Source organism: Acinetobacter sp. 243_ASPC (assembly GCF_001054715.1).
Taxonomy (GTDB): domain Bacteria; phylum Pseudomonadota; class Gammaproteobacteria; order Pseudomonadales; family Moraxellaceae; genus Acinetobacter; species Acinetobacter soli.
This window is the reverse complement of record NZ_JVOR01000110.1, coordinates 1-57671: the sequence shown is the minus strand read 5'-3', so window position 1 is coordinate 57671 and position 57671 is coordinate 1. Positions and strand designations below refer to the sequence as shown.

Sequence of the window (57671 nt, the reverse complement as noted above, 5' to 3'; positions counted from 1 at the left end):
CACCCGAATGTGTCCATGATTTTGGCGTGTCATCATCACCCATTTGAAATGCAATCCAAATGGATTGACCAGCACAAACTAAAAAATACCGCCACATTACTGGATGTCATTCACGCTCATCCACAAGTTAAGGCAGTGCTGTGCGGCCATGTGCATCAAGAGTCCTCACATCGCTGGGAACATGTCGAGTTTTTATCATCGCCCTCGACTTCGGTTCAATTCAAACCCAGAAGCGATGACTTTGCCTTTGATGCCTTGCCGTCTGGCTATCGCGTGCTGAAACTACAAGCAAATGGTGAGTTTGAAAGCCATATTCATCGTATCGAAAAAATGCTACAAAACATAAATACTGAAATTTCAGGCTATTAACTTTTCTTTTTTATTTTTTTGGCTTATTTTAAGGCTTGAGTCCGATAGATTCACATAAAATCCACATCGGCACGACTATCATGTTCGTGTAAAACTCTATATGATGACGTCCCCGAGGGAAAATCCGCCAACGGGATTGGATAAAAAACACTTGCATACCACCATATTTTTTGCGTATAGATAATACGTATATGATGAGGAATGCCCTTTATGGCGAATGACAACCAAAACCACGTCTTAGACGAAAATACCCAAGTTCTAGACGCCGAAAAGGCGGCTAAGCCTGCACGCAAAGCCAAGCCAAAGGCCTCTGAAGGGGGCACTACTGCCAGCTTATTTGGTATCGCGCCTTATCAGCCTAAGAAAAACGAAGAATACATGTCTGATGCTCAATTGGATCACTTTCGCCAAATCCTTGAGGCGTGGAAAAGTGAATTAATGAGCGAAGTGGATCGCACCCTAAATACCATGCAAGATGAATCATCAGCATTGCCTGATGTCAACGACCGTGCCACGCAGGAAGAAGAGTTTGCAATTGAGTTACGTACCCGCGACCGCGAACGTAAATTGATTCGTAAAATCGAGCAGTCGCTTGAAGAAATTAAAGCAGGTGATTACGGTTACTGTGAAACTTGCGGCATTGAAATTGGTCTGCGTCGTTTAGAAGCACGTCCAACAGCCACCCAATGTATCGACTGTAAGACGCTTGCAGAGATCAAAGAGAAGCAAAATAACGGTTAATACGATGCCTCATCGTGATACTGCTTATGTGGGTCGGTTTGCGCCATCGCCAACCGGCCCTTTGCATTTTGGATCGCTCATTACTGCCATTGCCAGCTATTGTGATGCCAAAGCGCATCAAGGCAAGTGGCTGGTTCGCATCGAAGATACCGATATTCCACGAATCTACCCGGGCAGTGAAGCACATATTTTAAAATGCATTGATGCCTTTGGTTTTGAGCCAGACGATGAAATTGTGTTTCAGCGCAATCGTTTGACGCTGTACGAACAGGTGCTCGACCAATTACATGCACAGGGGCAGATTTATGCCTGTCAATGCACCCGTAAACTCCTCGGCTCCAATGCCATTTATCCTGGCACCTGTCAAACACTGAGTTTAGCCTTTGAACATCAGGCCATTCGGGTCAAAGTCAGCGCAGCGCCCATTTGTTTTGAAGATCGTTTGCAGGGCAGACAATGCAGCAATCTGGCCGATGAACTCGGTGATTTTGTATTAAAGCGCCGTGACGGCATTTTAAACTATCAACTGGCAGTGGTGGTCGATGATTACCTACAAGGTGTCACAGATGTGGTGCGTGGTGCAGATTTACTCGACAACACCCAACGGCAAATTTGGCTTCAGCAGCTTCTGGGTTACCCCACACCGCGCTATATGCATTTACCACTGGCGATGAACGAGCACGGACAAAAGCTTTCCAAGCAAAATCTGGCGGCTGCACTCGATCCGGCACACGCAGCTGATTATATTCAACAGGCACTTAACGCCTTGCAGCAACCTAATGTAGAACGTGATACACCTCGGCAGATGCTTGCGCAGGCCGTGGCTCAGTGGGATGTAGAGCAGATTCCCAAACACACCATGCTCGAAGGGATTTATCTCTAATCCAATAATAAAAAAACCGTCAAATGACGGTTTTTTTATTGAAGCAAATCGATTAGAAATTCGATTCTTCACGATCTGGATTGAGCTCTTGCGTGGAAGCATCGACACGCAAAATCAGACTAATCATCGCAGCACACATCATTAATGATGTTCCACCATAACTAATAAACGGTAAGGTAAGCCCTTTGGTTGGCATCAAGCCCATATTCATTCCTGCATTTACAATGATCTGTAGCAGAAAAATAATACTGATCCCATACGCCAGATAACCTGCGCGCAAGAAGTTGTGCTTCAGTGCACGATGACCAATTTTGATACAGCACGCCAGCATAGTAAACGACAAGCCGATGACAATCGAAATACCGACAAAACCGAACTCTTCACCCAATACCGCCAGCATAAAGTCGGTATGTGCCTCAGGCAGGTAAGAGAGCTTTTGTACACTGTGCCCGAGCCCTGTACCGAACCATTCCCCGCGGCCAAAGGCCATTAATGCATTTGAAAGCTGATAGCCTGTTCCGAGTGGATCTGCCCACGGATTGGTAAATGATAAGGCACGTGCCAGACGATAAGGTTCAAACAAAATTAAAAAGCCGATGCCCATCACGACCGCGCCCAGCATAATCGCAAACTGAGTGGGCGGTGCGCCAGCCAAGAAGAAAATACCGACCATCATCAGGACAATCACTACGGTGGCGCCCAAATCTGGCTCAGCAATAATCAGCCCGACCGTAATGGCCATAACACCACTTAAGCGAACCAGTCCTTTCCAATGGGTACGCACCTCTTTGGCACGTCGTACCACATAATCGGCGGTAAAAATGGCCATCATCACTTTGGCAACTTCGGTCGGCTGTAGGGTAAAACCTGCCAGTCGAATCCAGCGGCGCGAACCGTTCACTTCTGTTCCAATCACTAAAACGGCAAGCAACAGCAAAATCGTGATCAGCCATAATGAAAAGGTATTTTTAAACCAGACATTCAGCGGTACTTTATAAACGAAATAGGCCACGATTGCGGCGGTTGCAATTGAAATCGCATGGCGAACCACATAGTGAAATGGATTCTCATGCATATATTCGGCATACGGCATCGAAGCGGATGCCACCATCACCGAACCAATACAAAGCAAGCACACCACACAGAAAATCAGCACGTTACGCGCCGTCATTTCGGTCGGTACACGCGGCATCCAGCGATCGTACCATTGATTAATTTTGGTTATGGTTGTCTGAGCAAAGCCAGCCATCACATTATCCTTCTGATTTTTGTTATTTAAACAAGGGCATTTACACAAGCAACAAATTGATGCCCGCGATCTGGATAGCCTTTAAACATATCAAAGCTTGCACAGGCAGGAGACAGCAATACGACGTCGTTTTCTTGGGCATGCTGTTGCGCCTGAGTCACGGCGTCTTGCAAAGTTGAAACATGCACCATTGACGCTGTTCCCTGTAATGCTTGTTCAATTTGTTGGGCATCTTCACCCATCAGAATTGCCGTTTTGACATATTTTTCAACCGATGGGCGCAGCAAGCTGAAATCTTGCCCTTTACCCTGTCCTCCTAAAATCACCACCACTTGACCATGTTGGGGTTGAATGGCGGCACCGAGGCCATCAATGGCTGCCAATGTAGCGCCGACATTGGTGCCTTTTGAGTCATTATAGTAACGTACATCATGAACAGTTTTAACGTATTCACAGCGGTGCTCTAGGCCCTTAAACTGCTTGAGTGTCTCGAGCATGGAGTCGAGCGGTAGTCCAATTGCTTCGCCAAGTGCTAAGCAGGCCAGTGCATTGGCAATATTGTGCGTGCCTTGAATGTACAGCTCGGTGCTTTTGATGAGGCGGTTACGACCACGTGCAAGCCACATCGTCCCGTCATCTTCGCGCAACACACCGTATTGATTGATGTCTGGTGCATTCAGTCCAAAGCTTTGCATCGGGGTGTTGTCTGGCACAAGTGGACGGGTTAAGCCGTCATCACGGTTGTACACCACCTTTTTTACGCCCTGAAAAATTCGGTGCTTGGCCTGATGATAACCTAGCATATCCCCATGACGATCCAGATGATCTTCACTCATGTTTAATACAACAGCTACTTCGGCATTCAGATGAGAGGTGGTTTCGAGCTGAAAACTTGACAGCTCAAGCACCAGCAATTCAGGCTCGTCTTTTAGTAAATCGAGTCCCGGACGACCTAAGTTCCCCCCTACTGCTACGCGTTTGCCTGCATCTTTGGCCATCTGACCAAACAAGGTGGTGACCGTACTTTTGGCATTTGAACCAGTAATCGCCACAATGGGAACAGTAGTGGCACGGCGTAATACCTGAATATCGCCGATCACGGGTATACCGTGCGCAATTGCTTGCTGAATTTCAGGCAACTGTGGCGCTAATCCAGGGCTTAAAATAATTTCTTCTGCTTGTAAGAGCAACTCCAGATCCAGCGCACCAAAATGAGTTTGCACCTCTGCCGGAATCTGATCATGCCCCGGGGGGACTGCACGAGAATCTGTGACAGCAACGCGGTAGCCTTGTTCATGTAAAAAATTAACGGCGGAAACCCCTGAGATTCCTAGACCCGCAACGACTTTTAGTCCACCCCGTTGTATAAGCATGCATGCCCCGCATTGTGACAAAAATTGATTGCCAAAATGGTAGCACTTTGGGGTTTTGAATGCTTTTTCAGTTTTGGTTTTATTCGACGTTTTTTGTGTCAGCGCGTAAAAAAAGCCATCGATTTGATGGCTTTTTAATCAGTTGATCTGCGGTATTATTGCAACCATTTTACCGGCTTGATCTCTTGCACTGGCGATGTCGGCTTATCGTCAGTCGAACATCCGCAGCTACCACCACATCCGGCCACCATTTTGGGTTTTAAGCGTGTTGCCAGTGCGTGCCAGCCACGTTGTTGGCACTGATCTGAAAGTGACATAAATAGCGCAGTCGAAGTTTTCGGAAAGACTTTCCTGAACACTACCCATGCACTCCAGATGACCAATACTGCAATAATCAGATACTCAATCATGCTCCACCTCAACCACTCAAGAGAAAAAACGTGATGCCAATTGATACGTCAAAAATGACATCAAATACGCCAGACCGAACAAATATCCAGTCATCACAGCCACATTTTTCCACGATCCCGTTTCACGACGAACCGTCGCCAATGTGGCCAAGCAATGCGGCGCATAAACAAACCACACCAGCAAAGCAAGCCCGGTTGCAAGCGACCATCCTGAACCATCAGCACTGATCAGACTCGATAGCCCTTGCGTAACCGCATCTTCACTGGTAGCAGACAGTGCATATACCGTTCCGAGTGCGGCCACAACCACTTCACGCGCTGCCATTGCTGGAATCAGTGCAATACAGATTTGCCAGTTAAAGCCAAGCGGCGCAAAAATAGGTTGAATCAAATGTCCCAGCATACCGGCAAAACTATAATCAATTGCCGGAAGCGTTGCGCCTTCTGGCGGCTGCGGAAAGGTACACAAAAACCAAAGCAAAATCGACAAGGCAAAGATAATTCCGCCCACACGCTTTAAGAAGATTTTGGCGCGATCCAGTAAACCAATCCCCACACTTTTTAAATCGGGTAAACGGTAACTTGGCAGTTCCATCAATAAAGCATGTTGTGAATTGTCTTTTTGGAAAAACTTCATCACAAACGATACGCATAGCGCACTTAAGATACCCGCCATATATAAGGCGAATAACACCAATCCTTGCAGGTTAAAAATCCCCCACACGGTTTGTGCAGGAATAAAAGCACCAATCAACAAGGCATACACCGGCAAACGCGCCGAACAGGTCATCAGCGGTGCCACCATAATGGTAGTGAAACGGTCGCGTGGATCGGTAATACTACGCGTGGCCATAATGCCCGGAATAGCACAGGCAAAACTTGAAAGGAGTGGAATAAATGCACGCCCACTTAAGCCGGCTTTAAACATGAGTTTATCGAGCAAAAAGGCAGCTCGTGGCAGATAGCCAGATTCTTCAAGCACCAAAATAAAAAAGAACAGAATCAAAATCTGCGGCAAAAACACCACCACGCCGCCGGCACCAGCAATAATGCCATCGACCACTAGACTATGCAGTAAAGGCTGGGAAATGTAGGCACCCACACTTTCCCCCAACCAGCCGAAAAAGCCTTCAATGCTGTCCATAAATGGCGCAGCCCAAGCAAACACGGCCTGAAACACCACAAACATCAGGAGTGCCAAACTGAGCAAACCAAGCACCGGGTGTAAAAAGATTTTATCTAAGAGATCGGAACGCGCATCCGCATCTTCTACAGACTGCACCACGTCATTTAAAATCATTTCGATTTTTTGATGGTGTGTGCCTTTCAGACCCGTCATTTCGGTTTGCGGCACCATAAACTTGTGCTGATCCAGCGCACTCATCAGGTTTTGAATCCCTGAATTACGCACTGCAACCGTTTCAACGACAGGCACTCCCAAACGCTCCGAAAGCTTTTGTGAGTTCACCTGAATACCTCGGCGGCGTGCTTCATCCATCATATTCAGCACAACCAATACTGGTCTTTTGAGTTCAAGAATTTCCAGCACTAAACCTAAATGAAGTTTTAAGTTGGTGGCATCGACCACGCACAAAAATGCATCCTGATCGCGCTCTCCTTCAATTTTGCCTAAACACACATCGCGGGTAATGGCTTCATCTGGACTGGTGGCATTTAAGCTATAGGTCCCTGGTAAATCCAGCACGCGAACCGGCTTTTTTGAAGGCAGATCAAAGTGTCCGACTTTACGCTCTACTGTCACACCAGCATAGTTGGCAACCTTCTGGCGCGTACCGGTTAGGTGGTTAAATAAAGAGGTTTTACCGCAGTTAGGATTTCCAACAAGGGCGACACGAAGTGCTTCACTCATGTGCCTGCCCCTTCTTGACTGATTTGAACTCTTGCAGCTTCTTCTTTACGTAAAGCAAAGCGGGTAAAACCCAGTTGCACCAGAATCGGATCGCCACCAAACACGCCTTTTGTCACGATCTGTACCTTTTCACCCGCAACAAATCCTAAGGTTTCAAGGCGGTTTGCGATTGGATCTTGTTGATCCGGACTGCCATCAAGGGTATGATCCACCGCTGTGATGATGGCAGTTTGCTTCACTCTAAGTTCTGATAAACGCACTGCAATTTGATCCTGAAAGCTTTTGCATAGTATACATCCAAATGAGAATAATTAACAAATAAGGAATCGTTACGATTCACATCTGTAAAATCTCATCGACAGCAAACGCTGTTTACACTAATGTATTGTTATCACAGAACATCTGTTGCTTGAATGATCAGTAAAAAGCCTCGCACGCCTGCGCCAATTACAATTCCAAAACCATTTAGTTTTTTGCATGGCTTTAGAGACTATCTGGTGGCACAAAGTGTCAGCCCGCATACCCGTAACGCATATTTAAGCGATTTGATCCAGTGTGCCCAATTGTCTCGCCACGCCCTGCCCGAATGGAGTGCCGATGACATCTCGGATGTTTTGATTGAACTCACCAAACTGGGGAAAAGCCCGCGTTCAATAGCACGCTGTCTCTCGGCACTGCGTCAGTTTTATAAATTTTTACGTGAACAGAAAATTCGAACCGATAATCCTGTGGCGCTGCATAAAAGCCCGAAACTGGGTCGAAGTCTGCCACAAGATTTATCTGAGCAAGATGTCGATGCACTGATTCATGCACCAGATACCTCCACGGCGCTAGGGCTACGCGATCGTGCCATGCTTGAAGTTTTATATGCCTGCGGTTTACGGGTGTCTGAGCTGCTGAACCTAAAGCTGGAGCTGATTAATTTAAAGCAAGGCTATTTGCGTATTACCGGTAAAGGCAACAAAGAGCGTTTGGTGCCTCTGGGCCAGTTTGCGACTGAATGGGTCGAACGCTACCTGCGCGAATCACGCCCTGCGCTATATAAAAGCGCGACCGATTATCTCTTTTTAACCCAGCATGGCGGCATTATGAGCCGACAAAATTTTTGGTACGCCATCAAGCGCTATGCATTGCAAGCCAATATTCAGATGGAGCTTTCTCCACATACCTTGCGCCACGCTTTTGCAACACATCTACTCAATCATGGTGCCGACTTGCGTGTGGTGCAGTTACTCTTGGGGCATAGTGATTTATCGACCACACAGATTTATACCCATGTGGCTCAAATCCGTATGCAGCAATTGCATGAACAATACCATCCGCGCGCTTAATCTTGCCAACAAACCAAATGCAAAGACGGATCAGTTACAGAGCGCATCGAATAATTACCATCAGTTGGATTTTTTTTGATATTCTAAAAGCCTTTAAATAACAATTGAAATGAAAAGGGTTGTTTATGTCATTTACCCGTTCGCACCTTTTTATCGCCTGCGCTTTGGCTGGAAGTTTAGCTGTATCGGCATGTTCCAAGCAGGATGATGCTGCCAAACAAGATACGTTGACTGCAAATACACCGGCAACGGGTGAGGCATCGACCTTAAGTGAACGCAATGCTCAACAACGTCTGATTTCGACTTTGCAGGATCACCTCAAAAGTGCCAACATCAATGCCAAAATTACCGGTGTTCAGTCGACCGAAGTACCCAACCTGTATTGGGTAAGTTTAGATGGCATGCCATCGGTTTATGCCACCAGCGATGGTAAATACATTATTCAAGGCGATGTGATCCGGTTGGGGAATAAGGAGTTGGTGAGTGTAGGTGAAGCCTTACAAGCCAAAGAAAACAAAAAATTATTTGCAACGCTCAAGACACAAGATCTGATTGTGTATCCAGCCAAAAATGGTAAAGCCAAGCATGTGGTCTACGTGTTTACCGATGCAAGCTGTCCGTATTGCCACAAATTGCACGAGCATCTTGATGAAATCAATGCCAAAGGCATAGAGGTCCGTTATATTGCTTGGCCGCGTGGCGATCAGTTCATGCCGACCATGGAAGCAATCTGGTGTAGCGCAGATCGTAAAGCAGCATTTGCGCAAGCCGTTCAGGGCCAATCGGTACAAGCAGCACAGTGCAAAAATCCTGTACGTGATCAGTATCAACTGGGTCAAAAAATTGGCGTGAACGGTACACCTGCTATTTACAGCGTCGAGGGTGAATACTTAGGCGGTTACTTGACTCCTGAGGAGCTTGATACACGTCTTAATAAGTAATCAAGCCTGCTTATATTTGCAGTGCTACATTGTTCAAACTTAAATCATCTTGACTAAAAAACAATAGCGTTGGCATTTCCTTATGGAAATGCCAACAAACCCTAGAGTCTGACGATTTTTTTAGCTATGATCTAGACCTATTGAATTTTTATGCATGTATGGAGTGTGACGTGAAACCAGTTCGTCTGGCAATACTCGGTCTCGGAACCGTTGGTGGTGGTGCCCTTAAACTATTACAAGAAAACGCTGCTGAAATTAAACGTCGCACCGGTCGTGAAATTCAAATTACCTACGTTGGCACTCGCCGTCCTCGCCCAGATCTTGACCTTAATGGCATTCAGCAAAGTGACGATTTAATGCACATTGTGCGCCAGCCCGATGTAGACGTCGTGGTTGAGGTAATGGGCGGTATCCATCCTGCTTACGAACTTATCATGGAAGCCATCAAGCATGGCAAACAAGTGGTCACAGCCAACAAAGCGCTTCTGGCCGAGCATGGTAACGAACTGTTTAAAGCTGCCGAAGACAATGCTGTTCAGATTGCATATGAAGCGGCAGTGGCTGGCGGCATTCCAATTATTAAAGTGATTCGTGAAGGTTTGGCCGCAAACCGTATTGACTGGTTGGCTGGAATCATTAATGGAACAGGCAACTTTATTTTGACTGAAATGCGCGACAAAGGTCGTGCTTTTGCAGATGTCTTAAAAGAAGCACAAGAACTCGGCTATGCCGAAGCTGATCCAACCTTTGATGTTGAAGGCATCGATGCGGCGCACAAACTGACCATTTTGGCCTCATGTGCTTTTGGTATTCCGCTTCAATTTGACAAAGTGTACACCGAAGGGATCAGCAAGATTACCGCACAAGATGTCAAATATGCAGAAGAACTAGGTTTTAGAATTAAGCACTTGGGTATTGCCCGTCGTGCAGAACACGGTATTGAACTTCGCGTACACCCGACCCTAATTCCAGAAGAAGAACTGATTGCCAACGTCAATGGCGTTAAAAATGCTGTACTGGTACAGGCGCATGCGGTTGGCCCAACGTTGTACTACGGCGCAGGTGCAGGTGCAGGCCCTACAGCATCGGCTGTGGTTGCCGATATCGTCGATATTGTACGTGATATTTCTTATACTGAAGATGGTGCAGGCACCATCCCACAACTTGCTTTTGAAGCCTTGACCGACCTTCCAATTTTAAAGCGCGAAGAAATGACCACAGGTTATTACTTACGTGTCGATGCTGAAGACCAAACCGGCGTACTGGCAGATATCACCACGATTCTGAGCCGTGCAGGCATCAGTATCGATGCGATTATGCAGCAGTCGCGTTTAAAAGATCTTATCCCGATTGTGATTTTGACTGATCCAGTGGTCGAATCCAAAATGGATGACGCCATTGCAAAAATTCAGGCTTTACCTGCAATTCATGGCGAAATTGTGCGAATTCGTTTAGAATCGCTCGATAGTTAATCAGGTGGAGAGGGTTAACCCTCTCGCCAGCTCTACCTTACTCTTGGAACATAAATCATCATGTCTAATGCCAATCGTTATACCGGTCTCGTGGATCGTTATCGTGACCGTTTGCCAGTTTCTGCAACGACGCGTGCCATTTCTTTAGGTGAAGGAAATACTCCGCTGATTAAACTAGAGAATATTCCACGCATTATTGGCAAAGATGTCGAAATTTATGTGAAATATGAAGGGCTTAACCCAACTGGTTCATTTAAAGACCGCGGCATGACCATGGCAGTGACCAAAGCTGCTGAAGAAGGTTCAAAAGCCATTATCTGTGCATCAACAGGTAATACTTCGGCGGCAGCGGCGGCATATGCTGCACGTGCAGGCATGAAAGCATTTGTCTTGATTCCAGAAGGCAAAATTGCAATGGGCAAATTGGCTCAGGCCATGATGTACGGCGCAATCACCATGCAAATTCGTGGTAACTTTGACGACGGTATGCGTTTAGTGAAAGAAGTGGCCGACCAAGCACCGGTCACGATTGTAAACTCAATTAACCCGTACCGTTTACAAGGTCAAAAAACCATTGCCTATGAAATTGTTGAATCATTAGGTCGTGCGCCAGACTACCATTGCTTACCTGTTGGAAATGCAGGAAACATCACCGCACACTGGATGGGTTATACCGAAGCGGTTGCCAACCAGCCAGCTGAGCAGTTCGAGCAAGTGATTTACGATGCTGCAACCGACCAGTTTACGGGCCCTAAACCAGACGGTCTGCCAACGATGGTGGGTTATCAGGCAGCAGGTGCAGCACCATTTATGCGTGGCGCACCGATTGAGCAACCTGAAACGATTGCAACGGCTATTCGTATTGGTAATCCACAAAGCTGGAACCATGCCAAAGCAGCTGTTCGTGATTCAGAAGGTTGGTTCGATGAATTAACAGATGCTGAAATTCTAGAAGCACAACGTTTATTGTCGATGTACGAAGGCGTATTTGTTGAGCCTGCATCTGCTGCCTCAATTGGCGGTGCAATGCGTGACATCAAAGCGGGTAAAATTCCTGAAGGTTCTGTGATTGTCTGTACCGTTACAGGCAATGGCTTAAAAGATCCGGATACTGCAATCAAGCAATGTGCAGATGCCGTGATGCTGTCTATCGATGCCACCATGACACAAGTGAAAGACTCTATCTTGTCGAACATGTAAGTTATCAGGCAATAAAAAACCCGTTCTCTGAAACGGGTTTTTTATTGCGGTTGTTTGTATATCGTTTTAAATGCGCTTTGGTTGTTGTGCCAGCCAATTTAAGAGGTTGGTTGCATCGTTGTTACGCGATTGCGTTGAACCTGCACCGAGCAATACCACCACCGCCGGACGCGAGTTAACGGTTGCATGCATTACCACACAACGGCCCGCTTCATTGATGTAACCAGTCTTCGATAAATTAATGTTCCAGCCACCATTTCGTACCAACGCGTTGGTATTGTTTGATTTCAATACGCGATAACCCAGATTGAAGTCATAGCTAGGTGTGGTCGAAAACTGACGGATCAAACCATATTGCGAAGCAGCACTGACTAAAATCCCCAAATCACGTGCTGACGAGATATTGTGCGGATCGAGTCCTGAAGATTCAACATAGTGTGTTGAGCTCATGCCCAATTGACGTGCCTTGGCATTCATGGCCGCCACAAATGCTGGACGTCCGCCCGGATAAGTACGTGCCAGTGCAGCAGCAGCAGGGTTTTCAGATTTCATTAAAGCAAATAGTAATACTTCGGCACGGTTCATCTTGTCGCCTACGCGCAAGGTTGAACTCGAATTTTTCCCACCTGCCCCGGCAAAATCAATCGATTCCAAGGTGATTTCTTGGGACATATCCAAGCGCGCATCTGCGGTCACCACAGCGGTCATCAGCTTGGTAATTGATGCAATCGGCATCGATGCATTGGTATTTTTACTAAACAAGACTTCGCCTGTTTGGGCATCCATCACCAAAGCCGCACGAGCGCTGACAGCAGGTTGCGCGCCATAACCACCAGTATCACGAATTGCCGATGGCGCAGCAGGTGCAGGCGTAAGCGTGGTGGTCGTGGTACTGCGTAATGTGGTCGTGACAGACGTCGACCCCTGAGGACTGGCAGCAGCCTCAAGCGAACGGTCTGAATTTAATAATTGATTTGCGTCATCCGATGACCAGCTTAAAGATGCAGCACCAGCAGCATTCCCCGGAGATGGATTCACAATGAGTTCTGCAAAGCTTGTTGAACTCAAAGCTAGCAAAATCGACATGCCCAAAGCATGTTTCAGAGTTTTTTTGGCATATTTCACGGTAAATTACTCAACTCAGGGTGAACACAAATTTGCTTATTACCTGCATTATGCCTTACATTTGGACATACAGCATGACGGTAATGTCAGACATGTTTGCGTACAACTATTCTCTCAACTTATGTGAATAGAATTGCTAATTTTGTCATTACAATGCAAGTGAATTTTGCTTTATGTAACAAAAAACCATCTTTGTAATTTCAGGAGGCCTGTGTGATCACTGTTTTAGTCGTTGATGACCATGAATTGGTACGTACGGGCATTTGTCGTATGCTTGAGGATCAAGCCGATGTCGATGTGATTGGACAAGCAGAATCAGGTGAAGATGCAATCAATATCGTGCGTCAGAAGCATCCTCAGGTGGTCTTGTTGGATGTGAATATGCCTGGAATTGGGGGCGTAGAAACCACACGTCGTCTGTTGCAATCTGCACCTGAGACCAAAGTGATAGCGGTCAGCGGTTTGGCGGAAGAGCCTTATCCATCTTTATTGCTCAAAGCCGGGGCAAAAGGCTATATCACCAAAGGTGCCCCAATTGCCGAAATGGTACGTGCCATCAATAAAGTCATGCAAGGCGGTAAATATTTTAGTGCCGACATTGCAGAGCAATTGGCCAGCTCTTACCTGTCTGATACCCAGCAATCGCCATTTGATGTTTTATCTGAACGTGAAATGCAAGTCGCCATGATGGTCGTGAACTGTATCAGTGCGCAGGAAATTGCGGATAAACTGTTTGTTAGTGTCAAAACCGTCAACACCTATCGTTATCGCATCTTTGAAAAGCTCGCCATCGACAGTGATGTCAAACTTACCCATCTGGCCATTCGTTATGGGCTGATAAAACCTTAGTCTTCTATTTCCTGATTGTTCTATGCCGGCGCCTGCTCTGTCTACCCAGCTGTCGTATACGATTTATCGTTTAGGCGCTTGGTATGGTGCCTATCGTGTCATTATTGGCTTAAGCCTGATTCTGATCTTTTACACCACAGGTCAGGGTCACAGCTCAGACTATTTACATCCCGAACTTTACGTTTTTACACTGGTGATTTACACCTTGCTCAGCTTTATGCAAGGTGGAGTATTTAAATTCTCTACACGATGGATTGCCTCACAGCTCACCTTGCTGTTTATTGTCGACATTGTGGTACTGAGTTTACTCACCTACGCCGTGGGCAGCCCAAGTCTGCACTTGAGCATGCTGTACGTGGTGACGGTCTTTTCGGCGGCGATTTTGCTGCAAGCACGAATGTCACTGACCGTTACACTTCTCGCGGTCATTGTGGTGATCTATCAGCAAGTGGTGTTGGTCCTGTTTGACAAAGACCATCTCAGCTCGATCAGCAACAGTATTTTGCTGGCTTTTTTATTTTTTGTGGTTTACGGAATTGGGCAAATCGCGGTGCGACGTTTTCAGTTACTTGAGAACATTGCCAATCATCAATCTGACGTGCTCAATCAACTCCAAAATATCAATCGTTACATTCTAGATCAGGCCAAAGAGGGTTATCTGGTACTCGACGAAAGTTATCATGTTGTGGTGTGTAATCCCGCAGCGTCGAGTTTTTTAGGCATACAGCCACTTTTTGCGCATGAACAATTGCCATTGGTGAATCTTCAGCCAGACTTAGTTGAAGTGCTCAGATCAACCTCGCTGCAAGATGGTGAAACATTCAATTTTGAATCACAGTTTTCGACTTATCGTCTTCATGTGCGTATTCAGCGTTTACGGGTTCCGCAACAATCCTTAATCTTGTTGATCTTGCAAGACGCTCAAAGAATGAATCAACGTGTTCAGCAGTTAAAACTTGCCGCATTGGGGCAACTCTCGGCCAGTATTGCCCACGAAATTCGCAATCCTTTGGCTGCAATTGCCCAAGCCAATGAATTACTGTCCGATAGTGAACTGCATGAGCAGCAGCAATTGCAGAACATGATCAGAAAACAAACCAAACGGATCAATGGCATTATTGAAGATACGCTCGGGATGGCGCGTAATCAGACCACCACCCCAATCACCATCCAGCTCAATCCGTTTTTACAGAGTTTACTGCACGAAGACTTAAATGATGTACAGCAGAAATTAGAACTTCAGCTCCCAGCACATGATGTATCGATTGTGTTTGATCCATCTCAACTCCGGCAAGTGCTGGTCAATCTGATTCGAAATGCACTTCGTCACAATGCACCAGATGCACCCGCAGTACAGATTGTGGTGCAGTTGGCATCGACTTCGATCTGGATTGATATTGTCGATTTTGGTGAGGGCGTAACAAAACGTAATCTTTCGCAACTGTTTAAACCGTTTTTTAGTACCGAAATTCAGGGAACTGGTTTAGGATTGTATTTATCACAGAGTCTTTGCGAGGCGAATCATGCCAAGCTGACCTATGTTGAACAAGATAAAGGGGCATGCTTTAGAATCCACTGCCCAATAAATTAAAATATATAAATTAGGTTTTGTGGGATTATGACCATTCTTCAACCACGTGTATTACTGATCGATGACGAAGAAGATCTTTGTTCATTGATGCAAATTAGCCTGTCGCGCATGGGCATCCATACAGATTGTGCCTACAATGTAGAGCAGGCCAAACAATTGCTTGCGACACACGAATACAATGCCTGTCTGACCGACCTCAATCTACCCGATGGTCATGGACTAGATTTGATTGATCATGTGAATGAACATTTTCCGTATATTCCGATTGCTGTGATCACAGCCTATGGCAACATGGAAATTGCCATTTCAGCGCTTAAGGCGGGTGCGTTTGATTTTGTCAGTAAACCGATCAATCCGCAGCATCTGAAACAACTGATACAGACCGCACTTAACGGCAGCCAGATGCATCCCGACAATGATAGGGAAACTCTTGAACACCAGCTCTTGATTGGGCAATCTGAACCCATTGAAGCACTTCGGATTGCGCTACGAAAAATCTCGCGCTCACAGGCGCCGGTCTTTATTACCGGTGAATCCGGAACAGGTAAAGAAGTGGTGGCCAATCTGGTTCATCGCTTAAGTAATCGTAATGAAGGCCCTTTTATTGCGATTAACTGTGGTGCAATTCCAGCCGAACTGATGGAAAGTGAATTATTTGGGCATAAAAAAGGCAGTTTTACCGGTGCCACACAAGACAAGCAAGGGTTGATACAAGCGGCTCAAGGCGGCAGTCTGTTTCTCGATGAAGTAGCAGAATTACCGCTGAGCATGCAGGTCAAATTGTTACGCGCTATTCAGGAAAAGAAAATTCGCCCCCTCGGATCTGAGCACGAAATCGATGTGGATTTTCGTGTGATCAGTGCTAGTCATCAACAGCTTGAACAACTGGTTCAACAAGGCAAATTTCGCCAAGATTTGTTTTTTCGTATTCATGTCATGGACATTACCCTGCCACCACTACGAGAGCGTGGAGACGATATTTTGATTTTAGCACGACATTTTATTGGGCATGTCTGTCGTGACTGGATCATCCCGATCAAACAACTGACCGCAGCAGCTGAAGAATTTTTACTGCATTATCCGTTTCCGGGAAATGTACGTGAATTACGCAACATGATCGAACGTGCCATTACTTTAAGTGAAACTGCATTTATCGACGTGCAACACTTAAATGGCTCCTCCTTACGCGAATATACTTCAGCAGTAACTGAAGCAACCGATTATCTTAAAATTCCACGTGTGATCACACAGCAGCCTGAAACTAAAACCAAGCTTCCTCACGAAGGGCTCGAGCAATATCTTGAAAAAATTGAAAAAGAGATATTATTAAATGCTTTGAATTGTAGTCACTGGAACCGAACCTTGGCCGCAAAAAAACTCGGCATGAGCTTTCGCTCACTTCGCTATCGCTTGAAGAAATTTGGTCTTGATACTGAAGAAAGTTAGTTTAAAGCTTCGCCTGCTTCAGCAGCATTTCGGAGACATTCTCTAGATAGATCTCATCTTTCATATCTGCCGGTAAGGGATAGACTTGATTGGGCTGAATGCCCTTACCTTCAATCATATTGTCTTTGGGTGTGTAGTAGTGAGACACTGTCATTTGCAGCGCCGCTCCATCTGGCAATGGAAAGAGTTTCTGTACCACGCCTTTACCATAGCTTTTTTCTCCAATCACCCATGCACGCTGGTGCTCTTTCATGGCTGCCGTAAAGACTTCAGCCGCCGAAGCAGAACGATGATTGATTAAGATGCCCAGTTTCAATCGCTGAAATTCATTACTTGGCAAAGCCTGAAATTGCTGATTGCCTTCAGAACGGCTCTTCGTCGAGACAATCACGCCCTGATTTAAAAATAAATCAGCCGATTCAACCGCCGCAGACAATAAACCGCCAGGGTTGTTACGCAAGTCGATCAGTACGGCTTTCAAACGCGGTGAACCATATTCTTCAATTAAGCGTTTAATTTCGTTGGCTGTATCTTGCTGAAATACCCGAACTTTAAGCACCAAAACCTGATTATGTAGCAATACGGGCTGTACATCGGCTTCGATTTTTTTATTACGAATCAGGGTCTGGGCCACAGCCATCGTGCTGGTTTGCATTTGCAGCGGCGTTCCAATCGAACCGTAAAGCAGGCCATGAACCTGTTCATGATTGAGGCCTTGCAAATCTTGTCCATCAATTTTTGTTACGATTTGGTCATTTCGAAGACCAAGTTTATAAGAGTCTGCGCCCTCTTTCAGATCACGGATCACCCATTGGTGGGCACGTGGTTCATACACCAAGGCAAAATCTACCGAGGCCAAATCACCTTCGGTATATTGAACCAATTGTTTGTATTCTTCAGGCGAGAGATAACGTGAATATCGGTCTAAACCACCCACCAAACCTTTGATGGCCTGCTGAAACAGCACTTCATCTGGCTTGGATTCGACATAGTTGTCTTTGACCAAATTATAAATTTGTACAAATTGCTGTATCGATTCGACCGGCACTTCGACTGATCGAATCGCTTGACCATCTTCACCCACCTGCGCTGTGGCAGGTGCGGCACTCAACACCAAGGGACTGCAACACATCAACCAACCTGTCAGTAAAACACGAAAATTGAAGCGCTGAGTCATACAGAGTGTCCTTATGAGTGAATCTGAATAAGATTACGGCCTTGCATTTCTGCTGGAACAGGAAGCTGCATCAAGTGCAGTAATGTTGGCGCCACATCTGCAAGTACACCGCCATTGGCAATCTCCGCAGACTGAGGCCCCACATAAATAAATGGCACCAATTCAGTAGTATGCTGGGTATGTACCTGACCACTTTCGTAATCCTGCATTTGCTCCACATTACCATGGTCAGCGGTAATAATCATGTGCCCATGTTTGGCCATAACAGCAGCATAGACTTTGCCCAAGCAGGTATCCACCGCTTCGACCGCTTTCACTGCGGCATCAAAAACACCAGTATGCCCGACCATATCACCATTGGCATAGTTCACCACCAATAGGTCGAACTCTCCAGACTCAATAGCCGCAACCAATTGCTCGGTTACTTCATAGGCACTCATTTCAGGCTTGAGGTCATAGGTCGCCACATTCGGTGATGGAATCAAGATTCGTTTTTCACCTGCATATTCGTCTTCACGACCACCACTAAAGAAAAAGGTGACATGGGCATATTTTTCGGTTTCAGCAATGCGTAGCTGGGTTTTGCCGAGATTGGACAAGTATTCACCCAGTGAATTGTGCAAAGCCTCAGGCATATATGCCACAGGCGCATCAATTGTTGCTTGATAACGAGTCAACATGACAAATTTTGCCAGTTGCGGCACCACCTGACGCTCAAAGCCAGTAAATTCTTTTTCAACAAATGCACGGGTCAGTTCACGCGCACGATCGGCACGAAAGTTCATAAACACAACGCTGTCGCCATCTTGAATCGGCGCAGCGGCACCAATACGCGTGGCTTTTACGAATTCATCACTTTCATCGGCGGCATAGGCTTGTGCCAAACCCTCGACTGCTGTATCGACGACACGCACCGCTTCGCCTTCAGTCAATAACCGATACGCTCGTTCTACGCGGTCCCAACGGTTATCACGGTCCATGGCAAAATAACGACCAATCAGCGTCGCAATTCGGCCCTGACCAGCATATTGTGCAAAGAGTGCATCGAGTTTTTCTAACGATGGCTGGGCACTTTTTGGCGGTGTGTCACGACCATCTAAAAAGGCATGTAAATACACCTTGGCGCCGCGCTTGAGTGCAAGCTCACACATCGCCACAATGTGGTCTTCATGTGAGTGAACCCCTCCTTCGGAGAGCAGGCCCATGATGTGCACAGCTCCCTGCGCTGCTTTGGCTTTTTCAACCGCATCGATAAGTACGTCATGCTCGAAAAAGCCACCGTCACGGATGTCTTTGGTAATGCGGGTAAAATCTTGGTACAACACGCGACCTGCACCCAGATTCATGTGTCCCACTTCCGAATTGCCCATCTGACCGTCTGGTAAGCCTACATCTTCACCGGAGCCAGAAATCAGACTATGCGGATGCTGCTGTTTCATCATACTCAGATTCGGTGTTTTCGCTGCTAAAAAAGCATTGTCTTTCACCGCTTCACGATGCCCAATCCCATCCATAATCACTAACACGTGAGGGATTTTTCCAACAGTTACATCCGTCATAATTTACACTCGTTATGTCTATAATTTTGTCGCAATATTTTAGCGAATTTTTAAGCCAGACTCTATGCCTGAGTCAGGGCTTTATATCCTGTCGATCATACACTCAATTGATGTAGCCGATCCTACTTCACCCGATAGAGTAAATAGCTGCCCGCGGCACATAGCAATACGATCGGGCCAAGTACAAACCACGCCGGTGATGGCGTATAGACCAGACTGGCATAACCTAAAAAGTCTTGCAAATAGTAAAAACCAAGACCAATAAATAAGGCGATAACCAGACGAAAGCCCATCGATTGCTGGCGCAGTGGTCCAAAAATAAATGAACACGCAATCAATACCAATGTAATCAGCGAAAATGGCGATGCGACTTTTTTCCAAAATGCCAACTGATAGGTTTTTGGTACTTGGCTGTATTCACGCATATAGCTCATGAAGCTCACCAACTGGCTAAATGACAAATCTTCAGGGTCAATGGTGACCATGTGTACATATTTAGGTTGTAACGCTAAAGAGAATGGCTGTTGTGCCGCGACTGTTTTGACCGCATCCCCTTCCGGTTGCAACTGGATTTGCTGCGTACCGCCCAGCGTCCATTGCCCATCTTTGACAAACTGTCCTTGATCGGCATTAGTGATGGATTTCAAACGGTAATCCTGATCAAAATCGACCACCTGAATGCGCTTAAGCTGACCTTGTGAGTTGGCATAGTCGACATAAATAAAGCGCTGACCTTCTCTAGACCAGTAACCGCGTACCTCACCAAGTGCCGCGACCGACTGATGGCTCTTAATGCTGTTGGCACGTTCGTTGGTATAAGGGACAACCCACTCACTTAAAACAAATGACAACACCACCAATAGCAAGGCGGAACGTATCACCCAGCCCACAATACGCCATAAGCTAATGCCGACCGAACGCATGACAATCAGCTCACTGTTGGATGCCAGTGTACCGAGACCCAGTACCGAACCAATCAGCGCGGAAACCGGTAAAATTTGATACAAATAACGCGGTGCGCCCCACAACACGTACAAAAATGCCTGCCACGCGTTGTAACCTTCTTTTAAGTTGGACAATTCACCTAAATAAGTAAACAGCACCTGCAAAATCACCAAAACAATCGTGGTACCCAGCATTGCCAGCGCCGTGGTTTTGGTCACATGCTGTGCAACTATTCGACGTGCTAACATTATGCCCTCACTCGCTTGATCTGTTTCTTAATTTTTGGTGCCAGTTTTTGTTTGCGTGCAAATAGTGCTGCCGCAGCGCCATAAATCACCAGTGCGGCCGGGTAAGCCCAGACACCCAATTCATCTTTGCTGATTCGAGTACGAATCGCGATCATTAAAACAATCAAACTCGCAAAAATAAAGATGGCAGGAATCAGACGGTAGTAGCGCCCTTGGCGTGGACTCACTTCACACAGTGCCACCGCCATCATTAGGGCAATCACGATGGTAAATGGTCCAAAGATTCGCCAGCCCATTTCACTGGCAATGACGGGATCATTCCACTTATTCCAGATTTTTGTGGTCGGCAGTGCTTCAACTTTATCGGTTTCAAAAGTCGCAGACTTATCGTTTTCCAAGCGTAATCGGTAGCGTTGAAATTCGGCTTGTGAATATTTTGGCTGCCCTGCATGAATCTCGTATCGGCGACCTTGAATGAGGTCTACAACGTTTGCAGTATCATCGTCGAGTACCACACGCGTCGCTTCTTTGGCCAGAATCATGACATCTGGCTTACCTTCTTTTTGCGCACGCTGATAAAAGAAAATATCTTTCAGATTTTTACGATCTTCAGATAAATCGCCAGCGTAGATGGTATAGGGCCCAGATGAAATGAATTCTTTGGGTCGAACCAAATCAAATCCGGTACGTACGGCCTGACTGCTCGAGAGCTGATCAAACTGACGTAAGCCCCACGGCGTCATCCACAGCATCAAAATGCCCTGAAAAATTAAATAAACCAGCGCAAGCGGCACCAAGAGATGTCCTAGGCGAATCCGGCTGATACCACTACTGTTGAGTACGGCCATTTCATGATCGACGTATAAACGGCCAAACACCAGCATCAAGCCGATAAAAAAGCCTAAAGGCAAGATCAAGGTCAAAAATTCAGGCATACGATAGCCAATAATGCTAAACAGTACCCCTACATCCAAACGACCCTGAGCAGCAACACCAAAGTACTTGATTAATCGACCGCCCATCATGATCAAGGTCAATAAGGCAATCACCACCAAGGACGTCGATACCACTTGTTTGACGAGATAACGCCGAATAATCAAATTAGTGCTTCCAAAAAGGCAATTCAAACTTCTGCTAGTTTACCCGAATGATAAAAATATAAAACCTATCCGTGTGTTGCACATTGAAACTGGCTTAAAGAAAATGTTTCAATGTCAGAAGTTAATCAATGGCGAACAGGTATTAAAAGCCCCATGAAATTTACCCTTCAATCGACTGCACCTGAAACACAAACGCGTGGATTTTTTGTCGCACTCACCCATGAAGAGGCACTAAAATCATTACAAAATACATATAAAATTAATGGATTAGACGCGACTCTTGCCACAACACAGTTTAAGGCTGGTTTTAACGATACTCTCCCGCTGATTGAAAAAATCGCGGCCTATCCAAATGCGCTACTGATCGGTTTGGGTGATTTGGCAGAGCTTAAAGCGGCAAAACTGGCCAAGCTCGCTCAAAGCGTGATAAAAACAGCAAACACCAAATTCCAACACATCGTACTCGATATTTCGGCCTTACCTGTCGAATTACATTATCTTTTTGCCCTGAGTCTGACTCAAGCCAATTACAGTTTTAACGAATTCAAATCTAAAAAAACAGAAACTTTACTTGAACGTATCGATTTGATTGCGACCTCGACCACGCTTGATGCCGACCAACTCAGCCTGATCGAAGCATTGGCTTCAGGTCAAGGTTTGGCACGTGATTTAGGGAATCGCCCAGGAAATATCTGCTTTCCAGAATATCTGGCCGAACAAGCCAAAGCCTTGGCTGCCGAATTCCCAGATCTGCTGAAGGTGAGTGTGCTAGACGAACAGCAAATGGCTGATTTGGGCATGAATGCCTTTTTGGCTGTCAGCAAAGGCGCTGCTCGTCCTGGACGCCTCATTACACTTGAATATAATGCGCAGCTTGAACAGGCGCCTGTGGTGCTAGTCGGTAAAGGCGTCACTTTTGATACTGGGGGGATTTCACTCAAGCCCGCACAAGGCATGGATGAAATGAAATTTGATATGTGCGGTGCTGCATCTGTGCTTGGCACGATGCGCACTTTATGTGAGTCGCGCTTACCTATTCATGTGGTGGGTGCAGTCGCTGCTGCCGAGAACATGCCGTCAGATAAAGCCACTCGACCAGGTGATATCGTCACCACCATGAGCGGTCAAACGGTGGAAATCTTAAATACCGATGCCGAAGGCCGCTTGGTACTGTGCGATACCCTTACCTACATCAAACGCTTTAATCCAAGCGTGGTGATTGATATTGCGACACTGACTGGCGCCTGTGTGGTGGCTCTTGGCAAGGTGGTGAGTGGCTTATTTTCACCAGACGATGAGTTAGCACTTGAATTACAGCATGCAGGTGAAGATGCATTTGACCGTGTATGGCGCCTTCCTGTGATGGATGAGTATCAAGAATTACTCGATTCACCATTTGCCGACATGGCCAATATTGGTGGGCCACATGGTGGTGCAATTACCGCAGCCTGCTTCTTGCAACGCTTTACTCAAGAATATCGCTGGGCACATCTTGATGTTGCCGGTACTGCATGGTTATCTGGAACAGCCAAAGGCGCAACCGGCCGTCCAGTACCGCTTTTGGTTCAATTCTTGGCCAATCGTGTAAAAACGAATGCCTAAAGTTAGTTTTTATCTGTTTGAAACCAGTCAGGAACGGCAAGTCGATAGTGCTTGCCGTTTGGTCCGCAAGCTCATCAAACAGCAACAAAAGTTATGGTGGTACTGTCCAGTACTGGAGCTGCAAAAAGAACTGGATGAAAAACTCTGGACCTTTGATGCTGAAAGCTTTATCGGGCATGGAATTAACCAGCCCGATGCAGCGGTATGTATTTCAGAGCAATTGCCTGATAGCGCAGAGTGGATTATTTTTAATTTTAACAATCATGCTCTTGAACATGGCATGCAGTTTAGTCACATTATTGAAATTATTGAAAATACCGAAGCGGCCAAACAGATTGGACGAGAAAAATTCAAATTCTATCGTCGTTTAGGGGTTGAACCGCGTACCTTTAAATTATAAGGACATCGCGTAGAGTTGTTGAAGGAGACTATTGTGGCATTAAATGTCGGGCATGATTTTAAAACGCGTTGGCTCAATGCACCGGAGGCGGTTCGCCAGACCTTCAAAGACGATCTTGACCGGATTTGCGATTTATTAGAGCCAAAAACTCCAATTCAATACTGGATCGAGCACGATCAAAAACATCAACAGCTTGCACAGCAACAGATTGAAGAGGCTTATGCTGCCCTTAAAGCAGAACTGATCGAGCAAGCGCGCATTCGCAAGCAACAAGCACTAGAGAAATCACTGGCAGAAAAACGTGCCGAGCAAGCCCGTTATCACGCCGCACTTTATGCCGATGAAGTTCAGCAGTTCAAGCAACAAAGCGTGGTTTTGGCTGAGCTACAAGCTCAGATTGACTCTGAGGTTGAGCAACTCGCTGCACGCTATCATAAAAATCCAGATGTCAGTATGGATTACTCACGTGCTAGCCGTATTTCCGACAGTCAAATCATCTCGGAGCTTGAAAGCGTACGTTTGCGCCTCGAACTTGAGGCAGATACGCGCATTGAAGAAGCCGTTGCCCAGTTTCGCAGCCAGTTAAAGCAGTCGGCACAAGAAGAAATTGACTATATTTTAAGTCGTTCAAATTTTTCAAATCACACCCGACACCAGAAATAAAAAAGCAGGCTGATCCGCCTGCTTTTTTTGCTTATTTCATAAAGCCGTGCTCGGCCAGAAATGCCATACTGATATTCGATTGATGGGTGTGTTCAGCGGCTTTGTCACCCAGCAAAAGTCGCTCGATGTAACGTGCCAATACGTCGACTTCCAAATTGACCTTGCTGCCAGTTTTCCAGGTGCCAATATTGGTACGCTCAGCCGTGTGAGGAATCAGATTCAAGCTCAGAATATTGCCGCGCAAATGATTGATGGTCAGGCTAATCCCATCTACGGTGACAGAACCTTTTTCGGCAAGGTATTTGGCAATTTCTACAGGTGCTGTGATTTCATAATAAATCGAACGCGCATCTTCACGCACCACGGTAATTTCGCCCACTGCATCCACATGCCCACTCACAATATGTCCACCAAAGCGCGTGGTCGGCAACATGGCTTTTTCCACATTGACCGGCTGGCCCACTTTCCACTGGCCGAGTGTGGTTCGGTTTAAACTTTCGCGGGAAACATCCGCCGCGTACCAGTTATCCCCCCACTCAATTACGGTCAGGCAAATACCGTTGGTGGCAATCGAATCACCTAAATGGACATCCGACATATCTAAATCGGTTTGAATACGCAGCCGTACATCACCACCGACATTCTGAACGCTCTCGACCTTGCCAAGACTCTCGATAATGCCTGTAAACATGGTACTTTCTCCAATGTGTAGAAGATTAATTCAGCCGTAATTACCACAAGGCCAGTTGGGTGCTGTTCCCCGACGTATCAACCCCACCCAATTCGGCAAAATGATACAGTTGTCCGAGTAACTGCCGTAGTGGTGGGCCAGATTTTGCGTGCGTGTCTGTGATCACAATAAACTCAAGTACACGTGCCCGCTCCGACTGGCGCTGCTTGCTCACCCGATAGCGCGGTACATCCTGCGTCAGCAAGGTCACTTTGCCACGCTTCAGATTGGCTGTGAGCAAATCTTTTGGCTCAATGTTTCCATCGGTCGAATAGCTGGTCAGGATATAACGCGCATTGATGGTTTCGAGCAGTTTCTCATATGCATCTTTGGCATATTTTGAAGAATTATAGGGGCTTGGACGCTCTTTACGCCATGCACGATCAATCCCGCTCTTATAACCTTTGGTATCTGGCGGTGGTAAGTCGGCTTGATCCCAAAGCGTAAGTGCATTTAATACATGATAATTACTGCTGTAGGCATGCTGATTATAAGGAGGATCCAGATAAGCAACATCGACCTCAAAACTACTCATTTGTGAGGCCAGATGCTGTGCATCGACACACCACATTTCAGCGGCTGGTCGTTTCGGATCGCCAATCTCACAAAAACGGCTTGGCGTCAGCCACAATAACGACTCAATTCGCTCTAATGCAGTCTGTGTACGTCCGCCCCAGCCTTGGTGAAAGCTCTTAAAGACACCGCTGGTATTACTCACAAAACTGGCCGAATACAACAAGGGCGCAAGCAAGGCACTCATTTCGACATCGTTAATCGCACCTTGTGCCTGCCATGTAGCAATCTGCTGACGAATGGCATCGATTCGCATCCCGTTACGGCGTTTAAAAAACAAGCGATCTCGACTTGGATCATAAACATCGTCATTGCGTGGACACAGATTATGCGTCACCCAGCCTTTTACTTCAGGTAACCGATTCAGGATATCAATGGCTTTTTGATAACCGCCCAATTCCTTAAAAGCAGGCGCATCGGTACAGGCCAATATCGCGTGATTCAGTGCATGACTATATGGTTCCCAGTCATTTGCAATCACACGATAGCCATTTTGTCTGGCCAGACGTGAGACCACGCCACTACCTGCAAAAAAGTCGGCAAAAATAGGAGGATTTTTTTTCTTGCTATTGAGTGTTCCAGTAATTTCTAGTGCTTCTAGAATGAGGTGTAGCAAACGACGTTTGTTCCCCAGGTATGGAACCAACTGATGAAATAAATACTCATCTGTCGTTCGCGCCGCATGGCGGCGTTTATGGTAAACCGAAGCCTCTGAATTCATACTGTCTCTTGAATCGGAACTAACCTTAAGCGGATATCTTGACCGAGCTGAGCCAGATCAATCAACTGAAAACGTCGCTGCTCAGCCATGCTTTCAAATTCTGCATGAAACATGGTGCGCGCGGTTCGCCCCAGCAATGTCGGTGCTATATAGCTGATCAATTCATCGACCAAACCTTGTTGCAAGAATGCGGTCGATAAAGTGGCACCGGCTTCAACCATCACATCGTAAAGATGATAGGTGTGTGCCATCGTCTTTAATAACGTATCTAAGGGTTGAACAGCCAATTGTACCACACCTAAGTCTGCAAGTTCCTGACGAAATGGCCCCATGACCATCAGCATCTCTGGCTGCTGTAAGATTTTTGCAGTTAAGGGCAAACGACCTTGTCGATCCAGCACGACACGTTTGGGCTGTACAATTTCCTGAATATCGTCAACCGCTGGTAACGAGCGAACATTGAGCTGGCAATCGTCGGCCAATACTGTCTCTATTCCAGTCACAATCGCAGCCGATCGAGCACGCCAGTAATGCACATCGAGTCGTGCATCGGCGCCGGTAATCCATTTGGATTCTCCCGATGCCATGGCCGTACGTCCATCTAAACTGGCTGCAATTTTAAGGCGTACATAAGGTAAACCTCCCGCCATGACCTTTAAAAACCCCCGATTCAGTTCTTGTGCCTGATCTTCTAGCACGCCCACTTGTGTGATAATGCCTGCCTGATTCAACATGGTCTGACCTTTGCCAGCCACCAGTGGATTCGGATCGAGTGTTGCAATCACCACACGCGACAATCCCGCATGAATCAGCGCTTCGGCGCATGGTGGAGTGCGGCCATAATGCGCACATGGCTCTAACGTCACATAAGCTGTCGCGCCGCGTGCCTTTTCACCTGCTTCACGTAATGCAAAAACTTCGGCATGTGGTCCACCCACCTGTGCAGTTGCACCACGCCCAATAATCTGCTCATCTTTGACAATCACACAACCAACGGCAGGATTAGGACGGGTACGAAACTGTGCCGATTTGGCTTGTAGTAATGCTTGAGACATCCAGTGGTGATCACGATCAACTTCAGCCATCATCTTTTAATACTCTTGTTCACGTTGTTGCATTTGTTCAATCTGACGACGAAAAGCCTCGACATCCTGAAAATCTTGATAAACCGAGGCAAAGCGAACATAAGCCACATGATCGAGCGCAAACAACGCCTGCATAACAATTTCACCAATCACGCGGGACTTCACATCACGCTCGCCCAAACGGCGGATCTTTAACTGGATATCACTTAAAACGGCTTCGATCTGGTCTTGAGTCACGGGACGTTTTTGCAGGGCATGCATCAGGGAACGACGAAGTTTTGCCTCATCGAAAGGTTCATTTTTACCATTCGATTTAATCACACGTGGCATGACAACTTCATAACTTTCAAAAGTGGTAAAACGCTCGCCGCAACTGATACATTCGCGTCGACGACGAATCTGACATCCCTCAGCCGCCAGACGTGAATCAATCACTTTGCTGTCTGCGGCGTTGCAAAATGGACAATGCATGGCAGCTCAAATGAATTCATTTCTTTGAGCTAATGTAGCAAAAAATTAGACGCTTGAAAAATCGCACCAACACAACGACATAAAAAAAACAGCCTGAGCGGCTGTTTTTTTATAAAAGAGCAAATTATTCGATGCGTTCGCCGTGCTGGCTCAAGTCTAAGCCCATACGCTCGTCGTCAGATGTCACGCGGATACCAATGATCACATCTATCACTTTGAGGATAATAAAGGTCAGTACTGCGCTGTACGCGATAGTCGCAAGTACGCCTTCAATTTGAATCCAAAGCTGATGTACAACGCTTGCAGGTGCTTTGTCGCCCATGATGAACGGACTTGCAAAAACAGCTGTTAAAATCGCGCCGGCAATACCACCTACAGCATGTAGACCAAATGCATCTAGAGAATCGTCTGCTTTGAGCATACGCTTCAAACCTGAAATTCCCCAGAAGCATACTGCACCGCCGATTAAGCCCATAATTAATGCGCCGCTGACGGTGACAAAACCTGCTGCCGGCGTAATCACGACCAAACCTGCGACCGCACCAGAAAGTAAGCCAAGTAATGAGGTTTTGCCACGTACCACTTTTTCAACCAGCCCCCAAGAAAGCGCGGCAGCAGCGGCAGCCACTTGCGTGGTGACCAATGCGTATCCTGCTGCACCATTGGCTGCAAGTGCAGAACCACCGTTAAATCCAAACCAGCCCACCCAAAGCAAGCTTGCACCAATTACTGTAAGTGCAAGATTATGTGGTGCCATGGATTCTTTACCCAACCCAATACGCTTACCTAACATATAAGCAGCAACCAAACCAGCAACACCCGAGTTGATATGAACAACGGTACCACCGGCAAAATCAAGTGCACCATCGCTACCTAACCAGCCACCGCCCCACACCCAATGGGTAATAGGTGCATAGACCACAATCACCCAAATGGTGATAAACGCCACAAACGCGCCAAATTTCATACGCTCTGCAACCGAACCACTAATAATGGCAACCGTAATGATTGCAAAGGTCATTTGGAAAATAACAAACAGAATTTCTGGAATAGTGCCACTGAGTGCTGTGGTGGTGATTCCTGAGAGCATGATTTTATCGAGGCCACCCACAAAGGCATTACCCGGACTAAAGGCCAAGGTATAACCAATAACAACCCAAACCAAACTCACAATTGCAGCCGCGACAAAGCTATGTGCCATGGTGCTTAAAACGTTTTTCTTACGCACCATGCCGCCGTAGAAAAGTGCCAAGCCCGGAATAGTCATCAAAAGAACCAAAGCTGTGGAGATCAGAATCCACGCGGTATCACCCGAATCCATTTTAGGTGTTGCTGCTGGTGCAGGCGCTGCCTCAGTCGATGCGGTGGACGGTGCTTCTACCGTACCAGTCACAGGTGCTGGTGTTGTTGTTGCAGCAACGGTTGTTGTTTCGGCTGTCGGCGCAGATGCAGCATTCTCTGCCCATGCCGCCGAACCACCTAAAAGCGCACCAGATAGACTTAGCGCTAAAAGCATTTTTTTCATTCGTATCCCCCAACCTCAATTTTTATGAGTTATTTTGTACTCAGCAAACTTTATGCCAACACTTAAACGGCATCTGCTCCAGTTTCGCCTGTACGAATACGGATCACTTGTTCTAGGTTCGTTACAAAGATTTTTCCGTCACCAATTTTTCCTGTGCTTGCAACGCGAGTGATTGATTCAATCACGGCATCTACCATTTCATCGCTGATCGCAATTTCAATTTTTACTTTTGGAAGAAAATCAACGACATATTCAGCACCACGGTACAATTCAGTGTGGCCTTTTTGACGTCCAAATCCTTTCACTTCCGTGACAGTAATCCCTTGAACTCCGATTTCGGAAAGGGCCTCACGCACATCATCCAGCTTAAATGGTTTTACAATTGCAGTTACGAGCTTCATGTTTGTTTTCCTTCGGCTTCTTTCACCAGTAAGGTTTTATGTTCAATTTTCATGCCAATATGTCTAAGGTTGGGGGAAATAGAAATAAAAGCATGAGTTGTCTTTATAACCTATTTGCCCTTTCAGATGTAGCTTTGACCTTAAAAATTCGGCTTTTTTCTAAGAACGATTAATTTTTTGAATGAATTAAGATTGTTTTGATAATCTAGACTTTAGCCAAAATAGCAGGGATGCTAAACTGGGCTCAAATCTTATAAAGCATTGTGTATACGTTATGATTGAGACGCTTATTGCTGCCATTCTTGAGCAGATGGATCAACCCAAAAAAGACCTTGAACACAATTTACGTGCGCTTTTAAACGAAGCTGTCGAGAAACTCGATTTGGTGTCTCATCACGAAATCGAACGTCAACGTATCGCGCTCGAACAGGCCAATATGCGTCTTACTCAATTACAAGAACAAATCACATTACTTGAAGAGCACCTCCAAAATAATCAATAAGCCTCTTTTTAGCGCACTTTTTCGATTTAAAATTATTTAAAAAAAGCACCATAATGGAACAATAATATCATGTCTTTTGCCAAAATTCTCACGCGAGGAGTCTTAGGGTTACACGCACCACAAATTGAAGTAGAAGTTCATTTAAGTCAAGGGCTTCCATCACTTACCATCGTTGGTTTACCAGAGGCTGCCGTTCGCGAAAGTAAAGATCGGGTGCGCTCAGCCATTATCAACAGTGGCTTTCAGTTTCCCAGTAAACGCCTCACAATAAACCTTGCTCCAGCAGATTTGCCCAAAGATGGGTCACGTTTAGACCTTCCCATTGCCTTGGGAATTTTGGTCGCATCTGGACAACTCCCCGAAGGCTGCACCGATGGTTATGAATTGGTAGGCGAACTGGCTCTCGATGGACATCTTCGTCCCGTCAGTAGCACATTGACCATAGCAATTGCCTGTCAGCAGGCAGGACATCAACTCATTGCCCCGCAAGACAACAGTCTTGAAATTGGTCAGTTACCACAGTTTCAGGCCTATGCAGCCAGCCATTTAAAACAGGTCTGTGATCACTTTCAAAAGATTCATCCGCTTGATCCGGTTGTATTGATACAAGATCACGATCTACATCACTACCCTTTTGATCTTGCCGATGTCAAAGGTCAGCTACGTCCTCGCCGCGCTCTTGAAATTGCGGCAGCTGGAGGACACTCACTCTTATTTAGAGGGCCACCGGGAACAGGTAAAACTTTGCTGGCGTCACGCTTACCCAGCATATTGCCACCACTGTCTGCCCAAGAAAATCTAGAAGTGGCCAGCATCTATTCAATTGCAAATACCCGTCATCCATTTGGTTTAAGGCCATTTCGAGCACCGCATCATACTGCTTCAGCCATCGCCTTGGTGGGGGGTGGATCAAACCCAAAGCCCGGCGAAATCACGCTGTCGCATTTGGGCGTACTCTTTTTGGATGAACTGCCCGAGTTTGATCGCAAGGTGCTGGAGGTTTTAAGGCAGCCGCTAGAAGCCAAAGCCATCACGATTTCAAGAGCTGCACGTCAAATTTCATTTCCGGCCAATTTTCAATTGATCGCTGCAATGAATCCATGTCCGTGCGGTTATGCCTTTAATCAGGATCAACGCTGTCAATGCACACCCGAAGCAATTAAGCGTTATCAAGGTCGAATTTCTGGCCCGTTACTTGACCGTATCGATTTACATATTGATGTACCGCCACTTCAAGCACACGAACTACAAAATACGGCGCCTGTTGAAGATTCAGCAAGTGTTCGCGCACGTGTGCAAAAGGCTTATCACTATCAGATCCAACGCCAGCAATGCTTAAATCAGGCGCTATCACCAAAACAGCTTGAAGCATTTGCTCAGCTTAGTCCTGCAACTGAAAAAATTATGTCTTTGGCGCAGCAAAAACTCAATTTATCGGCTCGGGCTTATCATCGGGTACTGCGCGTGGCACGAACCATCGCAGATTTGGAGCAAAGTCCACTCATTGAGCGGCACCATTTGAATGAAGCATTATCGTATCGTACCGATATGAGCTAAATAAAAAAGACCGCATAGAGCGGTCTTTTTTATATTTAACCCATTAGAAAGTTTTGGATAGGGTCAACACAGCACCCAAATCATACGGTTTTTTACCGGCATCGGTCATGCCAGAGGTGCTGATGTCGGTACCCACACCCGCCAATTCAGCCGTTACACCCAAAATGTTGTATTGCACACCAAATTTGTAATCAAGATAACTGTCGTCGGTACCCGGACCACCTGCCACCACGGCCAGTGCTTCTTTGTTTTTAAATTTGTTGTAGCCCAAAGATGCAATTCCGGTAAAACCTGTGTCTGCAATCGGTGCGCTATAACCGACATTGAAGTACCAGAAATCATCAGTACGACCCCAGTAATCTGGCGTGTAATTGATTCCGGTGGTGATGCTGTCGCCCTTAAGTAGCGTATCTGCAAAAATTAATTTGCCATATACTTCGGTGAAGGCCAAACCGGTTTTATTATTGTACGGGTTGGTAAAGTTAGATTTTGCGCCAATATAACCATAGTAAGTCACGCCGACGTCATAGCCGACTTTATAGTCTGGTGTAAGCATAAAAGAGCTGGCATAACCGAGCGATGCATCGGTTTCAGTCGAATTTCCTTTAATACCGAAATCGACACTTGACCCCCAAAGCGTCAGATAAGCACCAGATTCATGGTTAAGAGTAAAACCACCCTGAATTGCAGGATTATTCGAGCTCTGTGTTACCCCGCGAAAGCGATAGTCAGTTGTTGCAGCCACGTTCCCAGATACCGAAAAACCTGCCATTGTCGGCTTGTCTTCTGCCATCACCGCAGTTGTACTTGCTGCCAAGCTGGCTAGAACTGCGACTTGATATGCAAATTTTTTCATTGTAATTCTCCCCCGTGTTGGGCATGACCAACAGACTTTTGATTTTTTGACTTGGATCGATAAAGATTTAGCAAATGCTATGCCAAGTTTGAAAAAACTCGCGAAAATGCGGCTCGTAAAAGAGATTTTTTGAAGTTAAACAAGGCGTTATTTTTGATTTTTATTTTAACCCTGAATCAAAGCTTTCAATTGAGTATCTGGCTATACGATTTTTTACGTTGTACAAATTGTTACTTATGGTTCAGTCGGACACAGCATGGTGCATTTTTCACAAGATAGATATAAAAAAAATTGAGCGGTATTTAAAGCGTTAAATCCATTAGCTGTAACAAAATAATTTTGAATGCACCAAGATTGCTCACTTTATAAGCAATAAACTGCATTTACGCACAAAAAATATGCAATAAAATTATTTGATGCGTATTTTTTAAGCAAAAATAATCTCACCTACATGTAACTAAATATATAAATTGCAAGGATTATGTAGAAAACTGGAAAACAATGCGAAAAATATGTTGATAAAAAATGTATCTTTTCTATAGATTATCTATACAATTTTGTGATTTTCTAAGCCTTCTTAGAAACAAAAATTACAATTTATCTTCTCGAGGTATTCAATGCTAAAAGCACAAAAGCTTACGTTAGCAGTTGTGATCAACGCTGTACTTATTACTTCAGCATATGCAAGCGAACAAAGCGATGCAAAAGGATTTGTTGAAGGTGCTCAGGGTTCTGTTTTACTCCGCAACGGTTTTATCCAGCGCGATAAAAAGAAAGGACTGCAAGATACAAATTCTTGGGTTCAATCGGCGATGCTGAATCTTGAGTCTGGTTTTACTCAAGGTCCGATTGGTTTTGCTGCTGGTGTAGTCGGCGATTTTTCATTTAAGTTGGGCGATAATTATCATTCTGGCAACAGCATGGTTGCACTTAAAAATAATGGTGCTCGTGATGCCAACGGTCGCGTTGATCCATACGATCAATGGACACGTGGTGGCGGCTTTGTAAAAGCACGTGCATCAAATACCACCTTAACCTACGGTACTCAGGTGCTTGATTTACCTGTTTTGGCCAGCATGACCACTCGTAACACGCCAGAGTATTTTGAAGGGACTTTGATTACCAGCCATGAAATCAAAGATCTTGAGCTTGTTGCAGGTAAATTTACCAAGAACCAATTGCCAGAGCATATTGCAACTGACCAAAACGGTTTGGATCGCGCATATGTCTGGGGTGCAAAATACAAGTTTAACGATCAGTTGAATGCTTCGTATTACGGCGCTGACATCAAAGATAAAATTGAACGTCATTACGTGAGTGCTGCTTATAAGCAACCACTGGCAAATGACAGTTCTCTCAGTTACGAATGGGCTGGCTATAGCACCAAGTTTAAGCCAGGTGCAGACACTTACTTCTCAGGTGGACCAAATACACGTACAGAAGATCTCAATAACTATATCTGGGCCTTCTCTACAACATATAGTCAAGGTGCACACTCAGTGATGGGTGCTTACCAGCAAAATACCGGTGGTATTGGCTATGACTACGGTGCCAACCAAGACGGTGGTCAAAGTATTTATTTGCCAAACTCTTACCTTTCAGACTTTAACAGCAAAGGCGAGAAATCAGTTCAATTGCAATATAACCTCGATTTGGGCGCGTATAACGTACCAGGCTTGAAGTGGACCACTGCATTTGTTTATGGCTGGGATATCGATGTGATCGGCACTAACATTGACAATGCCAACGAGCGTGAGTTCTTTAACCAATTGAGCTATACCGTTCAAAGCGGTTTTGCCAAGGATTTAAAAATCCGTGCACGTTACTCGATTTTGCGTGAAAGCGATGTCGGAGCGAATGGTTATGGAGATACCAACGAAACGCGTATTTTCATTGATTTCCCAATCAAGTTCCTTTAAGTCATAAAAAAGCCCTAGCCAGTTCGCTCGCTAGGGCCTTAGATATTTAAAAAATCAAACATCAACTGAATGATGTTTGATTTTTTTTATCTTATTTTTTTGCAGCTTCAATCGCTTTAAGCACTTCTGCTTTCGCAACGTCTGCACCTTCCCAACCACTGATCTTCACCCATTTGCCTGGCTCTAGATCTTTGTAGTGTGCGAAGAAATGTTCAACTTGATTGATCAACAGTTTTGGTAGATCAGTGTACTCTTGTACATCTTTGTACAATGGTGACAATTTCTCATGCGGAACTGCGATTAATTTCGCATCGATACCACCGTCGTCTTCCATATTGAGTTTACCTACAGGACGGCAACGAATTACTGAACCTGCGGCAACTGGATATGGTGTGACAACCAATACGTCTAATGGGTCACCATCTTCAGACAAGGTGTTTGGTACATAACCGTAGTTCGCTGGGTAGAACATTGCTGTTCCCATAAAACGATCCACAAACAATGCATCTGAATCTTTGTCAATTTCGTATTTGATTGGCGCAGCATTTGCCGGAATTTCAATAATAACGTAAATATCATTTGGCGCGTCTTTACCCGCCGGGATATTGTTGTAGCTCATAGCAACACTCTTTTAGGTTAACCAAATTTTTGTCGCGTCGATTATAACGGTTTCTGAAGCGAACTGCGTGGATTATACAAACTGCATCAAGAAAATCTTTAGTCCTGCTCTCAATCCACTTAAACCAGACGAATCACCAAGATCAGCAAGAAGATCGGACACAGCATCGACAGCAACCAGATAATCGAACGCAACATGGCCCAATTGGCCAAATAACACAGACCATACAGTACACGCAAAACCAGATAAGCCAAGCCAAAGGTCATGATGATGCTTTGCTGAACCACCATATATTCGGCCATCAGTACAGCAGCCAAAAACAAAGGCAAACTTTCAAAACTGTTTTGTTGCGCCGCATTGGCACGCGCAGCCAAGCCTGTTGTACTGGCCAAAAAAGCACGTGGATTTTGATTGTCTTTGGATTTAAATCCACCGGCAAGTTTGGCAATCATGGTAAATACATAAGGCAACAAGCACGCTGCCAAAATCAGGTAAACAATACCACTAATCCCCTGCATGATCGTTTCTCAAGACATATTTTTAGATGACCTTATCATAACATGGCGTTTTGTTTCTAAATTCGGTTAAATATAGTGTTTTTATAACTGAACCAGAACAGGAAAGCCGATGAGCACATCAGATCAAGATGAAATCTTTGAGGTTTTGGAAAAACAGCGCCAGAATCAGCTCAAGGTTGATCGTATTTTAAAAATCGTCCTCCCGATTGTGGGTTTTTTGCTGTGTACCATTTGTGCCAACCTGAACTGGCAGTCGACCTTGGGCACTTTTATCATGCTGACACTGGCCATGTGGGCGGTCAGTATCTGGCGATTATCGCTCTGGATGTGGATGCTGATCGCAGCCCTATATTGTCTGGTCGACAACTATTTCAGTTATGGCACCCTACAATTGTCTTTTTTGCGTTTACAACTCGGATGTATGCTGTTTTTTATCGGTCTGGCAGGTATTGGACGTCCCTATATGGATCGTTGGTTACTTAGCAGTTCCAAATAAAAAACGCCTGATTTTCAGGCGTTTTCGATTTACTGTTGAATGCTTAATTGGTTTTACGTAGGTCTTTACGTAAAATTTTGCCGACATTCGATTTTGGTAATTCGTCCATAAACTCCACATAGCGTGGGCGTTTGTAGCCAGTTAAGTTTTCTTTGGCAAAACTTAATACTTCTTCTGTGGTTAAAGACGGATCTTTTTTTACCACGAAGAGTTTAGGCACTTCGCCGGATTTTTCATCTGGCACACCAATGGCAGCCACTTCGAGTACTTTTGGATGCTTGGCAATAATTTCTTCAATTTCGCTTGGATAGACATTAAATCCAGACACCAAAATCATGTCTTTCTTACGGTCAACAATTTTGACATAGCCACGATCATTCATCACGCCGATATCACCAGTGCGGAAATAACCATCACTGGTCATGACCTTGGCTGTTTCATCTGGTCGGTTCCAATAGGCCTTCATGACCTGAGGGCCACGAATCGAGATTTCTCCCTGCTCGCCTAATGCCACTGCTTTACCGTCATCATCTAGAATCGCGACATCGGTGAGGGGTAACGGAATACCAATGGTTCCACTAAACTCAGTCGATGCAGGAGGGTTGACCGTTGCAACAGGTGAGGTTTCAGACAGCCCATAACCTTCAATAATGGTCACGCCAGTGATACGTTTCCATGCTTCGGCAGTCGACGGTAACACCGCCATACCACCGCCCATCGCAATTTTCAGTTTACTGTGATCAAGCTGTTTAAATTCTTCATTGTGTACCAGCGCATTAAACAAGGTATTTACCGCTGGAAAAAACGAAGGTTGGTATTTATGTAGTTCTTTAATGACCGCAGGCAAATCACGCGGATTTGGAATCAGAATATTGGCCTGACCCTTATACATGCCATACATGGCACACACCATAAACGCAAAAATGTGATACAGCGGCAAAGCACAGAACATCTTGTCATCTTTTTGGCTATCGCCCGGCCCAAATTTACTTTGGAAGATTGCATCACATTGCAGCATATTGGCCACAAGATTGCGATGGGTCAGCTCAGCCCCTTTCGACACGCCTGTGGTTCCACCTGTGTACTGAAGGACCGCCGTATCGCTTAAGCTTAAATTTGGACGTTTATAATGGCTCGGGCTCACTTTATTAATGGCTGCATTAAATTTGATATGCCCCGGAATATCCCAAGCAGGAATTTGCTTACGCACATTGCGCAGCACAAAATTGACCAAGTTCCCTTTCAGGAAACCCAGCATATCGCCTACAGATGCAATCACAACATGCTTAACTGGCGTTTTACCCAAAATACTTTGATAAACGCTGGCAAAATTTTCAATAATCACCAGAACTTCGGCACCAGAGTCATTTAACTGATGTTCGAGTTCACGTGAGGTATATAGTGGATTGACATTGACCAGAATCAAGCCCGCACGAAAAACACCTAAGGCCACAATTGGATATTGCAGCACGTTTGGCATCATCACTGCGACGCGGCTTCCTTTAGGTAAATTCAGACTTTGCAAATAGGTTGCAAATTTGCGACTGGCCTCATCAAGTTCACTAAAGGTTAATGCCTTGTCCATAAAAATAAAGGCATCGCGTGAGCCAAATTTTTGAAAGTTGCGCTCAAAAATATCTACCAAAGATGTATTTTCTGGCGGTAAATCAACTGTTTCCGGAATTCCTGTTTTCTGGTATTCAGTGAACCAAATTCTTTCCATAATCCAAATATCTCCAATCGGTAATTTTTTAAATTTCGACTCGTTATTCAATGATCGCGCTTTTTTTAGTTGCTGTTGCCCGATCATGTCATCCCTAATACCTCTACATCAGCATATATAACGTATTCGGGATGACGGATGCGAGCATTATCTCTGAATCAACAGTCTATTTGCTTTTTGATATCCTCGTGGTAAGAGTTGACCTTTCGATGCACGTTTACCGATGTATTTCTGAAGATCATCACCTTTTATTTTTAAATGCTGTTGACCCGCATCCACCTGAATTATTTCATTTAAGTTGAGCAATGTCATGGACAAAATTTGTTCTTTGTCTTCAAGTTGTATCAACTTATTACCCTTGCCTTTATTTAAAGTTGGTAATTCTGACAGATCAATAATCAGTAATCGGCCCGCCGAACTCAAAATTGCCACATGGGTAGAGGCCTGCAATGAAAGCAAAGGCAAGGCCGTCGCTTTTTCGGGAAGGCTCAAAAAGGCTTTACCGGCTTTGGCACTGGTATCGAGGTGTTTGGCTTGCGTTTTAAACCCGTATCCTGCGCTACTGACAGCCAGCAACTCGCTGTCATCGTCACCGATCAGTACCTGAATAAACGACACGCCATTGGCTGGCGAAAGCTTTGAACTTAGTGGCTCGCCAAGCCCTCGTGCCGATGGTAATGCATTGATTGCCAATGCATAACTTCTGCCCGTTTCGTCCAGCACATATACACGCTGGTTGGTTTTACCTACTGCATGACTCTGGTACTGATCTCCCGCACGATAATTGAGGTTCTCTGCATCGACTTCGCCTTTGGCAGCGCGAATCCATCCCGCTTCGGACAACACCACCGTCACGGTTTCCGCTGGAATTAAATCATGTTCTTTGATCTGTACCGCTTCTTCACGCTCAACAATTGGAGCGCGACGATCATCACCAAATTTTTTGGCATCTTCTTTTAATTCATTAATGATCAGTGTTTTTAACGATTCAGGATTCTCAAGTTGTTCACGAATAATTGCAGCACGTGCAGCCAGCTCATCTTGCTCACGGCGAATTTCCATCTCCTCAAGCTTGGCCAAATGGCGAAGTTTAAGTTCTAAAATGGCTTCAGCCTGAATCTCATCGATATTAAAGTGCTGCATCAATACAGGCTTAGGCTGATCTTCTTCACGAATGATCTTGATCACGGTATCTATATCCAAATACGCAATCAATAGCCCGGCTAAAATGTGTAACCGCTTTTCAATTTTATTTAAATGGTACTGTAAACGGCGAGTGACCGTCGCTTTACGAATGTCGATCCATTCAAGCAAGATGCGTCGAATCGATTTCACCTGCGGTCGCCCGTCGGCACCAATCATGTTGAGATTGACCCGATAACTGCTTTCAAGATCGGTGGTCGCAAATAAATGACTCATTACTGCGGCAGCATCTACACGATTTGAGCGCAGCACAATCACTAGGCGCGTCGGGTTACGATGATCTGATTCATCACGGACATCACTGACCAGTGGCAGTTTTTTGGCCTGCATTTGATCGGCAATTTGCGTGATCACTTTTGACCCTGACACCTGATATGGCAGCTCGGTAATAATAATTTCGTTTTTATCGACACTGTACACCGCACGTACACGGTAACTGCCACGACCGGTACTCTGAATTTTAAGCAGCTCGTCTTTTGGCGTAATAATTTCTGCTTTGGTCGGTAAATCTGGCCCCGGAATGAACTCCGCCAGTTTTTGCTCAGACAGTTCAGGATTACGAATCAGCGCAATCGTACCTTTTACTACTTCACGCAAATTATGCGGTGGAATATCGGTGGCCATACCGACCGCAATGCCTGTGGTACCATTGAGTAAAATATTGGGAACACGCGCTGGCAAGTTAATCGGTTCTTTGAGTGATCCGTCAAAGTTATCTTGCCAATCGACCGTTCCCTGCCCCAGTTCACTCAGTAGCAATTCGCTATACGCAGAGAGTTTGGCTTCGGTATATCGCATCGCAGCAAATGATTTCGGATCGTCTGGTGAGCCCCAGTTACCCTGACCTTCGACCAGCGGATAACGATAGCTAAATGGCTGAGCCATCAACACCATGGCTTCATAGCAGGCAGAGTCACCATGCGGATGATACTTACCCAGTACATCCCCTACGGTACGGGCCGATTTTTTGGGTTTCCCGGTCGATTTTAAGCCCAGTTCGCTCATGGCGTACACAATACGACGCTGTACAGGTTTTAGACCATCACTGATGTGGGGCAATGCACGATCCATAATCACGTACATGGCATAGTTCAGATATGCTTGTTCGGTAAACTCGGCAACGGAACGGTTCTCAGTCGCATGATGCGCAAGGCTGGTCATAACAACGAATCATCCTAAATAATAGTTTTGTCTTGTTTGTTATCCTATGTCGCCAGTCTTGGAGACACAAGGGTATGTCTCCAAGCAGTGCGTCAAATTATGTCTTATGATGTAAAACTAGCCAGTTTTCTAAATGAAAGCAATGCTTTTATGATTAAAGTCCAATTGACTCCAGTGTTTTTCCTTGTGTCTCTTCACCGAGCACCACAATCACCAAAGCCACAGCCAGCAATACCAGCGTGAACATCATAAAGACTTGATGAAATCCGTCGTGTCCAACCATCATATGTGTGACCACAATAGGCGCCGCAATACCGCCAATGCGGCCAATCGCAGATGCCCAGCCAGCACCAAAGGCACGAATATTGGCTGGATATTGCTCAGGCGTATAGGTATACAAAACGCCCCAAGCGCCCAAATTGAAAAAAGACATTAAACAGCCCCAGACCATCACACTGAACATGCTATCGGCTTGACCAAACAGATAGGCCGAGATGGCACAGGCCGTGATAAAACTGGCAAGCGTTGCCTTACGGCCTAGGCGCTCAATCAACCATGCCGCACACACATAGCCCGGTAACTGCGCCAAAATCATAATCAGCACATATTCAAAAGATTGCACCACGGTATAGCCTTGCTTAACCAACAGGCTCGGTAACCAAGTAAAAATGCCATAGTATGAAAACACGATCCCAAACCAGATCAGCCAAAGCATCAAACTTCGCCGGGCAAAGGCGCCCGACCAAAGCTGCTTAAACGAAACACGCTGCTTTTCGGCCACGGGTCTCACCACCAAATGCTCAATCACAGGTACGCCAGCTTGGCGTTCGATCTCTTGTACCAGCTCATGGGCTTCATCAATGCGTCCGCGATTGATCAGGTAAGGAATGGATTCTGGAATTTTTTTAATAATCACATAAACATAGAGTGCTGGAAGTCCACCCATTAAAAAGGCAATTTGCCAGCCAAATTTTGGAATAACGAAATATGAAACCAGTGCCGCGACCAACCAACCCAAGCCCCAGAAACTTTCCAGCAATACAATAAATCGCCCACGCACATGCGAGGGAATATATTCACTAACTAAAGTCACCGCAACCGGAAGCTGTCCCCCCAAACCGACTCCCACAATAAAACGAAATACCAATAACCATGTCAGATTGGGTGCAAAAGCGCAGGCCGCAGTGGCCAGACTATAGATCAACAATGTGGTTGCAAACATGGTTTTTCGGCCAAAACGATCCGCCAATCCACCAGAGCAGACTGCACCAATCGCCATTCCGATAAAGCCAATGCTTACAATCCAGCCACTTTCGGCTGGCGTTAGTGCCCAGTCCTTGACCAAAGTGGTTAGGATAAATGCAATGATGCCGGTATCTAGTGCATCAAACATCCAGCCTAATCCGACCACCCATAACAAAGTATAGTGGAACTTTCCAATCGGCAAATTTTCTATTCGTGATACTAAATCCATGATCCAAACTCAATCAGTCGCGATGCGAGACATCAGGGGAAGAAACCAGTAACTTTATTTGTGTCACTTCTTGTTGCTTTTAAGTATACCGATGTTAACAAGAGGAATGCTGAAGTTTTAAAAATTAATTTTTATTGTGATATTAATCACATTATTCTGAGTGTAATTTACTGATGACAGTAAGTTCTAGATCAAGATAGGCACACGTGGGCACGATGTGCCAAATGCTATGGTTAATGCTTGTCGGTCGATGAAGCGGAGTCAGCGTCGTCGTCCTGATAAATAAATTTGGGCATTTCCAGTCCAAAATAAATCGCAATCACACGCAGTACAAAACCAAAAATCAGCGTAAAGATCACCGTTAGCTCAAGTGACATCCCAATTTGCAGGCATAGCCAATAACAAATTACGGCCACAAACGAAATACTGGCATATAACTCACGGCGGAATACCAGCGGTACGTCATTACATAAAATGTCACGCAAAATACCACCCGAAACACCCGTTAAGACACCCGCCACAGCCGATACCACAAAGCCATGCCCCATTTGTAGGGCAATCTGACAGCCAATAATAGTAAAGCCAATCAGGCCCAAGGCATCTAACAGCAGGAAAATATTGCGCAGATGGCGCATCCATTTGGCAATTAAAATGGTAACCAAGGCAGCACAGCAGGTCAGTACCAAATACTCAGGATGCTTCACCCATGTGAGCGGATAATGGCCCAGCAAGACATCTCGCACCGAGCCTCCCCCTAATGCAGTCACACAGGCAATCAGGATGACACCGAACCAATCCATACTACGCCGACCAGCAGAAAGCGCACCAGTCATGGCTTCTGCGGTAATTGCAACAATATAAATAATCGTCAGTAACATCGCCTTCATCCGCTCAGGCTAAGAGATGGCGGTTATTCTAAGTCAGTTATAGAAATTTGGCACAACATTGTTTAAATTTTTTCTGCGAGCCACATACACATGGTTGTTTCATTGTGATGGGCATATCGAGTGTTGGATCAAGAAAATACCAGCGCTCAGCATAATACACAAAATGCGAGATTTCATGATGCACCTGAGCCTGCTGACCATCATGATAATGCGCTTTAAACTCGACCTGCGCATGGCATTTGTCAAGTTTGGCAAGATGATGAATCACCTCAAGTTGAAGCCATGTATTGCGCTGACTCCAGTCTGCAATCGCGTCACGGTCTAAATAAGACTGCTGCCCCAAGGCGGTGGTCTGAATCAGATAATCAATCTGTTGTAATGCAAATGCACTATAGCGCGAGCGCATGAGCTGCTCTGCACTGCTTGCGTGTTGCTGCCCTTGGTGTAATGGAGCGCAACAACTCATGTAAGCACCCTGCCCACATGGACATGCCTGTATTGAAGTCATGACAATTCTCTGGATAAAAATAGCCCGATAACGGGCTATGCTTTAGGGAATGAAGCGGATTTAATCGTTACTAGAATGATGCGCAGGATCTGCCACGATATGCACTTTTTCAATTTTGTGTCCGTCCATGGTCACCACTTCAAAAATATAGCCATCGGCAGCAACCTTTTGTCCGTTTTCTGGCAAACGCCCCAAATGAAACAACAAATAACCCGAAAGCGTCGAGTATTGTTCCGTTTCATCCACCAGATCGCGGTTTAACAGTAAAGATATATGGCGAATATCGGTTGAACCTTCAAGAATCAATGATCCATCATCTAGACTTTCTGCTGCGGCTTCCAGCTCATCTTCGTCAGGGAACTCCCCTGCAATCGCCTCCAAGATATCGATCGGCGTCACAATACCTTCAATCGAACCGTATTCGTTGAGTACGATGGCCATTTGTAAAGGTGCTTGGCGTAACTGTTCCATCACCATCAGTACCTGTGCATTTTCATGCACAATCATTGGCTCACGTACGTGATGGCTAAAATTCAGTACACCCGTTTCCACATATTCGTTTAATACTTTATGTGTTAGGCAAATACCTTCAATGTTGTCGAGTTCACCTCGGGCTGCGATCAGGCGCGAATGTGTCATCGAGAGCAGACGTTCTTTGAGTAAAGCAGGCTCGACATCCAGATCGATCCACTCGATTTCCGGGCGCGGCGTCATCACCGACTTCACCGGACGCTCTGACAACCCCAATACACCTTGTACCATCACGCTATGATACGCGCTGTTTTCTTCATCGAACATTTCGTCGGCAAAGGCTTGTGTAGCCAATACATTTTCGTTTTCTTGCTGCTGAGTGTCATTACTGGTGCTGGCTGCTTTACCGCCAAGCATTTTCATGACGGCCGAAGCGGTGCGATAACGTAGATCTGTGGTTGTGACCAGCTTTTCCTGATTACGGCGCATGGTCTGGTTCATCATTTCAATCAGTACTGCAAAGCCGATCGCGGCATATAAGTAACCTTTTGGAATATGGAAACCGAAGCCTTCAACCACCAAAGAGAACCCGATCATCATCAAGAATGACAGACACAAGATCACCACAGTTGGATGTTTGTTGACAAAATCCATGAGCGGCTTAGACGCCCACAGCATAATTCCTACTGCAATAATGACGGCAATCATCATCACCGATAAATGCTTGACCATACCAACCGCAGTAATCACGCTGTCAAGCGAGAAGACGGCATCCAGCACCACAATCTGCACAATCACCATCCAGAACGTCGCGTGAACTGGGTTTTCCTCTTTCTGAAACTGCTTGCCTTCCAAGCGCTCATGCAATTCCATGGTGCCTTTAAACAGCAAAAACACCCCACCAAAGAGCAGAATAAGATCTCGGCCGGAAAAAGGATGGTCGAAAATATGAAATAAGGGTGCGGTAAGGGTAACGACCCAGGCAATTGAAGCCAGCAGGATCAGGCGCATGCCCAAAGCCAGAATCAGCCCGACAATTCGGGCAGTATTACGCTGCTCTGGCGGAAGTTTTTCTGCAAGAATGGCAATAAAAACCAGGTTATCGATACCCAGTACAATTTCGAGCACAACCAGCGTGGCCAGACCCACCCATGCAGAAGGATCAGACATCCATTCAAAAATCATTGATGCTTCTCCCCAAACGTCAACATTGGATGGATATAGTCAGGCCAAATGGCAGATTTTGCCAGACAAGATGAATGATAAAAATTGCTGAAAAAAACGAAAGCGTCAAAGCGACGACAACCACTACCCATGTTCATATATATGTTGTTAAACCGTTTTTCAGTATAGGCAAGATCAGTTGGAAATTCACCATTTTTATTGAACGGATATTGTTACCTGTTGCGGGCAATTACATGGTCATTTTGCGATCGTGTCGGGTTTTTGTGAGCCCGCGATAATTTGTCATAGTTCTTGCTTAATATTAAGCAATGCAATAACGTGATAAGGTAAAAATGAAAAGATGAATAGCGTAGTAGAAATGACCTTAGAGTTAAACAGCACAGCCAAAACAAGCCAACCCCTCATTGCCCTTTACTGCGGATCACGCGTCGGAAATAAACCCATTTACAAAGAAACTGCCATTGAACTGGCACAAGGTATTGCAGAACACGGATTTGGTATTGTCTACGGTGGTGCCAGCATTGGTCTAATGGGCCAGGTGGCAGATACCGTCCTTGAACACGGCGGAGAGGTCGTCGGTGTGATTCCAGAATTTATGCTGGATTATGAAGTCGCCCACTCTAAACTGACTGAATTACATGTGGTGCAAACCATGCATGAACGTAAAGCCATGATGGCCGAGCGTGCCGGTGCTTTTGTTGCCCTTCCGGGCGGACTGGGTACCTTTGAAGAAATTCTAGAAATTGCCACTTGGGGGCAACTCAATCAACATCAAAAGCCCATGATTTTATTTAATGTGAATGGCTTCTACGACGCCCTGATCGCACAGCTCGATCATGCAGTTGCAGAAGGTTTTCTTCCTCCCCAACATCGTGCCAAACTAATTGTCTGCGACACTTTTGACGAAATTTATGGCGCTGTTAAAAATCTCAATTCACCTCACCGTTTTATGGCATAAGCGCTTTGCGGCATGTGTTGCTTGATGGCTAACTACCATTACGCAATACATGGCTTGCAGTAAGACTATAGGCGTGTCTTGCATTTCATGCTAATTTTCACCTGACTTCTTTGCAATTCTTCATCTCATGAATGCCACCCCAACGCATCAACGCTTACAGCCCGAATACAAACTTCTGGTTTTGTTGGTTTCGATTGGTTTTTTTATGCAGGCGCTTGACACCACCATTGTCAACACAGCCCTTCCCGCCATGGCTCGCAGTCTCCATGAAGATCCACTTCGCATGCATGGTGTGGTGGTCGGCTATGTGTTATCTGTTGCTGCGTGTATTCCGCTCAGTGGCTGGCTGGCCGATCGTTTTGGTGTACGTAATACGTATTTTGCGGCCATTATTATTTTTACACTGGCCTCACTGGGCTGTGGTCTGTCGCAAAGCTTAAATGAGCTGATTGTTTTCCGGATCATTCAAGGGATTGGTGGGGCATTATTATTGCCGGTAGGCCGATTGGCGATGCTAAAACTGATTCCACGGACACAGTTTTTATCCGCCATGAGCCTGATGAGTCTGGCTGGATTGGTTGGTCCTTTAATCGGACCGACACTCGGCGGATGGCTGGTTGAGGTCACCACGTGGCACTGGGTATTTTTAATTAATATTCCCATGGGGCTTTTGGGGCTTTTAATCACCCTCAAGGCCATGCCAAACATTAAGGAAAAAACCGTTAAATCTTTTGATTTAAGTGGTTTTATCTTACTGCTCGTGGCGATGGTCGGTTTATCTTTAGGAATCGAACAACTCGCCAGCAAAGAATATCCGCAATGGGTCAGCCTCAGTTTACTTGGCGCTGGCATTGGCTCGGCATTCATCTATGCTTACCATGCACATATGCATGAGAACGCGTTATTTCGTAGCACACTCTTTCATAACAAAATTTACGCCATTGGTATTTTAGGGAACTTCTTTGCCCGTTTTGGCGGTAATGCCGTCCCCTTTGTACTGCCTTTGATGTTACAGGTGGCGTTTGGTTTTGAACCTTTTTATACTGGTCTGATGATGATTCCGCTGGTTTTGGGTTCATTGTTTTCAAAACCGATTGTGCGCCCAATTATTCAGCGTCTTGGGTATCGACGTGTATTGATCATCAATACGTTATTGGTCGGAAGCTGCATCGCAAGCTTTTCTCTGACCACGGCAGAAACACCTGAATGGCTGCGTGCCATTCACTTTTTTGTGTTCGGCACGCTCAATTCGATTCAGTTTGTTTCAATGAATACGCTTACGCTCAAAGACTTATCCCAGCAACATGCCAGTAGCGGCAATAGCTTTTTATCGATGATCATGATGCTATCTATGAGTATCGGCGTAGCCTTGGCAGGTACACTGGTCAATATTTTCAGTCAGCAGTTTGGTACACAAGACATGACCCGTACCTTTCATGCAACCTTAATCTGCCTTGGCTGTATTAATATTATTACCGCAGTGATTTTTTCTAAAATTCCGCGTAATACGCCAGTTTAACGATTCGACATGGTACAGCGTTTAACTTCTGGTTATGATGAAGCAGAGGATCGAGCCAAGATACACGCATGAAATCACGTCATATTTTTAAATCTATTTCTCCAGCTCACTGGTTAGGGCTGGGTTTTTCTGTGCTGTTGTTGATCTTGCTCTATTTTGGTTTTTTTTATAATCAGAAAGCTTCTGCACAAGATTATCCGGTAAAAGGGTTTGATGTCTCACACCATCAAGGTGAGATCAACTGGTCCAAAATTCCCGCTGATCAATTTCGTTTTGTTTATTTAAAAGCCACTGAAGGTGGCGATTACCAAGATCCCAAATTTCAAGATTATTGGTTAAAAGCGCGTGAACAACGGCTGCATGTTGGGGCCTATCATTTTTACCGGCTTTGCCGAGACGGTACGGTACAAGCAGAGAATTTTATTAAAACTGTCCCCACTAAAGCAGACGCACTTCCACCAGTGATTGACCTTGAGTATGACACGGCTTGCATCGATACATATACGCAAGAACAGTTGCTAAAGGAAATCCAGATCATGCACGATCGGCTTAAGGCCCACTACGGTAAACAGCCAATTTTTTATGTCTCAACCCGTTTTTATCATATTGTGCTGATGGGACATTTTAAAGAAACGCCACTATGGATTCGCGAGTATGATCAAAAGCCCGAGCTTAAAGACCAGCGTGAATGGGTGTTCTGGCAATACAGCCGCAAAGGCAAAATCAAGGGCATTGAAAAACCAGTCGATCTGAATGTCTATGCAGGCTCCTTAAAAGAATGGCGTGATTTTGTCGCGCCTACCGTAAAGCAGTAGGCAGACCAGCATGCGAAAAATTATTCACATCGATATGGATGCCTTTTATGCGTCGGTAGAACTGCGTGAGCGACCAGAGCTGCAACACTTGCCCGTGGTGATTTCCTCACATCATCCGCGCGCAGTAATTGCCGCAGCCTCGTATCCTGCACGACGTTACGGATTACGCTCGGCCATGCCAATGGGTCAGGCTCGTAAACTCTGTCCAGATCTGATCGTGATTGAGCCAAACTTTGAAAAGTATCGAGCGGTTTCACAACAGATTCATCATGTTTTTCAGCAATATACTTCGCTCATCGAACCCCTTTCCCTAGATGAAGCCTATCTGGATGTAACCGAAAATCTCAAGCAATTGCCCAGCGCCACCGATGTCGCCATTCATATTCGTCAGGATATCTGGAATCTGACGCATCTCACTGCATCTGCCGGTGTCGCACCGAATAAGTTTTTGGCCAAAATCGCATCTGACTGGAATAAACCGAATGGCTTATGTGTGATCAAACCCCATCAGGTTATGGACTTTATTCGCGATCTACCACTAAAAAAAATTCCAGGCGTTGGTCGCGTCACCCAAGCCAAATTACAGCAATTAAAACTCGAAACACTGGGTGATTTACAGCATATCGATGAAGCCGTACTGATTCGTCATTTTGGAAAATATGGCAAGCAACTGTACCTGTATGCGCAGGGAATAGACCATCGTGTGGTTCAAAGCGAGCGTGTGCGCCAGCAAATTTCCAAGGAAACCACCTTCGATCAAAATTTGTACCTCAGTGAATGTGACATCTACTGGCGACTATTGGCTGAAAAAGTCTGGCTATCGTTGCAACACAAACAATTACAGGCACGTGGTATCAGTATCAAACTCAAAACACCAGATTTTCAGATCTTCCAGCACAGTAAAAGCTTTAAACGCGCCTTGGCGTCGCTTGAAGAATTTCAGCATGCTCTGGGTGTGTTATTGACCGAAATGCAGCTACAGCCCGCTGCACAATATCGCCTGATTGGAGTGGGCGTGTATCAGCTTGGACCTCGTGAGAGCGATTCACAGCTTTCATTTTGGTAAGCAGTCAAATTTGATCAAAAAAATAAAACGGTCTTTGAAAAGTTGTTTCACTTTCTGGCTATTTTGGAGTACTCTTAGGCTCGCAAATGCATTTACCCATGTATCTGCTGCAATGTATACGGGACACCTTTACCCTATACATTATGTCCTGCGATTGGCGTGACGACCAAATCCGAATGTTGCAGGGCATCCGTTCTGAACGCATGGGATTCTCAAGTATCAATGGCTTCAAATCTAGCATCTTCTTCTTCCCACGAAAAACGCGCACGCAAAGCCGCTCTGAGTAGTTTTATCGGTGCCGTTGTCGATTGGTATGATTTCTTATTGTATGGCATTGTTGCCGCACTGATTTTCAATCAGCAATTTTTTCCAAGTATTAGCCCTGCAATGGGTACCCTCGCTGCTTTTGCAACGTTTGGGGTGGGTTTCTTGTTTCGTCCGTTAGGTGGTGTGGTGTTTGGCCATTTTGGCGACCGCATCGGGCGTAAAAAAATGCTGTTTTTAACCGTTTTCCTGATGGGCACGGCCACAGTACTAATTGGATTATTACCCAACTTTGAGGCCATCGGCTGGTGGGCACCCGTTCTTCTGGTGCTACTACGTGCAATTCAAGGTTTTGCTGTTGGTGGTGAATGGGGTGGCGCAGCCTTGATGGCTGTTGAAAATGCACCGCAGGATCGAAAGGCATTTTACAGCAGTGGTGTTCAAATCGGATATGGCGTCGGCTTAATGCTCGCCACTGGTAGTGTTTCGGGTATTATTTATGTATTTGGACAAGAGGCTTTTGCCGACTGGGCATGGCGTATTCCCTTTATCGCCAGTGTGATCTTGGTTCTCTGTGCCTTATGGGTTCGCGGCGGACAAGAAGAATCACAAGAATTTATTCAAGAAGTTGCAAAAACCAAGACCCAAACAACCAAAATTCCGCTATTTGAAGCGGTGCGTCAAAATCCTAAAGCGTTCTTTTATATTATTGCACTGCGTTTGGCCGAGCTACTGACCATGTATTTGGTCACAACCTTCGCGCTCAACTACTCCACTAAAAATCTAGGGATGTCTTCAAGCTTATTTCTAAATATTGGCTTGATGGTCGGTGCGATTAGCTGTCTGACCATTCCCTTTTTCGCACATATTTCCGACCGCTTTGGCCGTCGCCGGATGTGTGTGATAGGCGGTTTAATCGGGGCGATCTGTGCATTTCCTTTCTTTTTGGCACTTGAAAGTGGCTCTACGCTCTGGATCGTGATTTTCGCGATTTTGCTGGCCAATCTTTCACACGATATGGTGGTCAGTGTTCATCAGCCTATTTTTACCGAGCTCTTTGGCGCCTCATATCGTTATAGCGGTGCAGGTGTAGGCTATCAGGTCGCCAGTATTGTAGGGGGCGGATTCACCCCATTCATCGCAACGGGATTGATTACGCTGGGCAACGGGCATTGGCACTATGTGGCATTTTATTTAACCTTGGGATGTTTATTAACTGCGTGTGTTGCAGCACGAATGAAAGCACAAGTACAATCGGCAGATCTTTCTTCTGGTTATCCCCATACAGGAAAATAAATGACCGTACAACGATTGCACGTCGAAAAGCGCTTCTCAGAAATCGCGATTGCTGGAAATTTGGTTCATCTTGCAGGTCAGTTGGCTAGCGATACGAATCTTGATATCACAGGTCAAACCCAGCAAACGCTGGATATTATCGATCGCTTTTTGGCAGATGCAGGTACAGACAAGCGCCATATTCTCTCTGTGATGATTTTCTTAAAAGATATTGAGCGCGACTATGCTGCAATGAACGCTGTCTGGGATGCTTGGTGTGCAGACATGCAAGCCCTACCTCGCACGTGTGTAGAAGCCAAAATGTATCATCCTGACGTATTGGTCGAAATGACCGTGACTGCCGTTAAGCCTTAATCAGCTTTTTGCAAAGATGCTGTATTTGACCAGTCGTTCACTGGGTTCACTGGTCATCACATAGCTCATTTCATTTGCTGCCTTAGCTGGATACACATCGCGACGCAGTGCTGCCAATTGTGGCACTTGCGTGTAATGTAAAATCCGATAACCTGCCGATTGCAGCAGTTGCTCTTTATAACTGTCGTGCTGAGTGCGGCGGACGTGCAAAGGGTCGGAAAAATCAATCACCGCCAACACATGATACTGATGATCTAAAATCACAAAGTCGGCCACCATATTTTGGTATTTATAACGTGTCCGCGGTAATTTCGTGGTGATCAGGGCATCGAAAGACACTCGAGCCAAGACGGTCAGTTCTGGCAATGCCTCTTTAAGACGATTGAAAAATAGTTGTTCATGCGCACTAAATACGGCACGCTGTTTCAGTACACTGTCATTTTTTTGTTTCCGCTGTAGCCCCTTCAGACTGGCAAAAACAAACAGGGCAAAAATACCCACAATCAAGAACCAATACATGTATCTCATTCCTTTTATCTATTTTTATAGTTTCGGTTTACAGCCGAATTTTAAATCTTGACCCAATTTTTTATCATCATGGTCAAACGCTTCCATCGCATGTGTTTAACTTAAAGTGTTCTCCTGCCTTTGGCAAGTACGACCTTCGGACAAATGCTGCTTTATCAGGCCAATGTTTGAATCACTTTCATGTGATGCGTGGCATATCTCACTTTAATTCATCTCATAAAAACTGTTATCTTCAAATCAGTTAACGCTTACGGTTACATCTATGACATGATCAATTGCTGGGCCAAAGTGCAATGGGAATATCTTCCTTTTTTTATGTATAAGTTTTGCGACTTGAGCCGGATAAAAAAGCGCCTCTCTCAGGAAGCGCTTTTTTATAGATCTTATCGGTGTGACTTACTGCGTGGCTTGGAGCGCTGTGACTTCGAATCGGATGACTGCCGATCTTTGGTTTCACGTGGAGGCAAGCCCGTGTGCTGCGTCAGGATTTGACCTTTTTGCGGTCGCTTCTGGCCTTGAGAGGCAGGTTGCTGAGCACTTCGTTTAACCGAATCACCTGCTGCAGTCGAGTTTTTCTTACGCGCTGATTTGTATTCACCTTCTGTGCCCTTCGGCTGATAGGTTGGAATCAAATGCTGCTTAGAGTTACCAATCAAGTCGGCACGGCCCATTTCTTTTAATGCTTCACGCAGCATTGGCCAGTTATTTGGATCATGGTAACGCAAGAATGCTTTATGCAAACGACGACGTTTTTCACCTTTAACGATATCGACATTTTCAGTATAGCGTGCCACTTTGGCCAACGGGTTTTTGCCCGAATAGTACATGGTGGTGGCGGTGGCCATTGGCGATGGATAGAAAGTCTGCACCTGATCGGCACGGAAACCATTTTTCTTCAGCCAGATTGCCAAATGCATCATGTCGTAATCCGAAGTACCCGGATGCGCCGCAATAAAATACGGAATCAGGTATTGTTCTTTGCCTGCTTCTTTACTAAAGCGCTCAAACATTTGCTTAAAGCGGTCATAGGTTCCGATGCCCGGCTTCATCATTTTTGATAAAGGCCCTTGCTCGGTATGCTCTGGCGCAATTTTTAAGTAACCGCCCACATGATGCTGTACCAATTCTTTGACGTATTCAGGGTTCAAAACTGCCAAGTCATAACGCAGGCCTGATCCAATCAGAATTTTTTTCACGCCCTTGATCTGGCGGGCTTTACGGTATAACTGTACCAAAGGTGCATGATCAGTATGCAAATTCTGACAAACGCCCGGATAAACACACGACGGTTTACGGCAGTTCTTTTCAATTTCTGGATCTTTACAATGCAAACGGTACATGTTTGCCGTTGGGCCACCCAAATCCGAAATGATCCCGGTAAACTGCGGCGCAGTATCCCGAATTTTTTCAATTTCACGTAAGATCGAGTCTTCAGAACGGTTCTGGATAATCCGTCCCTCATGCTCAGTAATCGAACAGAAGGTACAACCACCAAAGCAGCCACGCATGATATTGACCGAAAATTTGATCATATCAAACGCTGGAAAACGTGCATTTCCATAAGATGGATGCGGTAAGCGAGCATACGGCAAGTCAAACACATAATCCATTTCTTCCGTAGTAAGCGGAATTGGCGGTGGATTAATCCACACATCACGCTCGCCATGACGTTGCACCAAGGCACGGGCATTCCCCGGATTGGTTTCTAAATGCAAGATACGGTTGGCATGCGCATACAGCACCTGATCGTTGGCGACTTCTTCAAAAGAAGGCAGACGAATTACGGCCAGTTCACGTGGCGGCAATTTATGCTTGATTGCTTTCGATGCAGCAGGCTGGAGCTGCACAATTTGCGTATCTGGGTCGAGTTGATCACCTTCACGAATAATCGGATTCGCAACAATTTCTTTTTGAAAATTCTGATACTTGGCCAGTGAATTGCCTTTTTCTTTTTCGACTTCACAGCCGTCGATATCTTCCGTCATCACATAAGGGTTGATAATCGGATCGACACGGCCAATGGTGTCAACATCGTTACTGGCAATCTCAACAAATTTTGCTTTCGCAGCTTTATTGTGTTTATTGATAATAAATGCAGTACCACGCACATCATTGATGTCATGAACTTTTTCACCTTTTGCCAAACGGTGCATCACTTCAATCACTGCACGTTCGCCATTCCCATACATCAGTAAATCGGCTTTAGAGTCCATGAGAATGGAGCGACGAACTTTGTCCGACCAGTAATCATAATGCGCGATACGACGTAAGCTTCCTTCAATTCCGCCAAGTAAAACCGGAACATCCGGAAAGGCTTCACGGCAGCGCTGACAGTACACCGTTGCCGCACGATCTGGACGCTTATTCGGCGCATTATCCGGTGAATAAGCATCATCCGAGCGGATTTTTCGATCTGCCGTATAACGGTTGATCATCGAATCCATATTACCGGCAGTCACGCCCCAAGCAATGGTCGGCTTACCCAAAACACGAAAGCTCTCGACATTGGTCCAATCGGGTTGTGCGATAATCCCGACACGAAACCCTTGTGCTTCGAGTACACGACCGATCACACCCGATACAAATGACGGATGGTCGATATAGGCATCGCCACAGACCAAAATAAAATCGCAGGCATCCCAGCCAAGTTGGTCCATTTCCTCGCGTGACATCGGCAAAAATGGCGCAGGTTCAAAACACGACGCCCAATATTTGTCGTAATCAAACAGCGCTTTTGGCGCGGTCTGCATGGTATAGGCTGTAGACATAGCTTGCGATTCTCGGCTTGCTGAAGTGATGGGATAACATCAAAGATGAAAGCCGAGCATTTTAACATGAATACCCTTCACTTTTCAGAATTATAAAAATTGTGGAAACAATGACATAACAATTAAATTGTATAAAGTTTAGACAGTTTTCAATTATGTTGCCAACTCGCGTGGCAACATACGATTCTTCTCGATACTGACTCTGTATTTAAAACAGTGCTTTGGGTAGTTTGATCTGAATGATTTCATTATCATCGGCAAGTTTGGCATTGCGACCAAATGATCCCGGAAAATTATTGTCATTAATGACGGTAAGTGTATTGCCATTTTCAATCACAATATCTTCAATGGTTTCAAACGGAAACGCAAAATTTTGTCCCGTGCCGAGATCACCGTTTCGTGCAGTGGCATACAATAAATCAGGATTAGCAATCTGCATTAGATCGACTAAATCCTCACGATTAACCAGTTGGCCCGACGCATTAAGTTGAATGCGGATCAATTTTTTATAACCACCTAAATTATTCTGGGTGGCATCGCGCTCGATAATAATACCTTGTTTGTCATTAAACAGTTGAAAGTCACCGATATTGGTGGCTTTGCTATCCAGTGCAAACCAGTAATACTGACCCGTATAAGCTTTTTTCTTGAGATCAAATTGTGAAATCAACAGATGGCGCTCGCTGTCATGCAAAGATTTGATCGGTTTTTCGATCAATGGATACAAATACTGCCCATCAGGTGAAATGGCCATGCCTTCAAAGCCGCCACTTTGCTGAACCAATGGTTCGACATAATTGATTTGAGCTTTATTCCACTGATTTTGAGGCGAGCGTAATTCTTGCGCTGGATTTAAAGGATGAGGTAATGCAATAGGTGCATCTAGCAACACCCCTTCTGCTGAAAAATGCAGTAAATATGGACCAAACTCATCACCGATCCAATACGTTCCATCAGGCGCGCGCTGCATCGATTCTGGATCAAAATCTGCACCTGTCAATAATCGTTCAACACTATTGCCATTAACAATATCAAATGGAACGCGCTTGTTTGGATCGCGCAGCTGAATAAAGCTTTGTACCGTTACAGTGCCAGAGCCTTGGTTTTTGGTTTTAAAATCAGGGCTCAGTTTATAAATTCTGAGTAGAAAATCGGCAGAATTATCTTGCGTCCCGAAACCGTTATCCGCCATAACCATATAGCTGCCATCTTTGTTTTTTAAGGCTGCGGAAAACCCTTGTACAGGCTGTCCTTTAAAAGGCGGATAAATACCATTGGCACCTTTTACGGCCTTGCCCGAATCTGGCCCGCTGGCATAGGTGTCTACAGGAAGTTTAGCAAAGGCCACCAAGGTCGGTTGACTGATCGAATCATTCAAGCTGGGCTGGGATGCATCATGCTCATCGTTACATCCAGCTAAACCCATCAATGCGCCACACAGCATCGCCAATACCGTTTTATTTTTCATGAAATGAGATCTTGAATTAAAATTTAGCTCATTAAATCAGCTGAATGTGAAGTTTTGACTTCAACGGTATGAAATCTTGATGTTCAATCTACCTAAACCAGTGTGATAAAGAACCAGAGCGGGTTTCAGCTCCCTTCTCTCTGGTTATTTACACTAAATAAAACGATTGTATTGTTATATTGAGCTACACATAGTTCGCTTTTAACATCATTATTTTGACTGGACTGCTGTATATTCTGTAATGGCTTGTCGGCCAATAGCAGGGTCGTCCGTAAAAATACCATCTACGCCAGCTTGAAAATAAAGCTTCATTTCCTTGATCGATCCGGATGCACATCGCTCATCTAAGCGCGCACTGCATCGTAAGGATTGTGGTAAGAAATTATTTTCAGGACGAAAGGTATAAGGATGCACTTTTAGTCCAGCCAAATGCGCATCGGTTACAAAGGCTGTGGTTTGTGTCATATCGGTATTTTTAAAGATATAGGATTTCGCTGGGCCTACACCATTGGCATATTGGGAGACATCTTTTAAACCCTGAGCCGTTGCCATGTCGGCATAAGTGGTTTTCGCTCCCTTTGCGACGGCATCGGCAGGTTGACTCGAAGATGAATCATAGAGTTGAATCAATTGTGCACGTTGCACACTTTTCAGTGCGGCCAACTGCTGTTTAAGATATTTTAAATTTTCAACTTCAAAAGACTGTAAATATATCGGTGCGATTTTTTGCGAATACTCATACTTTGCTAAAGTCTTGAGAAGAGGATCTTCAAGAGATAAATTTAACGTCTTAAAGTAAGTCGGATGCTTGGTTTCAATATATAAACCAATCACTTTGCCTGTTTTTTTATAATGCTGATTGGCCAGATCAATAATTTCATCTAAAGTCGGCATGCTGTACAAATCATTGAACTGTGTATTGGCAGGGCGATACTGTGGAATACGTTCGCGCGCTTTGAGCTGCTGCAATTCCTTTAAGGTGAAATCTTCAGTAAACCAACCGGTTATTGATACACCATCGATCACTTTAGTGGTTTTTCGATTAGCAAATTCAGGTAGGGTCGCCACATTAGTCGTGCCGCTGATTTCATTTTCATGACGTGCAACCAATACCCCATCTTTGGTAGAAACCAAATCTGGTTCAATAAAGTCAGCGCCATCATCAATGGCTTTTTGATATGAAGCAAGCGTATGTTCAGGACGCAATGCACTGGCACCGCGATGTCCAATCAATAAAATTTTAGGTTCTTGAACACTGGTATTTGGAGAAGCTGCCAAATCATCATGATCATGGTCATTACACCCACTCAGTGCAATCAAACTCATGCACCAAAAGACTTTTTTTAACATGTTGTCGCTCTAATTTTTAATTTGAGCTCAAAGTTTGGACTAAAAACTTGTCAACGACATGACAAAAGCGTTAAAAAATAGAGAGTTTCTGGATTACAAAGCTGATTTTTACATGCATTTTTCCACTTATTTTAGGCATAAAAAAGCCCCCTTAAC

General features: G+C 45.4%; 51 protein-coding genes and 1 pseudogene (1 of these 52 running past the window's edge). 23 read left to right on the top strand and 29 right to left on the bottom strand.

Features of this window, described 5'->3' with window-relative positions; genetic code table 11:
* The 3 genes from cpdA to gluQRS all read left to right on the top strand — a co-directional run.
* On the top strand, positions 1-369 hold the 3' portion of the coding sequence (gene cpdA / locus ADA42_RS15010) for a 3',5'-cyclic-AMP phosphodiesterase (protein ID WP_081407849.1). 441 nt of this gene lie to the left of the window's left edge; the window shows 369 of its 810 coding nt (coding positions 442-810); its start codon lies beyond the left edge, outside the window; it ends in the stop codon at positions 367-369.
* Positions 370-579: 210 nt separating this feature from the next.
* Positions 580-1110 (top strand): RNA polymerase-binding protein DksA, encoded by a 531-nt coding sequence (dksA, locus tag ADA42_RS15005; RefSeq protein WP_004932295.1) that lies wholly within the window; start codon positions 580-582, stop codon positions 1108-1110.
* Between the two features lie 4 nt (positions 1111-1114).
* Positions 1115-1993, top strand: coding sequence for a tRNA glutamyl-Q(34) synthetase GluQRS (gene gluQRS / locus ADA42_RS15000; RefSeq protein ID WP_048766015.1), 879 nt, complete (start codon positions 1115-1117; stop codon positions 1991-1993).
* A gap of 52 nt (positions 1994-2045) precedes the next feature.
* On the opposite strand, the gene ftsW is transcribed toward gluQRS, so the two are convergent.
* From ftsW to ADA42_RS14975, 5 genes are all read right to left on the bottom strand, one after another.
* Positions 2046-3242 (bottom strand): putative lipid II flippase FtsW, encoded by a 1197-nt coding sequence (gene ftsW / locus ADA42_RS14995; RefSeq protein ID WP_004932288.1) that lies wholly within the window; start codon positions 3240-3242, stop codon positions 2046-2048.
* 26 nt (positions 3243-3268) lie between these two features.
* A complete protein-coding gene (murD, locus tag ADA42_RS14990) occupies positions 3269-4615 on the bottom strand; it encodes a UDP-N-acetylmuramoyl-L-alanine--D-glutamate ligase (protein WP_048766012.1) in 1347 nt (448 codons plus the stop codon).
* Positions 4616-4770: 155 nt separating this feature from the next.
* Positions 4771-5025: a DUF6587 family protein gene (locus ADA42_RS14985; RefSeq protein WP_004932283.1), complete on the bottom strand. Its 255-nt coding sequence runs from the start codon at positions 5023-5025 to the stop codon at positions 4771-4773.
* A 16-nt stretch (positions 5026-5041) separates the two neighbouring features.
* Positions 5042-6895 (bottom strand): ferrous iron transporter B, encoded by a 1854-nt coding sequence (gene feoB, locus ADA42_RS14980; RefSeq protein ID WP_048766011.1) that lies wholly within the window; start codon positions 6893-6895, stop codon positions 5042-5044.
* Positions 6892-7155, bottom strand: coding sequence for a FeoA family protein (locus ADA42_RS14975; RefSeq protein WP_004932278.1), 264 nt, complete (start codon positions 7153-7155; stop codon positions 6892-6894). The genes feoB and ADA42_RS14975 overlap by 4 nt, the downstream gene beginning before the upstream one ends.
* A gap of 153 nt (positions 7156-7308) precedes the next feature.
* Between ADA42_RS14975 and xerD the strand changes: the two genes are divergently transcribed.
* From xerD to thrC, 4 genes are all read left to right on the top strand, one after another.
* Entirely contained in the window at positions 7309-8226 is a 918-nt protein-coding gene (xerD, locus tag ADA42_RS14970) for a site-specific tyrosine recombinase XerD (RefSeq protein ID WP_004932274.1), read from the top strand.
* Between the two features lie 125 nt (positions 8227-8351).
* Positions 8352-9167 (top strand): DsbC family protein, encoded by an 816-nt coding sequence (locus tag ADA42_RS14965; RefSeq protein ID WP_048766009.1) that lies wholly within the window; start codon positions 8352-8354, stop codon positions 9165-9167.
* Positions 9168-9337: 170 nt separating this feature from the next.
* A complete protein-coding gene (locus ADA42_RS14960; protein ID WP_004932270.1) occupies positions 9338-10639 on the top strand; it encodes a homoserine dehydrogenase in 1302 nt (433 codons plus the stop codon).
* A 60-nt stretch (positions 10640-10699) separates the two neighbouring features.
* Complete coding sequence (gene thrC, locus ADA42_RS14955) at positions 10700-11839, top strand: threonine synthase (RefSeq protein ID WP_004944129.1); 1140 nt, start codon at positions 10700-10702, stop codon at positions 11837-11839.
* Between the two features lie 66 nt (positions 11840-11905).
* On the opposite strand, the gene pbpG is transcribed toward thrC, so the two are convergent.
* A complete protein-coding gene (gene pbpG / locus ADA42_RS14950; RefSeq protein ID WP_004932264.1) occupies positions 11906-12964 on the bottom strand; it encodes a D-alanyl-D-alanine endopeptidase PBP7/8 in 1059 nt (352 codons plus the stop codon).
* Positions 12965-13177: 213 nt separating this feature from the next.
* Here pbpG and ADA42_RS14945 point away from each other — a divergent pair, with 213 nt between their 5' ends.
* Genes ADA42_RS14945 through ADA42_RS14935 form a run of 3 tightly spaced genes read left to right on the top strand, consistent with a single transcriptional unit; the run spans position 13178 to position 16850 of the window.
* Positions 13178-13813: a response regulator transcription factor GacA gene (locus tag ADA42_RS14945; protein ID WP_004932261.1), complete on the top strand. Its 636-nt coding sequence runs from the start codon at positions 13178-13180 to the stop codon at positions 13811-13813.
* 22 nt (positions 13814-13835) lie between these two features.
* Positions 13836-15404, top strand: coding sequence for a sensor histidine kinase (locus ADA42_RS14940; protein ID WP_048766006.1), 1569 nt, complete (start codon positions 13836-13838; stop codon positions 15402-15404).
* A 27-nt stretch (positions 15405-15431) separates the two neighbouring features.
* Positions 15432-16850, top strand: a complete 1419-nt coding sequence (locus ADA42_RS14935) for a sigma-54-dependent transcriptional regulator (protein ID WP_048766005.1) — start codon at positions 15432-15434, stop codon at positions 16848-16850.
* A gap of 1 nt (position 16851) precedes the next feature.
* On the opposite strand, the gene ADA42_RS14930 is transcribed toward ADA42_RS14935, so the two are convergent.
* The 4 genes from ADA42_RS14930 to lptF all read right to left on the bottom strand — a co-directional run bounded on the left by ADA42_RS14930 (position 16852) and on the right by lptF (position 21879).
* The gene (locus ADA42_RS14930) at positions 16852-18027 is read right to left on the bottom strand and encodes a S41 family peptidase (protein ID WP_048766003.1); all 1176 of its coding nucleotides are present in this window, start codon (positions 18025-18027) and stop codon (positions 16852-16854) included.
* An 11-nt stretch (positions 18028-18038) separates the two neighbouring features.
* Positions 18039-19586, bottom strand: a complete 1548-nt coding sequence (gene gpmI / locus ADA42_RS14925) for a 2,3-bisphosphoglycerate-independent phosphoglycerate mutase (protein ID WP_048766002.1) — start codon at positions 19584-19586, stop codon at positions 18039-18041.
* Positions 19587-19708: 122 nt separating this feature from the next.
* The gene (lptG, locus tag ADA42_RS14920) at positions 19709-20779 is read right to left on the bottom strand and encodes an LPS export ABC transporter permease LptG (protein WP_004932247.1); all 1071 of its coding nucleotides are present in this window, start codon (positions 20777-20779) and stop codon (positions 19709-19711) included.
* Positions 20779-21879: an LPS export ABC transporter permease LptF gene (gene lptF, locus ADA42_RS14915; protein WP_004932245.1), complete on the bottom strand. Its 1101-nt coding sequence runs from the start codon at positions 21877-21879 to the stop codon at positions 20779-20781. Before lptF ends, lptG begins: the two co-directional genes overlap by 1 nt.
* A 153-nt stretch (positions 21880-22032) precedes the next feature.
* On the opposite strand from lptF, the gene ADA42_RS14910 reads away from it, so the two are divergent.
* Genes ADA42_RS14910 through blhA form a run of 3 tightly spaced genes read left to right on the top strand, consistent with a single transcriptional unit; the run spans position 22033 to position 24544 of the window.
* Positions 22033-23481: a leucyl aminopeptidase gene (locus tag ADA42_RS14910; protein ID WP_048766039.1), complete on the top strand. Its 1449-nt coding sequence runs from the start codon at positions 22033-22035 to the stop codon at positions 23479-23481.
* Complete coding sequence (locus tag ADA42_RS14905; RefSeq protein WP_004932238.1) at positions 23474-23881, top strand: DNA polymerase III subunit chi; 408 nt, start codon at positions 23474-23476, stop codon at positions 23879-23881. The genes ADA42_RS14910 and ADA42_RS14905 overlap by 8 nt, the downstream gene beginning before the upstream one ends.
* A gap of 33 nt (positions 23882-23914) precedes the next feature.
* Complete coding sequence (gene blhA / locus ADA42_RS14900) at positions 23915-24544, top strand: cell division protein BlhA (protein ID WP_048766000.1); 630 nt, start codon at positions 23915-23917, stop codon at positions 24542-24544.
* A 31-nt stretch (positions 24545-24575) separates the two neighbouring features.
* Here the strand turns inward: blhA and ADA42_RS14895 are convergent, their stop codons facing one another.
* The 6 genes from ADA42_RS14895 to glnK all read right to left on the bottom strand — a co-directional run bounded on the left by ADA42_RS14895 (position 24576) and on the right by glnK (position 30050).
* Positions 24576-25235, bottom strand: coding sequence for a riboflavin synthase (locus ADA42_RS14895; protein WP_004932232.1), 660 nt, complete (start codon positions 25233-25235; stop codon positions 24576-24578).
* 40 nt (positions 25236-25275) lie between these two features.
* The gene (locus tag ADA42_RS14890; protein ID WP_004932229.1) at positions 25276-26568 is read right to left on the bottom strand and encodes a DNA adenine methylase; all 1293 of its coding nucleotides are present in this window, start codon (positions 26566-26568) and stop codon (positions 25276-25278) included.
* Positions 26565-27653, bottom strand: a complete 1089-nt coding sequence (gene ribD / locus ADA42_RS14885) for a bifunctional diaminohydroxyphosphoribosylaminopyrimidine deaminase/5-amino-6-(5-phosphoribosylamino)uracil reductase RibD (RefSeq protein WP_048766037.1) — start codon at positions 27651-27653, stop codon at positions 26565-26567. Before ribD ends, ADA42_RS14890 begins: the two co-directional genes overlap by 4 nt.
* A 6-nt stretch (positions 27654-27659) precedes the next feature.
* Positions 27660-28124, bottom strand: coding sequence for a transcriptional regulator NrdR (gene nrdR / locus ADA42_RS14880; RefSeq protein WP_004932226.1), 465 nt, complete (start codon positions 28122-28124; stop codon positions 27660-27662).
* Positions 28125-28248: 124 nt separating this feature from the next.
* On the bottom strand, positions 28249-29649 hold the full coding sequence (locus ADA42_RS14875) for an ammonium transporter (protein ID WP_025096172.1): 1401 nt from the start codon (positions 29647-29649) through the stop codon (positions 28249-28251).
* A 62-nt stretch (positions 29650-29711) separates the two neighbouring features.
* Entirely contained in the window at positions 29712-30050 is a 339-nt protein-coding gene (gene glnK, locus ADA42_RS14870) for a P-II family nitrogen regulator (RefSeq protein WP_004281042.1), read from the bottom strand.
* 274 nt (positions 30051-30324) lie between these two features.
* Between glnK and ADA42_RS14865 the strand changes: the two genes are divergently transcribed.
* Positions 30325-30552: an accessory factor UbiK family protein gene (locus ADA42_RS14865; RefSeq protein ID WP_004932220.1), complete on the top strand. Its 228-nt coding sequence runs from the start codon at positions 30325-30327 to the stop codon at positions 30550-30552.
* Positions 30553-30621: 69 nt separating this feature from the next.
* On the top strand, positions 30622-32109 hold the full coding sequence (locus ADA42_RS14860) for a YifB family Mg chelatase-like AAA ATPase (protein WP_025096170.1): 1488 nt from the start codon (positions 30622-30624) through the stop codon (positions 32107-32109).
* A 43-nt stretch (positions 32110-32152) separates the two neighbouring features.
* Here the strand turns inward: ADA42_RS14860 and ADA42_RS14855 are convergent, their stop codons facing one another.
* The gene (locus tag ADA42_RS14855) at positions 32153-32965 is read right to left on the bottom strand and encodes a TorF family putative porin (protein WP_004932151.1); all 813 of its coding nucleotides are present in this window, start codon (positions 32963-32965) and stop codon (positions 32153-32155) included.
* Between the two features lie 617 nt (positions 32966-33582).
* Here ADA42_RS14855 and ADA42_RS14850 point away from each other — a divergent pair.
* Positions 33583-34884 carry an OprD family outer membrane porin gene (locus ADA42_RS14850; protein WP_048765995.1) on the top strand — a complete coding sequence of 434 codons (1302 nt, stop codon included), beginning with the start codon at positions 33583-33585 and terminating at the stop codon, positions 34882-34884.
* A gap of 91 nt (positions 34885-34975) precedes the next feature.
* Here the strand turns inward: ADA42_RS14850 and ppa are convergent, their stop codons facing one another.
* Positions 34976-35503, bottom strand: coding sequence for an inorganic diphosphatase (ppa, locus tag ADA42_RS14845; RefSeq protein WP_004932145.1), 528 nt, complete (start codon positions 35501-35503; stop codon positions 34976-34978).
* A 119-nt stretch (positions 35504-35622) separates the two neighbouring features.
* Positions 35623-36021 carry an MAPEG family protein gene (locus ADA42_RS14840; protein WP_004932141.1) on the bottom strand — a complete coding sequence of 133 codons (399 nt, stop codon included), beginning with the start codon at positions 36019-36021 and terminating at the stop codon, positions 35623-35625.
* Positions 36022-36130: 109 nt separating this feature from the next.
* On the opposite strand from ADA42_RS14840, the gene ADA42_RS14835 reads away from it, so the two are divergent.
* Positions 36131-36517, top strand: a complete 387-nt coding sequence (locus ADA42_RS14835) for a hypothetical protein (protein ID WP_004932138.1) — start codon at positions 36131-36133, stop codon at positions 36515-36517.
* A 43-nt stretch (positions 36518-36560) separates the two neighbouring features.
* Here the strand turns inward: ADA42_RS14835 and ADA42_RS14830 are convergent, their stop codons facing one another.
* From ADA42_RS14830 to ADA42_RS14805, 6 genes are all read right to left on the bottom strand, one after another.
* A complete protein-coding gene (locus ADA42_RS14830; protein ID WP_048766036.1) occupies positions 36561-38240 on the bottom strand; it encodes an AMP-binding protein in 1680 nt (559 codons plus the stop codon).
* A gap of 147 nt (positions 38241-38387) precedes the next feature.
* Complete coding sequence (gene parC / locus ADA42_RS14825) at positions 38388-40604, bottom strand: DNA topoisomerase IV subunit A (RefSeq protein WP_004932131.1); 2217 nt, start codon at positions 40602-40604, stop codon at positions 38388-38390.
* Between the two features lie 154 nt (positions 40605-40758).
* Positions 40759-42078 (bottom strand): MFS transporter, encoded by a 1320-nt coding sequence (locus ADA42_RS14820; protein WP_048765994.1) that lies wholly within the window; start codon positions 42076-42078, stop codon positions 40759-40761.
* Between the two features lie 233 nt (positions 42079-42311).
* The gene (locus ADA42_RS14815) at positions 42312-42956 is read right to left on the bottom strand and encodes a trimeric intracellular cation channel family protein (RefSeq protein WP_004932123.1); all 645 of its coding nucleotides are present in this window, start codon (positions 42954-42956) and stop codon (positions 42312-42314) included.
* Between the two features lie 46 nt (positions 42957-43002).
* Positions 43003-43473, bottom strand: coding sequence for a YchJ family protein (locus ADA42_RS14810; protein ID WP_025096164.1), 471 nt, complete (start codon positions 43471-43473; stop codon positions 43003-43005).
* A gap of 60 nt (positions 43474-43533) precedes the next feature.
* Positions 43534-45129, bottom strand: a complete 1596-nt coding sequence (locus tag ADA42_RS14805; protein ID WP_048765992.1) for a TerC family protein — start codon at positions 45127-45129, stop codon at positions 43534-43536.
* 340 nt (positions 45130-45469) lie between these two features.
* Between ADA42_RS14805 and ADA42_RS14800 the strand changes: the two genes are divergently transcribed.
* The 6 genes and pseudogenes from ADA42_RS14800 (at position 45470) to ADA42_RS14775 (ending at position 51401) form a co-directional block, all read left to right on the top strand.
* Positions 45470-46087, top strand: a complete 618-nt coding sequence (locus tag ADA42_RS14800; RefSeq protein ID WP_004932115.1) for a TIGR00730 family Rossman fold protein — start codon at positions 45470-45472, stop codon at positions 46085-46087.
* 127 nt (positions 46088-46214) lie between these two features.
* Entirely contained in the window at positions 46215-47606 is a 1392-nt protein-coding gene (mdtD, locus tag ADA42_RS14795; RefSeq protein WP_048765990.1) for a multidrug transporter subunit MdtD, read from the top strand.
* 146 nt (positions 47607-47752) lie between these two features.
* Positions 47753-48421: pseudogene (locus tag ADA42_RS14790) on the top strand (GH25 family lysozyme); the annotation flags it as partial.
* Between the two features lie 10 nt (positions 48422-48431).
* Positions 48432-49487 (top strand): DNA polymerase IV, encoded by a 1056-nt coding sequence (gene dinB / locus ADA42_RS14785; RefSeq protein ID WP_048765986.1) that lies wholly within the window; start codon positions 48432-48434, stop codon positions 49485-49487.
* Positions 49488-49709: 222 nt separating this feature from the next.
* Positions 49710-51047 carry a shikimate transporter gene (gene shiA / locus ADA42_RS14780; RefSeq protein ID WP_004944192.1) on the top strand — a complete coding sequence of 446 codons (1338 nt, stop codon included), beginning with the start codon at positions 49710-49712 and terminating at the stop codon, positions 51045-51047.
* Positions 51048-51401, top strand: a complete 354-nt coding sequence (locus tag ADA42_RS14775) for a RidA family protein (RefSeq protein ID WP_004932099.1) — start codon at positions 51048-51050, stop codon at positions 51399-51401.
* On the opposite strand, the gene ADA42_RS14770 is transcribed toward ADA42_RS14775, so the two are convergent.
* From ADA42_RS14770 to ADA42_RS14755, 4 genes are all read right to left on the bottom strand, one after another.
* Positions 51402-51920 carry a DUF2726 domain-containing protein gene (locus tag ADA42_RS14770; protein WP_004932097.1) on the bottom strand — a complete coding sequence of 173 codons (519 nt, stop codon included), beginning with the start codon at positions 51918-51920 and terminating at the stop codon, positions 51402-51404.
* A 392-nt stretch (positions 51921-52312) separates the two neighbouring features.
* A complete protein-coding gene (locus ADA42_RS14765) occupies positions 52313-54697 on the bottom strand; it encodes a YgiQ family radical SAM protein (protein ID WP_048765984.1) in 2385 nt (794 codons plus the stop codon).
* 208 nt (positions 54698-54905) lie between these two features.
* Positions 54906-56165 (bottom strand): esterase-like activity of phytase family protein, encoded by a 1260-nt coding sequence (locus ADA42_RS14760; protein ID WP_048765981.1) that lies wholly within the window; start codon positions 56163-56165, stop codon positions 54906-54908.
* Between the two features lie 210 nt (positions 56166-56375).
* The gene (locus ADA42_RS14755; protein ID WP_048765979.1) at positions 56376-57515 is read right to left on the bottom strand and encodes a glycerophosphodiester phosphodiesterase; all 1140 of its coding nucleotides are present in this window, start codon (positions 57513-57515) and stop codon (positions 56376-56378) included.
* Positions 57516-57671: the final 156 nt, after the last annotated feature.

Coding starts and splice junctions, on each gene's coding strand:
- dksA (WP_004932295.1), top strand. CDS start 580: ATGGCGAATGACAACCAAAACCACGTCTTAGACGAAAATACCCAAGTT.
- gluQRS (WP_048766015.1), top strand. CDS start 1,115: ATGCCTCATCGTGATACTGCTTATGTGGGTCGGTTTGCGCCATCGCCA.
- ftsW (WP_004932288.1), bottom strand. CDS start 3,242: ATGGCTGGCTTTGCTCAGACAACCATAACCAAAATTAATCAATGGTAC.
- murD (WP_048766012.1), bottom strand. CDS start 4,615: ATGCTTATACAACGGGGTGGACTAAAAGTCGTTGCGGGTCTAGGAATC.
- ADA42_RS14985 (WP_004932283.1), bottom strand. CDS start 5,025: ATGATTGAGTATCTGATTATTGCAGTATTGGTCATCTGGAGTGCATGG.
- feoB (WP_048766011.1), bottom strand. CDS start 6,895: ATGAGTGAAGCACTTCGTGTCGCCCTTGTTGGAAATCCTAACTGCGGT.
- xerD (WP_004932274.1), top strand. CDS start 7,309: ATGATCAGTAAAAAGCCTCGCACGCCTGCGCCAATTACAATTCCAAAA.
- ADA42_RS14965 (WP_048766009.1), top strand. CDS start 8,352: ATGTCATTTACCCGTTCGCACCTTTTTATCGCCTGCGCTTTGGCTGGA.
- thrC (WP_004944129.1), top strand. CDS start 10,700: ATGTCTAATGCCAATCGTTATACCGGTCTCGTGGATCGTTATCGTGAC.
- ADA42_RS14940 (WP_048766006.1), top strand. CDS start 13,836: ATGCCGGCGCCTGCTCTGTCTACCCAGCTGTCGTATACGATTTATCGT.
- ADA42_RS14935 (WP_048766005.1), top strand. CDS start 15,432: ATGACCATTCTTCAACCACGTGTATTACTGATCGATGACGAAGAAGAT.
- ADA42_RS14930 (WP_048766003.1), bottom strand. CDS start 18,027: ATGACTCAGCGCTTCAATTTTCGTGTTTTACTGACAGGTTGGTTGATG.
- gpmI (WP_048766002.1), bottom strand. CDS start 19,586: ATGACGGATGTAACTGTTGGAAAAATCCCTCACGTGTTAGTGATTATG.
- lptG (WP_004932247.1), bottom strand. CDS start 20,779: ATGTTAGCACGTCGAATAGTTGCACAGCATGTGACCAAAACCACGGCG.
- ADA42_RS14910 (WP_048766039.1), top strand. CDS start 22,033: ATGAAATTTACCCTTCAATCGACTGCACCTGAAACACAAACGCGTGGA.
- ADA42_RS14905 (WP_004932238.1), top strand. CDS start 23,474: ATGCCTAAAGTTAGTTTTTATCTGTTTGAAACCAGTCAGGAACGGCAA.
- ADA42_RS14895 (WP_004932232.1), bottom strand. CDS start 25,235: ATGTTTACAGGCATTATCGAGAGTCTTGGCAAGGTCGAGAGCGTTCAG.
- ADA42_RS14890 (WP_004932229.1), bottom strand. CDS start 26,568: ATGAATTCAGAGGCTTCGGTTTACCATAAACGCCGCCATGCGGCGCGA.
- ribD (WP_048766037.1), bottom strand. CDS start 27,653: ATGGCTGAAGTTGATCGTGATCACCACTGGATGTCTCAAGCATTACTA.
- nrdR (WP_004932226.1), bottom strand. CDS start 28,124: ATGCATTGTCCATTTTGCAACGCCGCAGACAGCAAAGTGATTGATTCA.
- ADA42_RS14875 (WP_025096172.1), bottom strand. CDS start 29,649: ATGAAAAAAATGCTTTTAGCGCTAAGTCTATCTGGTGCGCTTTTAGGT.
- glnK (WP_004281042.1), bottom strand. CDS start 30,050: ATGAAGCTCGTAACTGCAATTGTAAAACCATTTAAGCTGGATGATGTG.
- ADA42_RS14865 (WP_004932220.1), top strand. CDS start 30,325: ATGATTGAGACGCTTATTGCTGCCATTCTTGAGCAGATGGATCAACCC.
- ADA42_RS14860 (WP_025096170.1), top strand. CDS start 30,622: ATGTCTTTTGCCAAAATTCTCACGCGAGGAGTCTTAGGGTTACACGCA.
- ADA42_RS14855 (WP_004932151.1), bottom strand. CDS start 32,965: ATGAAAAAATTTGCATATCAAGTCGCAGTTCTAGCCAGCTTGGCAGCA.
- ADA42_RS14850 (WP_048765995.1), top strand. CDS start 33,583: ATGCTAAAAGCACAAAAGCTTACGTTAGCAGTTGTGATCAACGCTGTA.
- ppa (WP_004932145.1), bottom strand. CDS start 35,503: ATGAGCTACAACAATATCCCGGCGGGTAAAGACGCGCCAAATGATATT.
- ADA42_RS14840 (WP_004932141.1), bottom strand. CDS start 36,021: ATGCAGGGGATTAGTGGTATTGTTTACCTGATTTTGGCAGCGTGCTTG.
- ADA42_RS14835 (WP_004932138.1), top strand. CDS start 36,131: ATGAGCACATCAGATCAAGATGAAATCTTTGAGGTTTTGGAAAAACAG.
- ADA42_RS14830 (WP_048766036.1), bottom strand. CDS start 38,240: ATGGAAAGAATTTGGTTCACTGAATACCAGAAAACAGGAATTCCGGAA.
- parC (WP_004932131.1), bottom strand. CDS start 40,604: ATGACCAGCCTTGCGCATCATGCGACTGAGAACCGTTCCGTTGCCGAG.
- ADA42_RS14820 (WP_048765994.1), bottom strand. CDS start 42,078: ATGGATTTAGTATCACGAATAGAAAATTTGCCGATTGGAAAGTTCCAC.
- ADA42_RS14815 (WP_004932123.1), bottom strand. CDS start 42,956: ATGTTACTGACGATTATTTATATTGTTGCAATTACCGCAGAAGCCATG.
- ADA42_RS14810 (WP_025096164.1), bottom strand. CDS start 43,473: ATGACTTCAATACAGGCATGTCCATGTGGGCAGGGTGCTTACATGAGT.
- ADA42_RS14805 (WP_048765992.1), bottom strand. CDS start 45,129: ATGATTTTTGAATGGATGTCTGATCCTTCTGCATGGGTGGGTCTGGCC.
- ADA42_RS14800 (WP_004932115.1), top strand. CDS start 45,470: ATGAATAGCGTAGTAGAAATGACCTTAGAGTTAAACAGCACAGCCAAA.
- mdtD (WP_048765990.1), top strand. CDS start 46,215: ATGAATGCCACCCCAACGCATCAACGCTTACAGCCCGAATACAAACTT.
- dinB (WP_048765986.1), top strand. CDS start 48,432: ATGCGAAAAATTATTCACATCGATATGGATGCCTTTTATGCGTCGGTA.
- shiA (WP_004944192.1), top strand. CDS start 49,710: ATGGCTTCAAATCTAGCATCTTCTTCTTCCCACGAAAAACGCGCACGC.
- ADA42_RS14775 (WP_004932099.1), top strand. CDS start 51,048: ATGACCGTACAACGATTGCACGTCGAAAAGCGCTTCTCAGAAATCGCG.
- ADA42_RS14770 (WP_004932097.1), bottom strand. CDS start 51,920: ATGTATTGGTTCTTGATTGTGGGTATTTTTGCCCTGTTTGTTTTTGCC.
- ADA42_RS14765 (WP_048765984.1), bottom strand. CDS start 54,697: ATGTCTACAGCCTATACCATGCAGACCGCGCCAAAAGCGCTGTTTGAT.
- ADA42_RS14760 (WP_048765981.1), bottom strand. CDS start 56,165: ATGAAAAATAAAACGGTATTGGCGATGCTGTGTGGCGCATTGATGGGT.
- ADA42_RS14755 (WP_048765979.1), bottom strand. CDS start 57,515: ATGTTAAAAAAAGTCTTTTGGTGCATGAGTTTGATTGCACTGAGTGGG.